General features: G+C 42.7%; 55 protein-coding genes, 1 pseudogene and 1 riboswitch (1 of these 57 running past the window's edge). Of the genes and pseudogenes, 17 read left to right on the top strand and 39 right to left on the bottom strand.

All coding sequences use genetic code 11. The features are described from left to right. The 21 genes from LD028_RS04775 to LD028_RS04675 all read right to left on the bottom strand — a co-directional run. Positions 1 to 42: the 5' end (the start) of a cobyrinic acid a,c-diamide synthase CobB gene (locus LD028_RS04775; protein WP_237811117.1), read on the bottom strand. The gene continues 1332 nt to the left of window position 1, outside the view; only the first 42 of its 1374 coding nucleotides appear in the window; the start codon lies at positions 40 to 42; its stop codon lies beyond the left edge, outside the window. Further along, entirely contained in the window at positions 24 to 1103 is a 1080-nt protein-coding gene (locus tag LD028_RS04770; RefSeq protein ID WP_237811115.1) for a cobalt-precorrin 5A hydrolase, read from the bottom strand. The genes LD028_RS04775 and LD028_RS04770 overlap by 19 nt, the downstream gene beginning before the upstream one ends. A 1-nt stretch (position 1104) precedes the next feature. Continuing rightward, positions 1105 to 1872 (bottom strand): precorrin-4 C(11)-methyltransferase, encoded by a 768-nt coding sequence (gene cobM, locus LD028_RS04765; RefSeq protein ID WP_006318921.1) that lies wholly within the window; start codon positions 1870 to 1872, stop codon positions 1105 to 1107. Then, positions 1869 to 2570, bottom strand: coding sequence for a precorrin-2 C(20)-methyltransferase (cobI, locus tag LD028_RS04760; protein ID WP_237811114.1), 702 nt, complete (start codon positions 2568 to 2570; stop codon positions 1869 to 1871). Before cobI ends, cobM begins: the two co-directional genes overlap by 4 nt. Then, positions 2567 to 3772, bottom strand: coding sequence for a precorrin-6y C5,15-methyltransferase (decarboxylating) subunit CbiE (gene cbiE, locus LD028_RS04755; RefSeq protein WP_237811113.1), 1206 nt, complete (start codon positions 3770 to 3772; stop codon positions 2567 to 2569). Before cbiE ends, cobI begins: the two co-directional genes overlap by 4 nt. Continuing rightward, positions 3738 to 4850 (bottom strand): cobalt-precorrin-5B (C(1))-methyltransferase, encoded by a 1113-nt coding sequence (locus tag LD028_RS04750; RefSeq protein WP_237811112.1) that lies wholly within the window; start codon positions 4848 to 4850, stop codon positions 3738 to 3740. The genes cbiE and LD028_RS04750 overlap by 35 nt, the downstream gene beginning before the upstream one ends. A 2-nt stretch (positions 4851 to 4852) precedes the next feature. Then, positions 4853 to 5485, bottom strand: coding sequence for a precorrin-8X methylmutase (locus LD028_RS04745; protein ID WP_237811111.1), 633 nt, complete (start codon positions 5483 to 5485; stop codon positions 4853 to 4855). Then, the gene (cobK, locus tag LD028_RS04740) at positions 5486 to 6265 is read right to left on the bottom strand and encodes a precorrin-6A reductase (protein WP_237811110.1); all 780 of its coding nucleotides are present in this window, start codon (positions 6263 to 6265) and stop codon (positions 5486 to 5488) included. It abuts the gene before it with no gap. A 10-nt stretch (positions 6266 to 6275) separates the two neighbouring features. Beyond that, positions 6276 to 7100 carry a sirohydrochlorin chelatase gene (locus LD028_RS04735; RefSeq protein WP_237811109.1) on the bottom strand — a complete coding sequence of 275 codons (825 nt, stop codon included), beginning with the start codon at positions 7098 to 7100 and terminating at the stop codon, positions 6276 to 6278. A gap of 5 nt (positions 7101 to 7105) precedes the next feature. Continuing rightward, positions 7106 to 8626 carry a precorrin-3B C(17)-methyltransferase gene (gene cobJ / locus LD028_RS04730; RefSeq protein ID WP_041638793.1) on the bottom strand — a complete coding sequence of 507 codons (1521 nt, stop codon included), beginning with the start codon at positions 8624 to 8626 and terminating at the stop codon, positions 7106 to 7108. 4 nt (positions 8627 to 8630) lie between these two features. Further along, the gene (locus LD028_RS04725; protein ID WP_237811108.1) at positions 8631 to 9398 is read right to left on the bottom strand and encodes an energy-coupling factor ABC transporter ATP-binding protein; all 768 of its coding nucleotides are present in this window, start codon (positions 9396 to 9398) and stop codon (positions 8631 to 8633) included. Then, entirely contained in the window at positions 9382 to 10104 is a 723-nt protein-coding gene (locus LD028_RS04720; RefSeq protein WP_237811107.1) for an energy-coupling factor transporter transmembrane component T family protein, read from the bottom strand. Before LD028_RS04720 ends, LD028_RS04725 begins: the two co-directional genes overlap by 17 nt. Next, positions 10097 to 10366 (bottom strand): energy-coupling factor ABC transporter substrate-binding protein, encoded by a 270-nt coding sequence (locus LD028_RS04715; protein WP_012575720.1) that lies wholly within the window; start codon positions 10364 to 10366, stop codon positions 10097 to 10099. The genes LD028_RS04720 and LD028_RS04715 overlap by 8 nt, the downstream gene beginning before the upstream one ends. After that, positions 10363 to 11115, bottom strand: coding sequence for an energy-coupling factor ABC transporter permease (locus LD028_RS04710; protein WP_237811106.1), 753 nt, complete (start codon positions 11113 to 11115; stop codon positions 10363 to 10365). The genes LD028_RS04715 and LD028_RS04710 overlap by 4 nt, the downstream gene beginning before the upstream one ends. After that, positions 11112 to 11474 (bottom strand): (2Fe-2S) ferredoxin domain-containing protein, encoded by a 363-nt coding sequence (locus LD028_RS04705; protein WP_237811105.1) that lies wholly within the window; start codon positions 11472 to 11474, stop codon positions 11112 to 11114. The genes LD028_RS04710 and LD028_RS04705 overlap by 4 nt, the downstream gene beginning before the upstream one ends. A 145-nt stretch (positions 11475 to 11619) precedes the next feature. Then, positions 11620 to 11801, bottom strand: a riboswitch (cobalamin riboswitch). 83 nt (positions 11802 to 11884) lie between these two features. Further along, a complete protein-coding gene (locus tag LD028_RS04700; protein WP_006318965.1) occupies positions 11885 to 12919 on the bottom strand; it encodes a LacI family DNA-binding transcriptional regulator in 1035 nt (344 codons plus the stop codon). Positions 12920 to 12936: 17 nt separating this feature from the next. Continuing rightward, complete coding sequence (locus LD028_RS04695; protein WP_237811104.1) at positions 12937 to 15264, bottom strand: glycoside hydrolase family 31 protein; 2328 nt, start codon at positions 15262 to 15264, stop codon at positions 12937 to 12939. A 19-nt stretch (positions 15265 to 15283) separates the two neighbouring features. Continuing rightward, positions 15284 to 16798 carry an alpha-amylase family glycosyl hydrolase gene (locus LD028_RS04690; RefSeq protein WP_237811103.1) on the bottom strand — a complete coding sequence of 505 codons (1515 nt, stop codon included), beginning with the start codon at positions 16796 to 16798 and terminating at the stop codon, positions 15284 to 15286. Between the two features lie 97 nt (positions 16799 to 16895). Continuing rightward, positions 16896 to 17738, bottom strand: coding sequence for a sugar ABC transporter permease (locus LD028_RS04685; protein ID WP_009361935.1), 843 nt, complete (start codon positions 17736 to 17738; stop codon positions 16896 to 16898). Position 17739: 1 nt separating this feature from the next. Continuing rightward, the gene (locus LD028_RS04680; protein WP_237811101.1) at positions 17740 to 19023 is read right to left on the bottom strand and encodes a carbohydrate ABC transporter permease; all 1284 of its coding nucleotides are present in this window, start codon (positions 19021 to 19023) and stop codon (positions 17740 to 17742) included. Positions 19024 to 19134: 111 nt separating this feature from the next. Beyond that, positions 19135 to 20427 carry an extracellular solute-binding protein gene (locus tag LD028_RS04675; RefSeq protein WP_237811100.1) on the bottom strand — a complete coding sequence of 431 codons (1293 nt, stop codon included), beginning with the start codon at positions 20425 to 20427 and terminating at the stop codon, positions 19135 to 19137. Positions 20428 to 20706: 279 nt separating this feature from the next. On the opposite strand from LD028_RS04675, the gene LD028_RS04670 reads away from it, so the two are divergent. Continuing rightward, on the top strand, positions 20707 to 22470 hold the full coding sequence (locus tag LD028_RS04670; RefSeq protein ID WP_237811099.1) for an alpha-glycosidase: 1764 nt from the start codon (positions 20707 to 20709) through the stop codon (positions 22468 to 22470). On the opposite strand, the gene LD028_RS04665 is transcribed toward LD028_RS04670, so the two are convergent. Continuing rightward, positions 22454 to 23302: a helix-turn-helix domain-containing protein gene (locus LD028_RS04665; RefSeq protein ID WP_237811098.1), complete on the bottom strand. Its 849-nt coding sequence runs from the start codon at positions 23300 to 23302 to the stop codon at positions 22454 to 22456. The genes LD028_RS04670 and LD028_RS04665 overlap by 17 nt on opposite strands. A 122-nt stretch (positions 23303 to 23424) precedes the next feature. On the opposite strand from LD028_RS04665, the gene LD028_RS04660 reads away from it, so the two are divergent. Beyond that, entirely contained in the window at positions 23425 to 24768 is a 1344-nt protein-coding gene (locus LD028_RS04660; RefSeq protein ID WP_370642764.1) for an MATE family efflux transporter, read from the top strand. Between the two features lie 34 nt (positions 24769 to 24802). Here the strand turns inward: LD028_RS04660 and asnB are convergent, their stop codons facing one another. Further along, positions 24803 to 26653 carry an asparagine synthase (glutamine-hydrolyzing) gene (gene asnB, locus LD028_RS04655; protein ID WP_237811138.1) on the bottom strand — a complete coding sequence of 617 codons (1851 nt, stop codon included), beginning with the start codon at positions 26651 to 26653 and terminating at the stop codon, positions 24803 to 24805. Positions 26654 to 26777: 124 nt separating this feature from the next. Here asnB and LD028_RS04650 point away from each other — a divergent pair, with 124 nt between their 5' ends. Further along, complete coding sequence (locus tag LD028_RS04650; RefSeq protein WP_006318989.1) at positions 26778 to 27299, top strand: DUF2777 family protein; 522 nt, start codon at positions 26778 to 26780, stop codon at positions 27297 to 27299. Here LD028_RS04650 and LD028_RS04645 read toward each other — a convergent pair. Continuing rightward, positions 27293 to 29236 carry a putative bifunctional diguanylate cyclase/phosphodiesterase gene (locus LD028_RS04645; protein WP_237811096.1) on the bottom strand — a complete coding sequence of 648 codons (1944 nt, stop codon included), beginning with the start codon at positions 29234 to 29236 and terminating at the stop codon, positions 27293 to 27295. The two genes, LD028_RS04650 and LD028_RS04645, sit on opposite strands and share 7 nt — an antisense overlap. Before the next feature lie 115 nt (positions 29237 to 29351). Beyond that, entirely contained in the window at positions 29352 to 29708 is a 357-nt protein-coding gene (locus LD028_RS04640) for a YisL family protein (protein WP_006318991.1), read from the bottom strand. A 96-nt stretch (positions 29709 to 29804) separates the two neighbouring features. Here LD028_RS04640 and LD028_RS04635 point away from each other — a divergent pair, with 96 nt between their 5' ends. Then, on the top strand, positions 29805 to 31046 hold the full coding sequence (locus LD028_RS04635) for an ornithine--oxo-acid transaminase (RefSeq protein WP_052023524.1): 1242 nt from the start codon (positions 29805 to 29807) through the stop codon (positions 31044 to 31046). Positions 31047 to 31068: 22 nt separating this feature from the next. Here the strand turns inward: LD028_RS04635 and LD028_RS04630 are convergent, their stop codons facing one another. Next, positions 31069 to 31932, bottom strand: a complete 864-nt coding sequence (locus tag LD028_RS04630) for a fumarylacetoacetate hydrolase family protein (protein WP_237811095.1) — start codon at positions 31930 to 31932, stop codon at positions 31069 to 31071. 186 nt (positions 31933 to 32118) lie between these two features. Between LD028_RS04630 and LD028_RS04625 the strand changes: the two genes are divergently transcribed. Then, entirely contained in the window at positions 32119 to 32298 is a 180-nt protein-coding gene (locus LD028_RS04625; RefSeq protein ID WP_004891991.1) for an aspartyl-phosphate phosphatase Spo0E family protein, read from the top strand. Positions 32299 to 32303: 5 nt separating this feature from the next. Here the strand turns inward: LD028_RS04625 and LD028_RS04620 are convergent, their stop codons facing one another. The 3 genes and pseudogenes from LD028_RS04620 to LD028_RS18325 form a co-directional block, all read right to left on the bottom strand. Then, entirely contained in the window at positions 32304 to 33413 is a 1110-nt protein-coding gene (locus tag LD028_RS04620) for a DUF418 domain-containing protein (protein WP_237811093.1), read from the bottom strand. 71 nt (positions 33414 to 33484) lie between these two features. Beyond that, positions 33485 to 34069 (bottom strand): annotated as a pseudogene (locus LD028_RS04615) (AMP-binding enzyme); the annotation flags it as partial. Beyond that, the gene (locus LD028_RS18325; RefSeq protein WP_370642765.1) at positions 34063 to 34305 is read right to left on the bottom strand and encodes an AMP-binding protein; all 243 of its coding nucleotides are present in this window, start codon (positions 34303 to 34305) and stop codon (positions 34063 to 34065) included. The pseudogene LD028_RS04615 and the gene LD028_RS18325, both read right to left, overlap by 7 nt. Positions 34306 to 34445: 140 nt before the next feature. Between LD028_RS18325 and LD028_RS04610 the strand changes: the two genes are divergently transcribed. The 7 genes from LD028_RS04610 (at position 34446) to LD028_RS04580 (ending at position 36560) form a co-directional block, all read left to right on the top strand. Next, entirely contained in the window at positions 34446 to 34670 is a 225-nt protein-coding gene (locus LD028_RS04610) for a spore germination protein (protein ID WP_021093992.1), read from the top strand. 3 nt (positions 34671 to 34673) lie between these two features. Next, positions 34674 to 34895, top strand: a complete 222-nt coding sequence (locus LD028_RS04605; RefSeq protein WP_006319006.1) for a spore germination protein — start codon at positions 34674 to 34676, stop codon at positions 34893 to 34895. A 12-nt stretch (positions 34896 to 34907) separates the two neighbouring features. Beyond that, positions 34908 to 35120, top strand: a complete 213-nt coding sequence (locus tag LD028_RS04600; RefSeq protein WP_021093990.1) for a spore germination protein GerPB — start codon at positions 34908 to 34910, stop codon at positions 35118 to 35120. Between the two features lie 73 nt (positions 35121 to 35193). Continuing rightward, complete coding sequence (gerPC, locus tag LD028_RS04595; protein WP_237811092.1) at positions 35194 to 35778, top strand: spore germination protein GerPC; 585 nt, start codon at positions 35194 to 35196, stop codon at positions 35776 to 35778. After that, a complete protein-coding gene (locus tag LD028_RS04590; RefSeq protein WP_021093988.1) occupies positions 35775 to 35972 on the top strand; it encodes a hypothetical protein in 198 nt (65 codons plus the stop codon). The genes gerPC and LD028_RS04590 overlap by 4 nt, the downstream gene beginning before the upstream one ends. After that, positions 35969 to 36364, top strand: coding sequence for a spore germination protein GerPE (locus tag LD028_RS04585; protein ID WP_237811091.1), 396 nt, complete (start codon positions 35969 to 35971; stop codon positions 36362 to 36364). The genes LD028_RS04590 and LD028_RS04585 overlap by 4 nt, the downstream gene beginning before the upstream one ends. Then, the gene (locus tag LD028_RS04580) at positions 36339 to 36560 is read left to right on the top strand and encodes a spore germination protein (RefSeq protein ID WP_237811090.1); all 222 of its coding nucleotides are present in this window, start codon (positions 36339 to 36341) and stop codon (positions 36558 to 36560) included. The genes LD028_RS04585 and LD028_RS04580 overlap by 26 nt, the downstream gene beginning before the upstream one ends. Here the strand turns inward: LD028_RS04580 and LD028_RS04575 are convergent. The 9 genes from LD028_RS04575 to LD028_RS04535 form a co-directional block, all read right to left on the bottom strand. Beyond that, positions 36557 to 36835, bottom strand: coding sequence for an HNH endonuclease (locus LD028_RS04575; RefSeq protein ID WP_237811089.1), 279 nt, complete (start codon positions 36833 to 36835; stop codon positions 36557 to 36559). The genes LD028_RS04580 and LD028_RS04575 overlap by 4 nt on opposite strands. Positions 36836 to 36848: 13 nt before the next feature. Continuing rightward, positions 36849 to 40208: an AAA family ATPase gene (locus LD028_RS04570; RefSeq protein WP_237811088.1), complete on the bottom strand. Its 3360-nt coding sequence runs from the start codon at positions 40206 to 40208 to the stop codon at positions 36849 to 36851. Further along, the gene (locus tag LD028_RS04565) at positions 40205 to 41365 is read right to left on the bottom strand and encodes an exonuclease SbcCD subunit D (protein WP_237811087.1); all 1161 of its coding nucleotides are present in this window, start codon (positions 41363 to 41365) and stop codon (positions 40205 to 40207) included. The genes LD028_RS04570 and LD028_RS04565 overlap by 4 nt, the downstream gene beginning before the upstream one ends. 1 nt (position 41366) lies before the next feature. Continuing rightward, a complete protein-coding gene (gene addA, locus LD028_RS04560) occupies positions 41367 to 44996 on the bottom strand; it encodes a helicase-exonuclease AddAB subunit AddA (protein WP_237811086.1) in 3630 nt (1209 codons plus the stop codon). 4 nt (positions 44997 to 45000) lie between these two features. After that, complete coding sequence (gene addB / locus LD028_RS04555) at positions 45001 to 48465, bottom strand: helicase-exonuclease AddAB subunit AddB (RefSeq protein ID WP_237811085.1); 3465 nt, start codon at positions 48463 to 48465, stop codon at positions 45001 to 45003. 16 nt (positions 48466 to 48481) lie between these two features. Then, entirely contained in the window at positions 48482 to 49084 is a 603-nt protein-coding gene (locus LD028_RS04550; RefSeq protein WP_012575767.1) for a TVP38/TMEM64 family protein, read from the bottom strand. A 65-nt stretch (positions 49085 to 49149) separates the two neighbouring features. Further along, a complete protein-coding gene (locus LD028_RS04545; RefSeq protein WP_237811084.1) occupies positions 49150 to 49668 on the bottom strand; it encodes a competence protein ComK in 519 nt (172 codons plus the stop codon). Between the two features lie 99 nt (positions 49669 to 49767). Next, the gene (aceA, locus tag LD028_RS04540) at positions 49768 to 51048 is read right to left on the bottom strand and encodes an isocitrate lyase (protein WP_006319033.1); all 1281 of its coding nucleotides are present in this window, start codon (positions 51046 to 51048) and stop codon (positions 49768 to 49770) included. 215 nt (positions 51049 to 51263) lie between these two features. Beyond that, positions 51264 to 52511, bottom strand: coding sequence for a M48 family metallopeptidase (locus tag LD028_RS04535; RefSeq protein WP_237811083.1), 1248 nt, complete (start codon positions 52509 to 52511; stop codon positions 51264 to 51266). Between the two features lie 143 nt (positions 52512 to 52654). Between LD028_RS04535 and LD028_RS04530 the strand changes: the two genes are divergently transcribed. Both LD028_RS04530 and LD028_RS04525 read left to right on the top strand, forming a co-directional pair. Beyond that, the gene (locus LD028_RS04530) at positions 52655 to 53245 is read left to right on the top strand and encodes an SCO family protein (RefSeq protein WP_237811082.1); all 591 of its coding nucleotides are present in this window, start codon (positions 52655 to 52657) and stop codon (positions 53243 to 53245) included. Positions 53246 to 53344: 99 nt separating this feature from the next. Continuing rightward, positions 53345 to 53854: a methyl-accepting chemotaxis protein gene (locus LD028_RS04525; RefSeq protein WP_237811081.1), complete on the top strand. Its 510-nt coding sequence runs from the start codon at positions 53345 to 53347 to the stop codon at positions 53852 to 53854. Positions 53855 to 53871: 17 nt separating this feature from the next. Here the strand turns inward: LD028_RS04525 and LD028_RS04520 are convergent, their stop codons facing one another. Further along, a complete protein-coding gene (locus LD028_RS04520) occupies positions 53872 to 54315 on the bottom strand; it encodes a helix-turn-helix domain-containing protein (RefSeq protein WP_237811080.1) in 444 nt (147 codons plus the stop codon). A 47-nt stretch (positions 54316 to 54362) separates the two neighbouring features. Between LD028_RS04520 and LD028_RS04515 the strand changes: the two genes are divergently transcribed. The 3 genes from LD028_RS04515 to LD028_RS04505 all read left to right on the top strand — a co-directional run bounded on the left by LD028_RS04515 (position 54363) and on the right by LD028_RS04505 (position 57585). Continuing rightward, positions 54363 to 55730: an HD-GYP domain-containing protein gene (locus tag LD028_RS04515; protein ID WP_237810750.1), complete on the top strand. Its 1368-nt coding sequence runs from the start codon at positions 54363 to 54365 to the stop codon at positions 55728 to 55730. Between the two features lie 67 nt (positions 55731 to 55797). Next, positions 55798 to 56349 carry a response regulator transcription factor gene (locus LD028_RS18075; RefSeq protein WP_275125277.1) on the top strand — a complete coding sequence of 184 codons (552 nt, stop codon included), beginning with the start codon at positions 55798 to 55800 and terminating at the stop codon, positions 56347 to 56349. A gap of 15 nt (positions 56350 to 56364) precedes the next feature. Next, positions 56365 to 57585 (top strand): EAL and HDOD domain-containing protein, encoded by a 1221-nt coding sequence (locus LD028_RS04505; protein WP_237810751.1) that lies wholly within the window; start codon positions 56365 to 56367, stop codon positions 57583 to 57585. Positions 57586 to 57671: the final 86 nt, after the last annotated feature.

The raw sequence follows: 57671 nt of genomic DNA, 5'->3' as shown, positions 1-57671 counted from the left end.
AGTCCCAGCCACGACAATTCGCCTCACTCTTTTCCCTCCCATAGCGCAACGGAAATCGTCACATTCCCACTCTTTTTTTTCGTTAAAATAAGCTTTTGTTGTCCGCTATATCGCTTTGCTGCAGGTTCGCTTACACCATATGCCCCAGTATAGCGAAATACTGTTTCAGACGGTTCATCAATCGGAACGGCGTTCAACTGCTCTGGCGTGTAGAAAATAAGCGGCCATTGATATTTGTTTGCTACGGCTATCAACCCTTCTTCATCTTTTTTTAAATCAATTGTGCATAATGCTTTCACACTTTTTATAGAGAAACGTAGCTGTTGTAACGTATCACAAATCACTTGTTCGATTTCTTCCGCTCTTGTCCCACGATTGCAACCGATACCGATGACGATCACTTTTGGACGGTATAACACTCCGTTTTGTAAAACCGCCTCTTCCTCTTTTTCAAGCAAACGATGCGTAACAACGAGCGCTGCATCTGGCTTCGCTTCAAGCGCTTCAGCGATCGAAGCATATTGTCGAATGTTTGACGGAATCGGGGTATCATATGTCCACCAATTCCGTTCACCCGATTCTTGCACGACGGCAACATGCTGTTCATTTACAACTGCTGCACTCACAGGAGTTAAGTTTTCTTCATTCTCCCATTCCCATCCGAACGACCGACCGAATAAATCTACCGCAATCGTTTGTTGCACATCAGACGCTGTCGTAATGACTGGACGAGCGCCAAGCAAATCCGCCACCTTTCGCGTCAACTCATTCGCTCCGCCTAAATGACCGGATAATACACTAATGACATGTTCCGCCTTATCATCAATAACAACAACAGCAGGATCTGTTTTTTTATCTTTTAGTAACGGGGCAATCATGCGCACAACTGCCCCAAGGGAAATAATTAAAATAAGACCGCGGTACGTGACGAACCATTTTCCTAAATGAGAGCGAACATTTCCTGAAAATAAATAAATACCTTTTTGCTTTTCATCACCTTTTGCAAATTTATCTGTGTAATACACGTGTGTATTTGGGAGTGTTTCATGTAGTTTTCGTGCAATTTCTACTCCGTGCTTCGTAATGGCTACAACGGCATACATGTTATTCCCCACCTTTTCGATAGCCGTGTGTAAACGTTTCATCATACAATTTGGAACGACATGATTCATCGAGTTCATTAGAAAGCGCCCACCCCGCTAAAATAAGCGCATGTCTCCGAATACCGTGACGCTGCATATCTTCATGTAGCGTACCAACAGTAGAACGCACAATTTTTTCGTCCGGCCACGTTGCTTTATACACAACAACGACAGGAGTATGCTCACTCCACCCTGCTTCAAGAAGGGCTGCAGTCACTTTTTTCGTTAACGTTGCACTTAAAAAAAGAGCGATCGTACAATGATGTTGCGCTAACGATGCAAGCTGTTCTTTTTCTGGAACAGGTGTCCTTCCTTCTGCTCGCGTTAAAATGACCGTTTGTGTGACATTCGGTACAGTTAATTCCACTTGCGCAACAGCTGCGGCTGCAAATACAGAACTGACCCCAGGCACAATGTCGACATCTATCCCTTCTTTTTTCAACAGCACAATTTGCTCCATCGTTGCTCCATAAACGGATGGGTCTCCTGTATGAAGACGGACGACCATGTTCCCTTTTTTCACTTCTTCACACATAAGTGAAACGATTTGCTTTAAATGCATGCCCGAAGTACAAAAAATGCGCGCGTCTTTTTTGGCATATGTAAGCAACCCATCGTTAACAAGCGAATCCGTGTAAAAAATGACATCCGCTTGCTGCAACAGCTTCATTCCTCTGACTGTAATTAAATCGCTCGCTCCCGGACCAGCGCCGACAATATATATTTTCACTTTCTCACCACCATTAATGTTAAATAAGGTAATGACACTTGCTCCAACTGTTCAATATTCCATATGACCTCTTCGTGAGATGTCACTTTTGTCACAACTGCTGCTTTGTTTGTTATATTCATCTCCCTTAAAATGGCAAGAAGCAGCGACATCACTTTTGCGACTTTTAAAAAAATGACGCAATCGTGCGTTTCAATCACTTTTTTCATCGCATAATAATCATCTCGTGCTGGGACGATGGCAACTGTCTCATCCCCATCCGCTAGCGGCAACTGCAAACGTGCGGCTGCTCCATTTATAGATGAAATGCCAGGTACAATTTCGATCGAAACGTCCGGATATTTCATTTGCATCGTGCGCATAAAATGAATCCATGTGCTATATAAAAGCGGATCGCCTTCCGTCACAAACGCAACATGCTTCCCCTCACGCAAATAAGTCCATACCGTTTCGACTGTTTCATTCCATTTTTCTCGCAACACATTTTCGTCTTTCGTCATCGGAAAAACGAGACCAAGCATCTGTTTTTCTTTTGGCGAAAAGTACGCATCGACAATTTGCTGCGCATAACTTTTACTGCCATTCGCCTTTTTTGGATAAGCAATGACGTGCGCCTCTTTCAATCTACGAAACGCTTTGACTGTTAGTAGTTCTGGGTCCCCGGGACCAACTCCTATGCCGTATAACGTACCAATCATTCTGTATCCCTCTTCCATGCTGAAATGATATATATTGGATTTAATGCATCAAAACGCGTCAATTGTAAAATCGGTTTGCTACGTGAAAATTGGGCGAGCAAAATATCAACAGTATATCCATAGCTTCGTAATGCATCGATCGCTTCATATAACGTTTCGACCGTGACTGCATTGATGACGATGCGCCCACCTTTTTTTAATCGCATACAACAAACAGCAATAATGTCACGCAAACTCCCTGATGTGCCGCCAATAAAAATCGCATCTGGATCAGGAAACTGCTCCAAATGTTCTGGCGCGCGGCCGTGAATGAGTGTAAAATCTACGCGAAACTTTTTCATATTTTTCTGACATATCTCGATATCATAGGCGTTTTTCTCAATTGCAAATACTGCTCCTTCACGAGCAATTTTTGCCGCTTCAATAGCTACCGATCCTGTACATGTGCCAATGTCCCATACAACGCTTTTTTCATGAAGATGAAGCGCCTGCAAACTTAATACCCTCACTTCTTTTTTCGTAATGAGCCCTTTCTCTGGTTTCCGTTGCAAAAATTCATCATCATCAATTCCAAATGCCCAATTCGGTCCTTTGTTCACACGACGTAAAATAACGATATTTAACGGAGCAAAAGAAGCATCTTTCATTTCTTCTAGCGTCAAAAAACGACAGCGCTCGTTTTCACCTCCGAGATTTTCTCCAACAAATGCTTCGTATTCCGTCATTCCGTATGACAATAAGTACGAAGCGATCGCTCGTGGATCATTCGTATCATCCGTCAAAACCGCCACTTTTTCTTTCCCATCTATCCGCTGTGCCAATCCTTTCATCGTACGCCCGTGCAAACTAACGATGTATGCATCATGCCAACTTTCTCCCATTTTCGCAAACGCCCATTGTAGCGAGCTTACAGAAGGATATACTTCAATCGGCACTTTTTTTGCTAAATAACTACCGATTCCATAAAACATTGGATCCCCCGAAGCTAAAATGACCGTTTTTTTTCGTTCATTCATTAATGTCGCTACAAGCGATGATAAATTGTTCCGAATAACGATTTTTTCTCCTTTGTAATGAGGAAAAAAAGATAGTTGCCGTTCCCCACCAACAAGCCGTTCACTTTCATCAATCCATTGTTTATATAGCGTAGGGAGGGATGCCGCTCCGTCAGCACCAATCCCGATTAACTTCATTCGCTCCATCGCTTCGCACCGCCTTTCCTAAACATTGCCCTTTCAGCGTATATAACGTCGTCTCGACAGTCAGTCCGCCATTCACTTCCCGCAACGCATGTTGGCAACAATAGTCACATAACAAATGAAAGAATGACAAATGTCCAGCTTCATACATCATATCGCCAACTTGCGATGCGGTATTTGCCTGTTTAATTGCTTCAACAACGTGCATCGGAGCACCTGATTGTTTCGCAACGTCTGCTAAAAATTGAAAATCAACAGGTGCACTTTTGGAATGAACCATCATAACGCCTTGGGCGACTTTCGAAAATTTTCCCATCATCCCAACGAGCGACACTTTTTTTATCCCGAGCCGCTTACATTGTTTTAATGTAAATCCAACAAAATCCCCCATTTCAATAAATGCTTCTTCTTTCAAATGAGGATATTGTTTCATTGCATATGTTTCACTTCTTCCACCCGTGGTGACAACAACATGATCGCAGCCACAAGCGATCGCAACTTCAAGCGCACGCACAATACTTGCTCGATACGCTGATGTCGAAAATGGAACAACGATGCCGCGCGTCCCTAAAATCGAAATGCCTCCAACGATACCAAGACGGCCGTTTAATGTTTTTTTTGCGATTTCTTCCCCATTTGGAACAGAGATAATAATGCGCACACCACGTTTTATACCGTATTTTGTCATCAACTCATTGGCAACGTCCATCATCATTTGCCGCGGCACGGGATTAATCGCTGCTTCGCCAACAGGAATAGGTAAACCCGGTTTTGTTGCTCTTCCGACGCCTTCTCCCCCGTCAATATGAATCCCTTCCTTCGCCCAGCTTACAGTTGCGACAATAGAGGCACCGTGTGTCACATCTGGATCATCTCCCCCATCTTTAATTACCGTTGCGCTCGCTCGTTCTTCTTCCATTTCACAAGAAACGATCGCAAAGGTAACTTCTCGTCCGATCGGCAACATAATGGTCGCTTCTGTTTGTTTCACGCCAGTAATGAGCGCACATAACGCCGCTTTAGTAGCAGCCGTTGCACACGCCCCTGTCGTATATCCTTCACGCAACTTTTCTTTTTCCATACTTATTCTCGCTCCGCTAAAATGGACAACGCATTTAATGCGGCGACAGTTACCGTACTCCCTCCCTTTCTTCCGATATTTGTGATAAACGGAACATCCAATTTCGCCAATTCTTCTTTTGATTCTGCTGCTGAGACAAATCCGACGGGTAACCCGATAATGAGACTTGGGCGCGCCTCCCCTTCTTTCACTAGTCGAATGAGTTCTAGTAGAGCTGTCGGAGCGTTACCAATGGCAAAAATGCCCCCCTCCGCTTCTTGCACCGCTTTGCGCATCGCAACAATCGCTCTCGTTGTGTTTAATCGTTTCGCTTCTTTTATCACATCTTCATCAGAAATGTATACATGAACGCTCCCACCATATTTTTCAATACGCGCTTTATTAATTCCAACTTGCACCATTTGTACATCAGCCACAATCTTTTTCCCCGCACGAATCGCAGCCACTCCTGCTTCAATTGCACGTGGATGAAACAACAAACTTTTCCCTAATTCAAAGTCCGCGCTCGCATGAATCACACGTTGAACAACAGCATATTGCTCTTCGGAAAACGTATGCTCTCCTATTTCTTCGTCGATGATTTGGAAACTTTTTTGCTCAATTTGTTCCGGTTGGACAGTAATCGGGCGAAACATTTATTTCTCCTCCTTCTTTTTTGACTCTCGCGCTAACGCTTCAATAACATCAGAAAATTCATGATAAATGACGGGATAAGAAAGCTTAGGTCGTCGAATGACAACTGTTTCAATGCCAAGCTCTTGTGCCGCGGCAATTTTTTCATCGACAAAGCCAACACGTCCGCTCTCTTTCGTTACAAGGAGCGTCACACCGAAATGTTTCATGAATGCTATATCTAGTTGTTTTGTAAACGGGCCTTGCATCGCGATAATGTTTTCTTGCGGAAAGCGCAATTGTTCGCACTTTTCCATATTGTCTTTTGTTGGCAACATACGGGCGATTAAGCGAACGCCAGGAAGCGGAAGTAGCTTTTCGGCAAAAATATGCAACGTTTTACTCCCTGTCGTAAGCATAATGACTCCTTTTTTTTCCGCAGCATATTCCGCAGCATCTTCATAGCTATCAACAAACGTGACGTGCTCATACGTAATGATGCTTTCTTTTCGTTCATAGCGAATATACGGGACGTTTGCTTTTTCTGCTGCTTGTATCGCTTGACGCGATGCTTCTTCTGCGAACGGATGGCTTGCATCGACGACCGCTGTCACTGCATATTGTTGAATAAGCTGAACCATCTCACTCGCAGTTAAACGGCCAACATGGGCATGCAGTCCAACGTACGCCATTTGCTCTGCCGCATGTTCTGTAACGACGGTCGCAAACACATCATATCCAGCATCGCGAATCGCTAGCGCTAACTGTCGTGCATCACTCGTTCCAGATAACATCATGATCATTTCTTTCACCTCAATGTTCGTGATGATGATGGTGATGATGATGTTCGGCGACATGAAGCCGATATTGACACGTATCACAATTCATACGAACCGAATTGCTTATTGCTTCTTGCAACCGATCGAGCACAATCGTCTGTAGCGATGGATGAAATCCAAAATAATGCGCAAGCACAAACGAAATGTCCGAGTATGTGCTTTGAAACTCGGAAACTCGCTTTTCTAACCGCTTTATAAGTACGCCTGTAAATAAAAAGTAAGGTAAAACGACAATTGTTTTAGCCCCGAGTTTTACACATCGTTCCACTGCCTCATCTAACGATGGATTTGTTACCCCCATAAACGCTGGCTCAACGATTGCTTGTTTGTTTTGTTCCCAAAATAAACGAGCAATTTTATACAAATCGCTATTGGCATCTGGATCGCTCCCACCGCGCCCAAGCAAAATGATCGCTGTTTGCCCATCCATAACAATCCCTGCTTCTTGCAGACGGTCGTTTAAAATCGTAAACGTGGCGTCGTGAATACCGAGCGGTCGTCCGTACGTAAACGACACGTGTGGATATCGTTTTTTTGCCTCATCGATTGCCGCTGGAATATGTAGTTTCGAATGACCAGCTGGCAGTAAAATGATTGGAATAACAATAACGTCCGTTGCCCCTTTTTCTACACAATGGACAATACCGTCTATAACAGATGGCACACCAAATTCTAAAAAACATGTATGCACATAAAACGTTTTATCGATTTGCGGACGAAGCATTTGAACAAACTGGCGAACTTGCTCGTTTCCTTCTTCATCCCGACTTCCATGCCCAACAAATAAAATTGCTCTCATTTGCCTCACTCCCCACATGCCGCTGGCTCTGTTTTTAACGTTTCACCGTAAACAAAACCGCCGACTTCTTTTTTTCGTTCAAAAAATTTATGGAAACGTTCATTCGCATATCCTTCCTCTTTATATTGCCTAATGATACGAGCGATCGTTTCAATCAACTGATCAGGATGAATACCTTCAGCAACAAGCTGCCCCGGATGAGCGTTTCTTCCTACTGTTTTCCCTCCTAAAAATAAATCAAATGCTCCTTTCCGATAGACGATGCCAATATCTTCATGGACAGCGCCATAACAAGCCATGCCACACCCGTTAAATCCAAGCCGCAATTCTTTTGGCAATTCCATCCCGCCAAATTGTTTGTATAATTGTTCAGCATAAGGAATGGCGTCTTTTTTCTCTCCGTCACAAAAATCACATGCTTTCATAACAAATACATTTCCTGTTGGGGCGACGGTTAAACCAGCTTCTAAAAGCTCACGAACAACTTCGTCTGGTCGCTCCGTTTCCATCGTCACTTTAAGATAATGATCTGGTGTGTACGTAATCGTTCCTTTTTCACCAACGATGCGTGCAATGTCTATCATTTGTTTCGTTGTTAACGTTTTATTTGTCACCCCTGGACTAATTGCTATTTCTAATCTTTCTATCTGTTTTGGAGCACTCACTTTTTCGTACGCTTCTTCGGCAATCGTGCGCACGTTTGCGAGTGACCACGGTTCCGCCTCTGGTCGCAACCGTTCATGTGGCTTTAACGGTTGAACAGCGCTCGCTAGCTTATATTTCCGTTCATAACCACGAGGTGTAATCATCAGTCCATCGTAAACAAATGTGGAAGAGTTCCCGATAATAACGGTCGTTAACATACCGATGTCGTGCTCTAACATGTCTCCTAAACTTGTTAATACAATATGTTGTCGTTCGCGGTACGCGCTTTTGACGAGACCAACAGGTGTATGTGGTGAACGATATGTTAATAAAATACGTTGCGCTTCGACAATCTGCTGGGTACGGCGACCGCTTTTCGGGTTGTATAGCGCAATAACAAAGTCAGCTGCTGCGGCTGCCTCAATTCGTTTGGCGATGACATGCCACGGCGTTAAATGATCGCTTAAACTAATCGTACATGCATCGTGCATAATCGGCGCTCCAAGTAAAGCGGCGCATGAATGGATAGCTGAAATACCAGGAACAATCTCTACTTCAATTCCATCCTCTTTTCGCCATCCTTTTTCAATGAGCACTTCGTAAACGAGCCCAGCCATTCCATATAGTCCTGCATCCCCACTTGAAATAACTGCAACATTTTTGCCGCGTTCCGCTTGTTTTATCGCCTCTTGTGCTCGGCTAACTTCTTCGGTCATCCCTGTGCTAATCACTTCTTTTCCAGCGATCAAATCAACGACTAAGTCAACATACGTTTTATATCCGACAATGACGTCGCTTTCTTCTATTGCTTCGCGAGCACGTTTTGTCATATGCTCGACACTTCCTGGACCAAAGCCAACAACAAACAATTTCCCAGCCATTTTTTCACCCCTTTTTCCATTGTTCAATCCATTCAGATAACTGTTGCCCTGTGCATTCCTTGTTTTCCTTCATCCATATGCGCAATAAAAGCGGCAGCGGCAAGCGCAAATCGCGAAATATATTCGTTTGCGAAAAGACAAACGCAGGTGTTCCGGATAAAACGATACGCCCCTCATCCATAACAAACACTTCATCCGCCCACTGCCAAACGAAATCAAGATCGTGCGTAATGACAACGAGCGTCGTTCCTGCTTGATGTAAATCATTGAGCTTCATGACTAAGCGCTCGCTCTGCGCTCCATCTAAGTAAGCAGACGGCTCATCGACAATAAGCAATCGAGGTCGCGTAGCCATCGCTACCGCAAGAGATAGCCATTTTTTTTGTCCTAGACTTAAATGATGAATCGGCATATCACGCCATTTCTCAAGCGAAAACTGTCTCATGACGCGTTCTATTTGTTCGCGATTTCCTTCTAAACTAATCGCTAGTTCTTCTTCAATCGTCGGTGCTAAAAATTGATGTTCGGGATTTTGAAAGACGACGCCGACATGTTGCCGTAACCGACGATTCTCCACCTTTTTTCCTTCCCAATACACTTCACCTTTCGTCGGACGGTAAATACCGTTGGCATGAAGCAACCATGTCGTTTTCCCGCAACCGTTTTTCCCGATTAACGCATATTTTTTTCCTTGTTCAATTGTCAACGATATTCCTTTTAACACGTAAGTGCCGTTTCGATACGTATAATGCACATTATGAAATTGCAACATATAAGCCCTCCACAATAAGTAAAACAACAAGTCCGACGCACGCTTCCATCACATACTTTCGAGGCAATTGTTCGTCAGCACAAATAGGGATAACAGATGATACGTTGCGCGCCTCTTGCGTAATAATCATCGCCTCGTAATCGCGTATCGTTTGGCGAAGCAGTTGTGCAATCGCAAGCGATGCAAGTCTCCAATTTCGTTTCCCATTTTTTATTTTTACCGTCATAAACAAATGCGTCGCCGCTTTCTCTAACACGAAAATGAAGCGATACGTCAATACTAATAGCTCAATGAACGCTTGAGGAACACGCCATTTACTTAATGCATAAGCAATGCGAAAAAACGGTGTTGTGATGGCAAGAGAAAAAAGCGTAAAAGAACTTGATAATGCGCGTAAACAAATCGTTGCCACTTGCCCCACATTTTCGCCCACAAAATGAACGTTACGATCAATCGCAAAAAGAAGAGGAACACAGCTCCCAATAACAAGAAGGGACATGATGACAAAAAAGCGAACGCAAACATACCATGGCAAACGGGCACGATAAAGAAGCCAAATGAATAACAAGACGATAATGATACAACGAGTCATATTCGTTCCAAAAATCGTCCCAATAAGCAGTGTGCAAGTAAGTATGAGTTTAAATGTGACATTCACTTTAGCCAGTTGATTTCGATACGCCCATTCGTCAAGCCAACTAACCATTTCGCTTTCGCCCTTTGTACAGCCCGATAATATATCCAATCACTCCAGCACCAAGCGCGGCTTGTAGTGAAAATAACAACGTCTCTACTTCTCCGCCTGGGGGCTCAAATACAACATCAAACCACGGTTTATAATGCGGCGCAATTTGTTGAATCATTTCTTCCGCAAGCGTATCAGCTCCAGCAAACTCTGTATTTTTCACAACAAATAGCGGTAGCACAATGAATAGTGCAGCAACGAGAAGCAATATGCGATTGTTCATTCAATAGTCGCTCCTTTCTGTTCCAATATCGTTAACTCCCGCTTCGAGTGCGTATGTAAAAAGTTCCATACAACAACGGTAAGAAGTCCTTCCGTAATCGCAAGCGGTATTTGCGTCACTGCAAAAATCGAAGCGAACTTTAAAAATGCCCCCCATACCCCACTCGTCGCATCAGGAAACGCAAGTGCAAGCTGAATTGACGTCATTACATACGTAGCTAAATCGGCCATCATCGCCGCAAGGAAAACGGAAACGCGCGTACATACGCCGAACTTTTTACACAAAGAAAACAGTACGTACGCAACGAGCGGTCCGACGACAGCCATGGAAAACGCATTCGCACCAAGTGTTGTCACTCCGCCATGCGCAAGTAAAAGCGCTTGAAACAATAGCACCGCCGTACCAATGACCGTCATCACGAACGGTCCGAATAAAAGTGCACCAAGACCTGTCCCAGTCGGATGAGAGCTACTTCCTGTAACAGACGGGATTTTTAACGCAGAAAGAACAAATGTAAATGCCGTAGCTAAAGCAAGCAATAACTTTACTTCGGGCCTTTGCCTCATCAAACGCGCAACGTTGCGCATACCGATCAAGAAAAACGGTAAAAATAACAGCCACCAAACGAGCGCCCACTGCCAAGGCAAAAATCCTTCCATAATGTGCATCGCATATACAGAAGGCGAAAGCGCAAATAAAATATAGATGGTTACGCACGCACTAGCGAAAAAAAACAACGGTTTCTTCACTTTTCCTTCCCCCTTGTCGCAACGCTATGTTCAGGTATGACAAACCCTCCATCGTATGTGTACGTCACATAATCAAGCAATACTTCGCCATCTTTTACATGTTTTCGTACAATATCCCTACCGACTTGCTCATCAATCGTGCGGTACCAAATTCCTTCTGGATACACGATGACAACACATGCATCTTCACAGCGCCCGTTGCACCTCGTCCGCGTCGTATGGACGTGGGTATGTAGTTGCAGTTTGTCAATCTCATCACGAATCGCCTGCGTTACCTCCTCTCCCCCTTTCCGCATACAACTTCCTCCGTTACAAATCAACACATGATGTTTCGTTCCTTGTAAATTCCACGTTGCCATATATGTCACTCCTTTTTTTCAAAATAAAAAAGCACCCCTAGGCAGAGGTGCAGAAAAAACGAAAGATTCAAAAAATAGAGCATACGTCACTAAGCATATATAACGTCCATCGTTCCCGCACGTCTACCTATATTCCCGTAGGCAGCCGACGTATCGCAAGCAGGCAGGTCTCCTGGCTTAGGTTCATCATTTCGTTGCGCCTTCCCTAAAAATCAGTGGCATCCTGCAACAAAACTCCCCATCACAGTGGCGGGTACCGCGACGGCTTTGCACCGTTCTTCCCTTTTAAGCATACAGACGTATGCACCGTACTTGCTTATCGTATATTGTTTTTCAAAGAGCATGAATGTTAAGAATATAATACACCATTTTTTTCTTCTCGCCTAGTCCATTTACAAAAAAAGCGCCCTCTATTGAGAAGGCGCTTTGTAGTAATCGCACGAAAATCGTTTCACGAGCGTATGTGGGATAATAATTCGTTTAATTGGCTCGTTCGGATTTTCAATTTGTTGTATTAAATTTCTTGCCGCTTCAAAGCCGAGTTGAAAAATGTTAATGTCTACCGACGTGAGCGGCGGACGAGAAATTTCCGATAAAAGTACGTTGTTAAAGCTGACGATCGACACATCTCCCGGCACGCTTAAGCCCATTTCCGCAAGCGTATTTAATACTCCAAGCGCCATTAAATCGTCGGCGACAACGAGCGCGGTTGGCGGTTCAGCAAGTGAAAGCAGCTCTTTCATCGCTTCTTGTCCGCCTTCTTTTAAAAATTCCTCGTGTACAATGTAGTCTTTTCGATATGCAAGCCCTGCCGATTTGAGCGCTTTTTCATAACCGCGCAGACGATCCATCGTCACAATGAGATTGACGTTTCCACCGACAAATGCGATGCGCTCATGACCGAGTTCAATTAAATATTCCGTTGCCTCACGTGCCGCCCGTACGTTATCGTTATCAACGTGGGTAATTTCTTCCGCTTTTTTATGCGGTTTCCCAATGACAACGAACGGCACATCTTCTTTTTGTAAATACGCCATAATTTTATCGTTCGCACGCGAATAAAGCAAAATGACACCATCAACGCGCTTTCCTTGCACCATATGCACGACGCCATCATAAATTTCCGCTTCCGTTTCCCCTGTCGATAACTGTAACGCATATTGCCGATCATGCACCGCTTTACTAATGCCGCGAATGACTTCCGGGAAAAACGGATTTTGAAACGCTTTATCGGCCGAACTTGGCATGACGAGCCCGATTACTTGCGTCGATTTGTTTGCTAAACTGCGCGCGATAAAATTCGGATGATAGCCAAGCTCTTTCATCGCCTCGCGCACTTTCTTCTTCGTTTTTTCACTAATGCGCGGGCTATCGGCGATGACGCGTGAAACGGTCGATGGCGCCACATTCGCGCGCTTCGCTACATCTTTAATCGTTACTGTCATAAAAAATCCCCCATCTCTTACAAAACAAACGTGTTTGTCGCCTCATCGATGATACGTTTTTCTCCATTAACAACAATTGTAGACGGTACATCGCCAACAAATGCGACACGCAATTGCCAAGGTGGTTTGTACGCACCTTCTCGTTCTATCTCAAAATGAACCGCATCGTCCGAAAACGTCGCGCGAATACGCATGCGGACATATTCTCCTTTTTCATATGCAAACGTCTCACCATCATCATCATAAATCGTATATGTCGATGTTCCTTTTTTCATTGTATACACATATAACGTCAACTGTTCATCCACAATCATCGTAGATGGCTTCGCTTCGGCGTGGGCAATCATCGCCCCTTCTTTTACGTATATTGGCAAACGATCAAGCGGTGCTTCGACAATATATCGCTGACTGCCTTCAAACACTTCTTTCGTCCAATAATCAACCCAGCGTCCTTCTGGAAAATAAACGATGCGATGCGTTGTATATGGACGGATGATCGGTGCAATCATCACTTGCTCGCCAACCATAAACTGATCCGAAATATTCCACGTTTCGCGATCGTTCGGATATTCCATCATAAGCGGGCGCATCATCGGCACACCTGTTTGATGCGCTTCCACATATAACGAGTAGAAGTGCGGTAACCATTCGTACCGCAAGTCAATATACCGTTTTATGATTTGTTCATATCCTTCCCCAAACGCCCACGGTTCTTGCCGCGCAAAACCGATCGCACAATGATTGCGGAAATATGGGAAAAACGCACCGACTTGCGTCCATCGCGCAAGCAACTCCCCGTTCGCATGATGCGCAAAGCCACCAACATCTGCCCCGCAAAACGCAACAGCCGATAATCCTAAATTCAAACACATCGGTATCGACAGTTCAAGGTGCTCCCAAAAGCTTCGATTATCTCCCGTCCATACCGCTGCGTAGCGATGAATGCCGGAAAAGCCTGCGCGTGTCAATACAAACGGACGTTTTCCTTTCAACTGTTTTTTCAACGCACAATATGTCGCCTCGGTCATCATCATTCCGTATATGTTATGCACTTGGCGATGCGTTTTCCATCCGTCATGAACGACTTGTTCATCGATCGTTTTCGTCTCGTTAAATACCGATGGCTCATTCATATCGTTCCAAATGCCTTCGATGCCGATGTCCGTATAAAACGTATGTTGTTCGCCCCACCATTTGCGCACTTTTTTCTTCAAAAAGTCTGGAAATACGCTCGTTCCTGGCCAGACGTCTCCTTTGTATAACGTTCCGTCAGCATATTTACAAAAATAATCCTTTTGCACCCCATCGCGGTACGTCTCATACTCCGCATCAACTTTCACGCCTGGATCAACAATCGGAACGATATGAACCCCTTGTTCCTTCGCATATTGAACGAGCGATTCCGGACGTGGAAATCGTTTTTTGTCAAATGTAAATACGCGATATTCATCCATGTAATGAATATCTAAATATACCGCATCAAGCGGAATACGTTTGGCGCGAAACGTATCAATCAGTTCACGCACTTCCTGTTCGGTTTCATAACTATACCGTGACTGATGATACCCAAGCGCCCATTTTGGTGGCAAAGGCATTCGTCCAACAAGATGCGTATATTGCCCTAACACATCTTTCGGGTGCGGACCAGCAAACACATAATAGTCAAGGGACCCACCATCTGATGTAAACGTATAAAACGATTCGTGGCGTAAGTCAAACGTCGTTTTATACGTATGATCGAAAAAGATGCCGTGCGCATGCCCATTTTTTAACACCATCATATATGGATGCGACTCATATAGAGGATCTGTTTCTAAATTGTGGGGCGCATACACGTCCGTATTCCACATCGTCCATACAGAACCACGTTTATTCAACACCCCTGTTTTTTCTCCTAATCCATATACGACATCTGTCGGAGCAAGCGCATGAACGCAACGCATACGCCCTTTTGCTTCAAAACATACAGGCTGTTCATCGCGCACGAGCAATATTCCTTCATTGTCGTATATCGCCAGACGAAACGGACGTCGTTCAATGACGACTGTCAGCTGTTTCGTCTGCAACTCCCAGCCGTCTTCTTTTTCTTGAACGTGCACATCTACTTTTTTCGGCGTTGCGACCACTGCTGGACTCACAGAAACATACTTTCCGTCGAACGGATCAATTGTCACCCGAACGATATCGTCACGATAAAAATGTATTTTACCCGATGCGTTCTCGCATGTGAATGCAAATATTTGCTTTTTCCCTTCAATTTTTTGCACATGTCCAATCGGTTGCCACACTTCTTTTTCGTCCAACTGATCAATCGGGCGAATCGCAAAACTTGTATCTTCTAGCATGCTCTCTCCCCCATCATCATTACGCTTTTCGTTTGCGCGCGAAGTATAAAAATAGACCAAATGCCGTATATACCGCAACAAGTGCCGCAATAAACGGAATGTTTAATCCTGTTTTTGGCGCAAGCACGTAAATTTCCGCCGTTTCACGATCTAAAATGATGTCGTACTTGCCGTCTTTGCTGCGCACTAAATCTCCCGCCAGCAACCCACGCAATTCTTTTCCTTGTTCCAATTCGTCATCGAGCGTCACTTTTTGCGTTTTTGACGTATTGTTAATCGCGATCACTGTTGTTTCGTTTTCGTACGTTCGTTTAAAAAGTGCCATGCCGTCTTTTTCATAAAGCAATTCAAAGTCGCCACGACGAAGCGATGGAAGCTTCTCGCGCAATTCACCAAGTTTTGTCACATAATCAATGAGCTCTTTATCAGTACGGAAATTCATTAAACGACGGTTGTCTGGATCTTCCCCGCCATCAAGCGCAATTTCCGTTCCATAGTACATAATCGGAATACCCGGCGCTGCAAACAAATACGTCAGTCCAAGTTTTAAACGCGTCACCGGATTGATGCGATTTTGCAAGGCTAAACGTGTAAACCGAACCGTATCATGATTATCTAAAAACGTCCCAAGCAAATACGGACGGTCATAAAAAGCCTCGTTTCGCTTCCATACGTTGTAAAGTGGTTCAAGCGATTGATCGACGTTTGAAAAAATCGTTGACGCTTCTCTATAAAACGGAAAATCAATGAGCGCATCAATTCCGTGCTTCCCATATTCCGCTACATAACGTGGATCGTCATGCCATACTTCCCCAAGAAGGAAAAAGTCTTGTTTCACCGATTTCACTTCTTTAGCAAACTCGTCCCAAAACGATTTTGGCACATGTTTGACCGTATCTAACCGATATCCGTCAATGTCCGTTTGTTGAATCCACCATTTCGCGACATCAAATAAATACGCTTTCACTTCTGGATTTTCTTGCGCTAAATCAGGGAGACCAAACAACCAGCCGTTTTCGACTTCTTGTTGATTCGCCCAATTAAAAATGTCTTTTTTCTCATGAAACCACTCTTTTTTCGCCGGATCATTTAGCCACGGATGATTGTACCCCGTATGATTCACAACAAAATCTAAAATAACTTTCATATCGCGCTTATGCGCTTCTTTCACAAGCCGTTTAAAATCATCGAGCGTTCCGAAATGCTCTTCCACTTTGTAAAAGTCTTCAATCCAATAGCCGTGATATCCGCCTTTTTCGTTCGCAAAAATCGGCGTGAGCCAAATGGCTGTAAAGCCCATTCCTTTTATGTAGTCAAGCTTGTCAATAATTCCTTGCAAATCACCGCCATGATATGCTTTCGGATCATGCACGTTCACTTCATAATCATTTTTCGGATTCCCGTTATTGAAACGGTCGACCATAATAAAATAAATGCGTTCATCTTGCCACGTTCGCTCCGTTTTCGCACTTACTGGCGCCGTCACGGACAGCAACAAAACAAAAATAAGTAGCGCGCGAAATACACGTTTCATTTCATTTCACTCTCCATTCATTCCAAAGCTTCTTCTGTTAATATATCTCTAAATAGTAAGGAAGGAAAGAACCAAAACGATTCTTTCCTTTCGTTTCTCACCCTTTTGTTCCACCCGCCGTTAAGCCAGAGACGAAATACTTTTGGAATGAAAGGAAGAGAATAGCGATCGGCACCGCAATTAAAACGGAACCTGCCGCAAACGTTGTAAATTCGCTGCCGAACTGTTTTGCCACTAAATCGTATAATCCAACCGCAAGCGTATATTTTTCTTTGCTGCGAAGCAATACGCTCGCTAAAATAAAATCGCCAAACGGCGCGATAAACGTAAAGAGCGCCACAACCGCAATAATTGGCTTCGCAAGCGGCAAAACGATTTGGAAGAAAATGCGCAAATGCCCTGCTCCGTCAATTTTCGCCGATTCATCAAGCTCTTTCGGAATCGTATCTAAATATCCTTTCATTAGCCACGTATTCATCGGAATGGCACCGCCGACGTATACGAGAATTAACCCTAAATGCGTATCAACTAATCCCGTTAAAAGCGCTAAAATGAAAATCGCAATAAGCGCCGCAAAGTTTGGGATCATCTGCAAAATTAAAAACGTCATCAATCCGTTTTGGCGTCCGATAAAGCGATAACGCGAAAACGAATACGCTGTTAAACTTACTAAAATAACGGAAAAAATCATCGTCAACGTCGAAATTTTTAACGAGTTCCAATACCAAGTCAAATAATCGCTTTGCGATGTATCGAACAATTTTTTATAGTGCGCTAGCGTGGCGTTGTCTGGAATCATTTTTGACCCAGATAAGCTTTGTCCCGGATTAAATGACGAGCCAACGACCCAAAGAAGCGGATAGACGATAATGATCGTCATCACCAAAATGACGGCATACGACAACGTCAACCGAATGAGTTTTTGTCTTTTCATATCCATATTACATCATATCCTCTTCTTTAAATGATTTTGTTCTTCTAAACTGCCATAATGCGACAGATACGACAACGAGCGAAAGCAATAACGTAATTGCCGCCGCTTTCGAATATTGCGCAGACGTCATCGTTAAACGATAAATCCACGAAATTAAAATGTCTGTCGCACCAGCATTTTGCCCAGATACCGCAGGGCCACCACCATTAAATAAGTAAATGATGTTAAAGTTGTTGAAGTTAAACGTATATTGCGTAATTAAAATTGGCGCTGTCGCATACAACACGAGCGGAAGGGTAATTTTCGTAAACTTTTGCCAACTTGATGCGCCATCAACTGTCGCCGCTTCATACAATTCATTCGGAATAGCTTGCAATACCCCCGTTGTCATCGCAAAGACGAACGGGAAGCCGAGCCACGTTTGAATGAGAATTAACGCCACTTTCGTCCAAAACGGATCGGTCATCCATTCAATCGGTCCGATGCCTAACGACGCCAAAATCGTTTTATTAATCACTCCGAACGATTCGTTAAACATACCTGAGAAAACGAGAATCGTTACAAACGCTGGAACTGCCCAAGGTAAAATGAAAATCGTCCGAATGATCGCTTTTCCTTTTAAATCTTTTTGGTTCACAATAATGGCTAGGAAAATACCGAGCGCAATTTGTAACGTTGTTGCCCCAAACGTCCAAACGATCGTCCAAGCAAGTACGTTAATAAACGTTTTCCGCCAGAGATCGAGCTTCACTAGGTCAATGAAGTTTTGAAACCCAACCCAGTCAACAAGTTTCGCTGGCGGTGAATGATATAAGTCATAGTTTGTAAACGCCAATAAGACGACGAAAATAATCGGGAAAATAACGACAAACACAAGTAAAATAAATCCTGGTGAAATCATTAAATATGGAAAGCCGTTGTCAACGAGCGCACGATATTGCTCGCGCAACGAGCTAATTTTCAACCCTAAATCACGCTTTTGCCCGTTTTTATAGGCATCGCGCAAATTAAATGCATAAAACCCAAGTCCAAACACCGAAATAATGACCGCTAAAATGCCCTCAACGAGCAAGAAAATGGAATGGTCACGGCCGATGACTTCACCGAGCGTAAAGATTCCCCACCATCCCATATTTAACAAATCTTTAAAAACGATTAAAAATGAAGCAGCTAAAATAAAAAATGAAATACCTTTCACGTATTGACGATTATACAGTTGACCAAATCCCGGAATAATGGATAAACCGAGGGCAATTTTCCGATGATTCGATTGATACATTGGTGTTTCCATTGATTTTGTCTCCTTTCTAAACAATGGCGAGGAGCGCACTTAAATGTGAATGAATAAACAAAGAAAAGAAAGTTGAAGCAGTACCTCTACAAGAGAGGTACCGCTCGTTTCTTAGTTGCTTGGATGGTTTGTTTCAATGTTCGTTTTAATTGTTTTTACAGCTTCATCAAGCGCTTGTTTTGGCTCTGCTTTTTGGTTCGCGACAAGTTGAAGTGCTGTCGCCATTGGTCCCCATACTTCTGCCATTTCAGGAATGTTTGGCATTGGAATCGCATATTGCGATTGGATCGCAACCGCTTTTGCCCCTTCATCTTCTGCGATTAACGGATCGTTAATGAGCGATTTCACAGGTGGAATTTCACGCGTTAACTCGAAACGTTTTTTCGCATTTTCTTCGTTTGTAATAAACTCGATGAGTTTTGTTGCCCATTCCGGATGTTTCGAGAAGGCAGATACGTGCCATCCTTTTACACCCATAAACGTTTTCACAGGCTCACCGTTTGGCAATTTTGGCATTGGTGCAACACCGATATCAATGCCTGCATCACGCATACCTTGGAACGCCCACGGACCGTTCATGACAGATGCTGCTTTTCCTTCGTTGAATAAGCCGTCCATCGCTGAACCGCCGTTTTCACCGATAATACCTTTCGGGAACAATTCTTTATACCATTGTTGAATGTATTCTGTTCCTTTAACGGCTCCTTCGTTATTTAAACCGATGTCGTTGCGATCTAACGCACCGTTATTGTTTTTAAATACGTAACCGCCCATACCAGCGATCACACCGTGCGCGAAGTAGAAATTATCCCAAAGCGCTAAGAAACCGTATTGATCACCTTTTGTAAACTCTTTAGCGAACTGATACAATTCATCCATCGTTTCAGGCGCTTTGTCCATTAATTTTTTGTTATAAATAAATACAGGCGTTTCTACTGCTTTTGGAAGTCCATATAACTTTCCATCATACATTTGCGCCGCAATTGAAGATTCTGTAAACGTGTCTAATACCGCTTGATCAACGTTAATTTCGCGAATTAATCCTTCCGTCACGAGCTGACCGATTTGGTCGTGCGGAACAGTAATAACGTCAGGGCCTGTGCCAGCTGGACCGTCTAGGCGAAGTTGATCGCGTTGTTTTGTTGCCATTTCAACTTCTTTGTACTCGACTTTAATGCCGTATTTTTCTTCGAACGCTTTAATCGCTGGCTCTAACGCCACACCGCGCTTCACGTCTTCCCAAACGACAAGCTTTTCTGGTTTTGGCGGCATGCCGTCTTCCGATACTTCCGTTTTTCCTTCGTTTTCATTTTCCTTTGGCTTTGCCTCATCTTGTGGACCACAACCTGCCATCACACCTGCAAGCAATGCAAGCGATGAAAAAATGGATACCGTTTTTTTCATTTCGACCCCTCCTATGTTTTCAGCAATATGTACAAACGCTTTCATTTTTGTTTTGCGAAAACGATTGCACAACCTTTATCTTCATTATACTATCATTTTCCGCTTTGACAACTATTTTTTTCATCTTTTTTTGAATGAATATTGACTTTTTACTTCCGTTCATTTTACGCTTGACATAAGCATTGTATCCGCTTCCTTAGCTCAAAGAAGAGAGAGCGTACAAATATGTGATAAGAAGCGCAATCGATTGCGCGATAAATAGAGAGGAGAGATTGAAACATGTTAAAAGAAGCGATTTATCACCGTCCAAAAGATGCGTTTGCTTATGCATACGACGAACGAACGCTACATATTCGTTTGCGGACAAAAAAAGATGACGTCGATGCCGTTTATTTGTTATTTGGCGACCCGTACGTATGGGAAGATGGCGCATGGCAATTTGACAAGCAACCGATGCAAAAAAGCGGTTGTGACGCTTTATTTGATTATTGGTTCATCGCTGTGCAACCACCGTATCGTCGCTTGCGCTATGGCTTTGAATTGCACGCCGGTGAAGACATGCTCGTCTATACAGAAAAAGGCTTTTATAAACAAGCCCCGACAGACGATACCGCATACTATTTTTGTTTCCCGTTTTTAAATCGCATCGATGTATTTGACGCACCGAGCTGGGTAAAAGACACCGTCTGGTATCAAATTTTCCCTGAGCGTTTCGCCAACGGCAATCCACGTTTAAATCCGCCAAATACGCTCCCATGGGGAAGTATCGATCCGACAACGACGAGCTTTTTTGGCGGCGATTTTGAAGGCATTATTGAACGATTAGACTATCTTGTCGAACTCGGCATTACCGGCATTTATTTTACACCGATTTTCAAAGCGCCATCGAACCATAAATACGACACGATCGACTATTTTGAAATCGATCCACAATTTGGCGACAAACAAACATTTAAACGGCTCGTTGAAGCATGCCATGAAAAAGGCATTCGCGTCATGCTTGATGCGGTGTTTAACCATAGCGGCTATTATTTCGCCCCGTTTCAAGACGTGCTAAAAAACGGCGAGAAATCACGGTATAAAGATTGGTTCCATATTCGTGAATTTCCACTTCAAACGGAACCGATTCCAAATTACGATACGTTTGCTTTTGTACCAGAGATGCCGAAATTAAATACCGAAAACCCGGAAGTGAAGCAATATTTACTAGACGTCGCAACATATTGGATTCGCGAATTTGACATTGACGGCTGGCGATTAGACGTAGCAAACGAAGTCGACCATCAATTTTGGCGCGAGTTTCGCCAAGCGGTGAAAGCGATCAAACCGGACGTGTACATTCTCGGTGAAATTTGGCACGATGCGATGCCATGGCTAAGAGGAGATCAATTTGATGCGGTCATGAACTATCCGTTTACGAACGGCGCACTCAACTACTTTGCGAAAGAAAACGTAAAAGCAAGCGAATTTGCCCATACGATCGTAAACGTGTTGCATAACTATCCGCAAAACGTAAACGAAGTCGCCTTTAATTTGCTCGGCAGCCACGACACGCCGCGCATTTTAACGCAATGCGGTGAACGAAAAGAAAAGGTAAAACTCATGTTTACGTTCCAACTTTCGTTTAGTGGCTCGCCATGCATCTATTACGGCGATGAAATCGGCTTAACTGGTGGACAAGACCCGCTTTGTCGCAAATGTATGGTATGGGAAAAAGAAAAACAAGACCGCGATATACTTACGCACGTCCAAACGCTTATTACACTGCGCAAACAATATCGTGCCTTGCGCTTTGGCGAATTTCATGTGTTAGAAGCAAACGATGAAACGAATCATATCGCTTACGTCAAAACGTACGAAGATGAAACGATCGTTTGCGTGTTAAACAATGCAGACGCATCGCTTACATGGACCGTTCCATTTTCACTTCAAGACAAAACGGTCATCAACCTTTGGACGAACGAACAAATAACTGAACAAACGATGACAATTGAGCCGTACGGCTTTCGTATGTTACTTGTGCAGCCTACGCCCGCTGTATAAAACGGCGATACTCGCTTGGCGTCATCCCTTCTAATTTTTTAAATACACGCGAAAAATATGCACCATCCTCAAATCCGACTTGTTTAGCAATCGCCGCGACCGTCTCGTTGGTTGCGGCTAATTTTTTCTTTGCTACTTTCAGCCGATAATCATGTACATATTGCAGCGCACTCATTCCGATCGTTTTTTGCATACAGCGTGAAATGTAGTCAGGATGAAGTCGGAGAGCATAAGCAAGATGCTCCATTTCAAACGATTGATCATAATGACGATGAATATATTCCATCGCTTCTCTACATACATGCTCCGCCGCTGATGGAATATGAAGCGTTTGTTTTTGCAATTGAACGATCCATTGTGCAAATAACAGCTGTTGCGCCAACGAATGATCCGGTGTTTGTTGCTCACGAACGATATGTTGCAACATCGTCTCCATTCCTACTTTGTTCAACTTTCCGTATTGTGGAATAAATAAACGATATTGCGCATAATCGACATACGTTGCCTCTCGTTCAATAATATCGCTCCATCCATACGGCTGTTTTTCAACAAGCTCGTATTGTGGCACTGAAAAATGAATCCAAATAAAGTATGTATCTTCACCACACGGTTCATGCCCATAATGTTCAAACTGTGGGCATAAAATGACGTATTCTCCTTCCCGAACGGTAAACGTTTCTTCGTGTTCCGTCATATATAACGTTCCTTTTTGCACATACAGTAAATCAAATACCGAAAACGTGCGTCGAAAATGTTTCATTCCTTTTCGAAAAACCGCCTCACCACCTTTAATGAAAACGGGAAACGGCGGAACGGAAAACGATATATACATAAGCGCCCTCCTTTAAGTCGGAAATGTACAAAAGTTATCGTCTTTTTCTCTTTTTTTCATTATAACAATCCATTAAAATAAAAACAGTTTGCAAGTCGGAAAACGTAAAGGGGTTGTCTTGTTTGGCAAAAAAGCTTTCTTTATTTGCGCTCACTTGGCCCATTTTTATTGAATTGACGCTTCATATGTTGACGGGCAATGCCGATACGTTTATGCTCAGTCAATATGCCGATGAAGCGGTTGCGGCTGTCGGGGTAGCCAATCAGTTATTGTTTATGGTCGTTGTCATGTTTGGCTTTATCGCAACAGGAACATCGATTTTAATTGCACAATATGCTGGGGCAAACGATGAAAAAACAGCTTCCTATATTGGAGCTACTTCCATTTGGGCAAATTTATTATTTGGCGTCGTATTAAGCGTTGCGCTTTGGATAGGAAGCGATCATCTCCTTCAAGTAATGAACGTTCCAAACGAGCTAATGGCTGATGCGCGTGCTTATTTATGGATTGTTGGTGGTTTTTCATTTGTGCAAGCGCTCATTATGACGCTCGGGGCGATATTGCGCAGCTACGGGTTTACACGCGATATGATGAATATTACGATTGGAGTCAACATATTAAACATCATTGGCAACTATTTCGTATTGTTCGGACCGTTTGGCTTACCGGTTTTAGGTGTTGAAGGGGTCGCTTGGTCAACAACGATCAGCCGGATGATCGGGCTTGTCATTGGATTTTTGCTCATCATGAAACGTCTCCCACATCCTCTCCCACTGTTATCGAAAGAGGCGTTTTCATTTGCTTACGTTAAACAATTATTAAAAATTGGCATTCCATCTGCCGGCGAACATGTCGCTTACAATACGTCACAACTTGTCATCACATATTTTATTACAATGCTTGGCACAGAGGCGTTAACGACGAGAGTATATACACAAAACATCATGATGTTTATTTTTTTGTTTAGCGTTGCCATCGGGCAAGGGACACAAATTATGATCGGGCATCTCGTTGGGGCAGAACGCTTTCATGAGGCATATACTCGTTGCTTACGAAGTTTAAAACTTGCGGTCATCATTTCGTTTACGATGGCAGCATTGTTTTCCGTCTTTTCCGACCAACTGTTTTCCATTTTCACAAGCAACAAACGGATGATTGAAACAGGCGGGACGCTCATTTTACTCACGATGCTTCTTGAACCGGGGCGTTCATTTAACCTTGTAGTCATTAACTCGCTGCGCGCTGCGGGCGATGTGAAATTTCCTGTCTATATCGGCATCGCTTCGATGTGGGGAATAAGCGTCCCGCTTGCCTACCTCCTTGGCATTTCATTCGATCTTGGTTTAGTCGGCATCTGGCTCGCCTTTGCGGCGGACGAATGGATACGTGGCTTGCTCGTCTATTGGCGTTGGAAATCAAACGTATGGCGCACAAAATCGTTCGTCAAAAAGGAAGCGACAGCTTAAAAACCCGAACAACGACGACGTTGTTCGGGTTTTCTCAGTTTTCTTTTAACTGAACATTGTAATGCTCAAACCACTCATGAAACTGAATAAAATACGCCAAAAGTTGCGGACCGGACATTAATTGCCCGAACCATGGAATGCGAAACGACTGTCCTTTCGTCTCCACTAATTCCTTTAACTTCTTTGCATCAAACAGTTCATATAAAACAGACGAGCGATTCGCTAAAATGGTCTCTAGGCGTTCCGCTACGATGTCTGTATAGCGCGGATGATGCGTTTTCGGATACGGACTTTTTTTCCGATACAATACGTCATCAGGCAACATGCCTTCTAACGCCTTACGCAAAATCCCCTTTTCGCGATTGTTATGCATTTTCATCTCCCACGGAATGTTCCATACGTACTCGACAAGGCGATGGTCCGCAAACGGGACGCGCACTTCTAAACTTGCCGCCATGCTCATCCGGTCTTTACGGTCTAAAAGCGTTGTCATAAACCAAATCATATTTAAGTAAAATAATTCTCGTCGGCGCGCTTCTTCCTTGCTTTCTCCGTCCACATGAGGAACTTCACGAAGCGTTTCTCTATAACGCATATCGGCATACTCATGAAGCGGCAGTTTTTCACGCCACGTTTCATTTAACAGATCGAATCGCTCATCTAACGAGCGCATCCACGGAAATCCGTCTCGCTCAAAGTCTTCTTTTCTATGGAACCATGGATAGCCTCCAAAAATTTCGTCGGCACACTCTCCAGATAGACTCACAACAAACTGTTGCTTAATTTGGCGACAAAACCAAAGAAGCGACGAATCAATATCCGCCATGCCCGGCAAATCGCGCGCAATGACTGCTTCTTTCAATTCATCAGCTAATTGTTGTTGCGAAATGACACACGTATGATGAACGGTTTGAAACGCATCAGACATTTGTTTAATCCAAGGACCGTCGCTATTCGGCTGAAAAGTGTTAGCTGTAAAATATTGTTCATTTTCTTCGTAATCAATGGAATACGTATGAAGCGGTCCTTTTCCTTCTCGTTCAAACGCCTGTGCCGCGATCGCCGTAATGGCGCTTGAATCGACCCCACCTGATAAAAACGTACACACAGGGACGTCTGAAACGAGTTGGCGCGTAACGGCATCAATAAGCAACGTGCGAATATGCTCGACCGTTTCGTCAAACGAATGAACGTGTGGGGCGCTTTTCACGTTCCAGTATCGCCATTGCCGTATCCCCTCTTTATTCACGATCATCGCATGCGCTGGGCGCAGTTCATGAATCGTCCGAAATACGCCATGCCCCGGTGTGCGCGACGGACCGAGCGCTAAAATTTCGCATAAACTTTCGCGATCAATTTCGGCACGAACGTTTGGATGAGCCAAAATCGCTTTAATTTCCGAAGCGAATAAAAACTCTCTTTGTTCATAGCGATAAAAAAGCGGTTTGACTCCTAAACGATCGCGTGCTAAAAACAACTGCTTTCGTTCACCGTCCCACACCGCAAACGCAAAAATGCCATTCAAATAATCGACACATCGCTCGCGCCATTCCATGTATGCCGTAAGCAATACTTCCGTATCCGAATGTCCTTGAAACGTATATCCTTCTTTCAATAATTGCTTACGAATATCTTCCGTGTTGTATAGCTCACCGTTATAACAAATCGTATAACGATACCCATTTTTCATTCGCGTCATCGGCTGTTTACCGCCTGTTGGATCGACGACGACAAGCCGTTTATGGCCAAAGGCGACATGGTCATCAAGCCACACATTCGTATCATCCGGCCCTCGAAAAGAGAGCGTATTGGCCATCTTAAGCACCGTTTCTTTCTCTTTTTGTAAATGACGCTCAAAATGAACCCATCCGGTAATTCCGCACACGTCAATCATTCCCTTCTGTTGTGAACAAGTATGAAGCATGCTTTTATTTTATGCATCGTTTATATAAATGATGAGTTGTCTATAATGGCGTACGAAGGGAATTGACGCAAAAGGAGTGAAATAAATGGATCGCCTTGCATCATTGCGCGCACAAAAACGAGCTTACATATACGGCGTTGTTGAACAAGTGAACGGTGAATGGATATTTTTTGATGAAGATGACGATGCGCATGAATTAACAAGTTTACCGGAGGAAGTCGAACTTTTCCGTTTCGGTCAATGGATAAAAGGGTGGCTTGGAGAAGATGGGGACGTGTATATGACCGAACGTTACGCATTAAAAAACGGTGACCGTCTCCGCTACATGAAACCGTTGTCGCACGCATACGAACAATGGCTTTCTCAGCTACCCGATCACGCGTTTTTTCATTTTATTCACTTAGTTAACGAGTGGCATTTTTCCGTATATGACTGTTTGTATTGTTATAACTATATGTTATTTGCCGAAAAAGGGGTTAATTTTTTAATATTTGATAACTCGGTTGACATGTGTAGTGTTCACCATTATTTTGACGAAAAACAACATCGCTTTGAACTGACGTTACAAACAGGGAAAAAAGTGATCGGTGTCCAACTCGATTATTGAATAACCACGTTCCCTTGTAACACTTGTTGTTCAAATTGTTCCGCAGAAAGCGGCTTAAAAATGGCATACCCTTGCGCATAATGACATTTCAATCGCTTTAACAATTTCATTTGTTCAGCCGTTTCTACCCCTTCGGCGACAACTTTTAAACGCAACCCATGTCCCATCGTAATAATCGATTTGACGATCGCAATGTCCGAACGATCTTTATGAAGTTGATAAATGAACGAACGGTCAATTTTTAACGTGTTAATTGGCAAATCTTTCAAATAACTAAGCGAGGAATACCCTGTTCCGAAATCGTCAATCGATACGTGTACACCTAGTTGTTGCAGCTGTTTCATCACCTGAATGCTGTAATACATGTTACGCAACATCGAGCTTTCCGTTAATTCTAAATGTAAACAATGCGCAGGTAGTTGCGACTGTTTGAGCGCTCGTTGCACATCTTCAAAAAACATCGGATGTTGAAATTGCGATGCAGAGACGTTGACCGAAACCATTAATGAATGGAAACCAAGATCGTGCCATTTTTTCGTTTGCATGCACGCTTCTGTTAATACCCAACGACCGAGATCATGAATGAAACCAATTTCTTCGGCAAGCGGAATAAATTCGAGCGGGGAAACGAAACCGATTTTCGGATGCTTCCAACGCAACAACGCTTCGCTTCCAACAATTTTTCCCGTCACTAAATCAAGCAACGGTTGATAAACGAGAAAACATTCATTTTTTTCGAGCGCTTTTCGTAAATAACGTTCAAGCTCAACGCGATACATCACTTGTTCGTTCATTTTTGTTGCGTACAGCATCACGCTGTTGCCACCTTTTTGTTTCGCGCGATTCACCGCCGTATCTGCATTTTTTAAGAGCGACTGGGCATCAACACCGTCCGCAGGATAAAAACTGACACCGACGCTCGCCGTTAAAAAAAACTCTTTTTCTTCATACACAATCGGAAGCGCGATATGTTGAAGCAATTTTTTCGTCCACTCAATAACCGTATGAGCATCTGTTCGCTTCGTCAGCAACAAGCTAAACTTATCCCCTCCGAAACGACCGAGATGCGCACCGGCTGGCAATATTTTTTTTATTCGCTCTGCCATTTGTTTTAATATTTCATCCCCTCCGTAATGACCGATCGTATCATTTACGATTTTAAACCGATCCATATCAATAAATAATACCGCAAGTGTCCCCCTTGTCCCTTTCGCCTCGTTAATAGCTTGCTTTACGATGTTCGTAAATTTTAATCGATTCGGTAGCCCCGTATCGACATCGTGATAGGCGATATATTTTATATGTTCCTCTGCACGCTTTTGTTCCGTAATGTCCCGTCCGATGCCGTAAACCCCCACCTTTTTTCCATCAACGATAATCGGGACGTTTTTAATTTGGAATAAACGCACCTCTCCCGTCTTCGAAGGAATTTCTAAATTGTACTGTTGCACTTTTCCTTTTAACGTACGATAAAAATAGCGACGCACACGAGGAATATCTTCCTCTTTAATGTAATCAAGCGAGTTCGTATGCAAAATTTCGTCTGCCTTATACCCAAACACTTGCTCAAACACGGGATTGACACTTGTAAAATTGCCTTCTAAATCGGTGGAATATACAATGTCTGGATTATGTTCAAATAAAGAGCGGTAATATTGTTCAGATATTTTCATTTTTTGACGCATCTCGTCTAAGTCCGCCCGACATTCATCAGAAACAAGGGCACAAATGACTGCTTGTTCCGATGCATCCCCAATCATCGGAAGCAGTTGTGCTTGGGGTAAATGATGTTGCACGTATTGTTCGACTTGCATGCGAAACGACGGAGAAAGCGAAGAAATGAAAATCGTTAGCTGATCATATTCGTATAAACGATAGTCGCTCACCCACCGTTCCCAATCCGCAAACGTGTTGCAAAACGTTTGAAATAATTTCATCCCCTTTTTTCCCACTCTTTCTTTCTCTTTTTATTTTTTAGAATTATCAATCAATTTATATTATAACATATTTCTATATGATGGAAAAAGAAAAAAGTTGGCGCATATGCCAACTTTACGAAAAGAATGAAAAACCGAACGGCAATTTAAAGCCAAGATATAACACAACAACGAATGCGACAATGAACTGAAGCCAAAGAACGTTCGTATTTTTTCCTTTGGCTGTTCGAACGAGAATCATTTCCATCGTTCCGATGACCCATAAACCGACAATCACTTTGACGATATACAAAAATGGGAATGCGGACATGCTATGTAAAATCCACGCACCTGTCGCAATGATTAAAATGTAAAATAAGCGCAACAACATGTGCAACATTTTCGTTTTTTCATGTCCTTTCGCTTGAAGCGCAATCGCCACGACAAATAAAATAAGCGCAACGACCCACGTTGTAATATGTGCATGTGTCATAACTATGCTCCTTTCTTCACTTCATATATGCCTATAATAGCACGTCCGTACGTAAATTGAAAAAGAAAACGCTCTCCTTTTCTATTTACTTTCTATATGCACTTCAAGTATGTTATATATGTGACGATCGAAATAGGAGGGATTGACGTGAAAACAACACAAATCATCGAACTAACAGAAAAATACGGCGCAAATAACTATCATCCACTTCCAGTCGTCTTATCAAAAGGCGAAGGTGTATGGGTAGAAGATCCAGAAGGTAATCGTTATATGGATATGTTAAGCGCTTACTCAGCGGTCAACCAAGGACATCGCCATCCGCGCATCGTGCAAGCGCTTATCGAGCAAGCAAATAAAATTACATTAACATCGCGCGCGTTTCATAACGACCAGCTCGGGCCATGGTATGAAAAAGTGGCAAAATTAACGAACAAAGAGATGGTTTTACCGATGAACACAGGAGCGGAAGCGGTCGAAACAGCCGTCAAAGCTGCGCGCCGTTGGGCGTATGACGTCAAAGGCGTTCCTGCCGACCAAGCGGAAATTATCGTTTGTGAAGACAATTTCCACGGACGGACGATGACAGCTGTATCGATGTCATCGAACCCAGAATATAAACGCGGATTCGGTCCGATGCTTCCTGGCATTAAAGTCATTCCATTCGGTGATGTAGAAGCGCTCAAACAAGCCATTACACCAAATACAGCAGCGTTTATTTTCGAACCAATTCAAGGGGAAGCAGGCATTAACATCCCACCAGAAGGATTTTTAAAAGCGGCATACGACGTATGTAAACAACATAACGTGCTATACATCGCCGACGAAATTCAATCAGGGCTTGGCCGCTCTGGCAAAATGTTTGCGTGCGATTGGGAAGAAGTCGAACCAGACATGTACATTCTTGGTAAAGCGCTCGGTGGCGGCGTATTCCCAATTTCATGCGTAGCTGCAAACCGCGACATTCTTGGCGTATTTAATCCAGGCTCACACGGATCGACATTCGGTGGTAACCCGCTTGCTTGCGCCGTTTCGATCGCTGCGCTTGATGTAATCGTAGAAGAAAAATTACCAGAGCGCTCGTTTGAGCTCGGTCAATATTTCCAAGAAAAATTGCGCGAAATCAACCATCCAGACATTAAAGAAGTGCGCGGCAGAGGGTTGTTTATCGGCGTCGAATTACACGTTCCTGCTCGTCCATATTGTGAAAAGCTACAAAAAGAAGGGCTATTATGTAAAGAAACGCATGATACAGTCATCCGCTTCGCTCCGCCACTCGTCATTACAAAAGAGGAACTCGACTGGGCGATTGAAAAAGTGAAAAAAGTATTTGAACAGTAAAAAGCTGGGATATCCCAGCTTTTTATTTGACTACATTCCGTAGCGTACCGATTTGTTCAATCGTAATCTCAATGACATCTCCCGACTGTAAAAAGCGCGGCGGATTCATGCCTTTTCCGACTCCTGCTGGCGTTCCTGTCGCAATCACATCCCCCGGTTCTAACGTCATTCCTTTCGACAACGTCGCGATGATCGTTGGAATGTCGAAAATAAATTGCGCTGTCGTTGCCGATTGTCTCACTTCGCCATTTACTTTCGTTTCAATATGTAAAGCATGCGGCTCGGTCATTGCTGAACGATGAACGATCCACGGTCCCATCGGACATGACGTATCTAAGCTTTTGCCGAGCAAATATTGTTTATGTCTTTCTTGTAAATCGCGCGCCGTCACATCGTTTATAATCGTATAACCGAACACGTAATCAAGCGCCTGTTCTTTCGGAATCGCCTTTCCTTTTTTCCCAATCACAATCGCAAGTTCCCCTTCGTAATCTAATTGATCGGTTACATCCGCATGGCGTAAAATCGGTGCCTCATGTCCAATGACTGTCGTTGGCGCTTTCGAAAATACAATCATATTTTCGCGATCCGCTACACTTCCCATTTCTTGCGCATGATCGGCATAATTTTTTCCAATGCAAAAAATATTTTTTGTCGGACGCGGAATCGGCGCAAGCAACTGCACATCATCGAGGGCGTACGTCCATTCCGATTGCACGTTTCTAAGCACCCGTTGCACTTTTTCAATAAACGATTCACCAAGCTCGATGCATTCGATCATCGTATGTGGTATCGTTTCATCTGCTTTCGATAAATGAACGACTTTTTGCTCGTGAACAACCCCGACAAAAACGTCCGATCCGGCGTGCGCTGTAACAAATTTCATGTCCTCATCCCCTTTTTCGTATGATCGAACATCATTACTTTCTCTTTTGCACATGTAAACTCCTTTGTAAAAAAATTATTTTTCAGCACATTATCCTATTTCCTTTTTCTTCAGAATATGTATAATAGTTTATACATACAGTTGTTTACAGACTGTTGATGAAAATGAAAAATGTTGGTGAATCTTATGTCTCTTTCCCTCATCGAAAAGAAAAGACGACAATTAATTGAATTGGCGCAAATGTACGGTTTTTCTGCGAAAGAAACGATCCAATGCAGTCAAGAGCTCGATGAATTGTTAAATAAGCATTTGAAAGAAGCCGTGCTTTTCCATAAAGAAAAAGAAGACAAGCCATGTGCGACATGATCCATTCATGTCGTTTTCTTTTTTCCATACGTCATCCATCGCCATACGCGCTCCAGCGGTCCGATGGCATGTTTTTTCAACCACCAATGGCTCCAACATACTTGCATAACATATACACCGAGCGCCACAGCGAGCGCTTGTTTTGGCGTTACTTTCCCATATAATCCGAAGCCGTAAGAATAAAAAATCGTTGTGCAAATAATTGATTGCATCAAATAGTTCGTAAACGCCATTTTGCCAACAGGGGCAAAAAAATGAATCACTTTCACTGATACAAACGAGAAGGCGGTCAAATAAAATAAAGCGAGGGCAGGCCCGCCAATCATATCTTGGGCATACGTTGTGACGATATTTTTTTCGACATACGGAAGTCCTTTAAAAATCATGCCAACAATAAGCGCGCCGATGCACCATTTTTGTATGGTGGAACGATGCCGATTAACATCATGAAACCACTTCTCTTTTGCGATATATGCACCAAATAAAAAAAACGGGAAAATCGTTAAAATAAAAATGAATGCTTGTGTTAACGAATTGACGTACAACCAATCATACGCTCGCTGCATAAAAATTTGTTCCCACGTGCCTTGTTGATAACTTACGATCGCCTGCTTTGCCAGCTCTGGCTCTGAAAAATCGGCATCGCCGCTCATTTTCCACATCAGCCACATGAGTATCGTTGAACCGCCACCCCAGCCCATCCAAAGCAGAAGTGCCCAGTTGCGCAACGTGTTTGCGCTCGCTTGAAAAAACGGAAAAAGAAACAAACCAACGATCGCATATCCGATTAAAATATCGCCATGCCAAATAAAAAACGCATGAATCATCCCAAATAACAATAACGCAAGCAAGCGGCGCAAAAAAGTCACTCGAAACCGCTCGCCCCCTTTTTCAAACATCACCCATGCTCCCCAGCCGAACAATAACGAAAAAAGCGGATAAAAGCTCGCTTGCGCAAATATATCTACAAATGCGAGCAGAAAACGATCAACCCCATCTTTCGCAAATACCGACGCATCAACATATAACATCGGAAGCGAAAAATCAAGAACGTTTACAAGCAAAATACCAAATAAAGCCAAACCACGCACCGCATCTATTGTTGAAATACGCATCTTTTCCCTCCTTTTCCATTTCAGCGTAAAGAAAAAAGAGCCGTCTGTCAATCGACAACGGCTCTTCCTTATTAATTCACATATCTTCCCGTCTTCCCAAGCGATTGCCAATATCCGTTGCGCAAATGTACTTTTTGTATTTTTCCTGATGCGGTTTTTGGCAATTCTTGAACGAACGTCACCCCGGTAATCGCTTTAAAATGAGCAAGTTTTTCACGTGAAAAGGCGATGAGTTCTTGTTCGGTCACTTCTTTTCCAGGACGGACAACGACAAACGCATGCGGCGTTTCTCCCCATTTTTCATGCGGAACGGCGATGACAGCTGCTTCAAGCACAGCTGGGTGCTCGTACAACACCCCTTCCACTTCAATTGATGAAATGTTTTCTCCTCCACTAATAATAATATCTTTTTTTCGGTCAACAATGTCGATGTTTCCGTATACGTCAATCGTCGCCATATCTCCTGTATGCAGCCAACCATTGCGAATCGTCTCCATCGTTGCCTCTGGATTTTTCCAATACCCTGCCATCACCCCGTTACTGCGCACAATGACTTCCCCGATCGTTTTTCCGTCGCGAGGCACTTGTTCGCCATGCTCATTGACGACTTTCACTTCACAGCCAATCATCGCATAACCTGCTTTTGCTTTCATTCGATATTGATCGCTAAGCGGTAAAACCCTTCGAGCATTTCTAACGTATTTGGCGCTAAATAAGCGACACGATCTCCTTTTTTCACCCCTAAATCGCGTAACCCGTGCGACAATTGATTGACGCGCTCACTCAGTTCACGATATGTAAGCGATTTTCCTTCACTAATGACGCCAACTTTATCGCCATAAAGCGATACGGCACGGTCTAAAAAATGCGTTAATACTAATGGCACATTCATCCCCAATCCCCCCACTTTTATGTCTAAAAATTATAATTTTTCAGAAATATTATAACATATCTTTCTTTTTGTGGAGCACATTTCTTTTCTTGTTTTCATATAATTGAGTAAGGGAAAGAATGAGAGAAAGGACGATGGCCATGCCTTCCTATATTGCAGGTCCAATAAAAATTACGAACGTCAGCAGCGATGCGACTGTCAATTTCGGCGATACGTTGCAAATCGCCCCAAAAAGTTCATCGAAATCGCTCGCAGGTGCTGGCGGAGGAAATACAGGAGACTTTTTACAAACGAATACGCTCATTAGCTTTACAAATACAATCGACCCCGACATCGCCGATGGCAACGTAAAAAGCAAGGGATAGCCAATGCCTGCCATTGTTGGAGCAGTTCAAATTAACAGCATTGGAAGCGGCGGCGTATTTCACATTGGCGATGTATTTGCTATCTCTCCGTATAGCGTTGCCAAAACGTTTGCTGGGGCGGGTTCATTTAATACGGGAGACGGGTTGCATATTTACAACCAATATAGCAATACAAATACGAATGACCGCGATATTGCTGACAGCAATATCGCTGGAAACGCCTAGCGAGGTGAAAAGATGAACTTTTACATTCAACAAACGATTTCGATTCATCAATTAAAAATCGGTTCGCTCACAAACTCATCCGTTCTTCAAATTGGAACAACTGGAAAAGTACAACCACTGTCTACATTAAGCAATACTGGTCAGTTTACACAACCAGCACCAGAAGCAAAAATCAATATTCAAGGGGAGGAAGGACCGTTCGTCCCGCTTCAATCCCCTGTATAAAACTGTGCTACTTCTTTCTGCTCGGCCATACATTAGAAAATAAAAGGGGTCGGCAAAGAAGGAGGCATCATACATGTGGGACGATTATTTTAAACAACTTGAAGCTTATTTAAAATGGCAACAACAAAAAATGCAATCGCTTGAACAAGCAGTAAACGCTTTACAACAACAATATGAACAATTAAAAAAAAAGCCGCATACAACGATCGAAAAAATTGAATATCATTTTGATCAATTAAAAGTGGAAACGTTAGAAGGAACGTTAAATATCGGTTTAAATCCTGCCACGTTTGGAGAAGATACGATCGAAAATTTTGCGGTTCCAAAAAGCCAAACGATCATTCCGCAACCAACACCTATTTTCCGCAACATTCAAACGGCTGTCCATTCATATTTACAAGAAGAAGGAGAAAACATCATCGCCCGCATCGAACAAACATATGGACGTTCACTCGATCCGGCATACCGCGAATTTATACTGCAAGATATTGCGCAGCAAATCGATGATCGCATTCATTTTTATTTGCGCCAATACGGGGAACATGAACAAGCAAACGATGCATTACAACAAACGATCGTTTCTTATTTAAAGAGAGATATTGAACATTCGATTGACACGTTTTTAAAACATTTACCACGAGAGGAGACGAACGAATGAATATGACAGTTGTGAATCATCATCTATCCGTCGGTCATATTGCCATCGGAGGCGTAGCGAGCGCTTCACTCGTATTAGTTGGTGATAGCGAAACGATTCAATTAGCTTCCGCATTTGATACGCCACCTGAATCGTTAATTATCGGTCCGTTTCCGCCAAAACAAAACAATAAAAAAAATGAGGAAAAGCGATGAGCCGCCTTTCCGTCGTTCACTTGCTTCGCGCCAACGCTGTTTCCTTTAGCTCCGTCGTACAAATTGGGGATAGCCAAGAAATTCATCTGTCAGCGCGAGCACTTGCTGTTCAGCGACAGCTCGAATATGTAGATAGTAGGGAATTTCCACTCACCTTTCCGATTTTTACAAAAACGATTCCCACTCCACCAATCGATGCTGAACCGCTTTGTCGCCATACGTTGCACGATTGTCCGCTCATCGCTGTTCATTCTATGCGCATTATCGGGATTTCTTCTACATCTGTCGTGCATATCGGTTCAACAAAAACAGTAGAGGCAAATTCACGTGTCAAACATATTCGTCAACTAGAAGGGGGGAAGCCGTATGCCAGCACTCGTCGGTCCAATTAAAATTAATCTCGTCGCTAGCGGCGCCGTCATGCAAGTGGGGGACACGTTATATGTATCACCGAAAATATCATCCAAAACATTTGGAGGATCCGGGGCGTTTAATACCGGTAATTTTATTATTGCTAACAACGGCATTAGCTTCACAAACACGCTTGATTCCGACGTATTTGATCAAAACGTTGTCGGCAATGCTTAACGCTTTTGCCGCTTTGTTTTTTTTATTTTCGGTATCCGCTCAGCGGGTTGTTTGCGAATCCAGCGAACAAATGATGCAATTTGTTCATCATGTTGTAGCTGTTCCATTGTGTATAGTCGACTGGCTAACTCCTCGTTTGTATATAGGGCATGAATTTGTTTATGGCACGGGATGCATAGCCTTGCTGTTTCCGTGCCACCGTACTCTTTTGGGGTTAAATGGTGAACAGTTAATACAACACCTTCTCTTCCGCAAAGTTCGCACATCCCTTTCATCGCAAATCCCCTTTTACATCACTTCAAGATAAACGGTCGTTCCTTTTCCAGACGGTTCTGCTGGCTTCACAATAAGTCGTTTCGGCATACGTGCGTGCAACTCTTGCACGTGGCTAATGACGCCAATCGCCATATTGTCTGCCCGCAATCGCTCCAATGCACTCATCACGACATCTAGCAGCTCTTGGTCAAGCGTGCCGAATCCTTCATCTAAAAAGAAAAATTGAAGCGGATATTCTCCGCGCAACTGAATTTGCGCCGATAACGCTAACGCTAACGATAAAGATGTTAAAAACGTCTCTCCGCCAGACAGCGTCGTCACCGGACGACGTACACCACCGTTTGCGTCATCACGAATAACAAAACCGCCTTCGGAGTCTAATTCAATCGCATAGCGCTGTCTCGTTAATTCGCCAAGTCGTTCGGAAGCATAGCGCGTCACATGAACGAGCTGTTCCTCGGCAATAAATTCAACAAAGCTGTTGCCGCGCAACACTTTTTGCAATTCTTCATACTGACCAACGACCTTCTCTAGTTGCATTCGCTCTTGTTGCAATTGCACAAAGCGCGCATGTTTCGTTTCCAAATCGGCGACGATCGCTTCGAGCGAACCGAGTTGACGCATATGTTCGTCTACTTGTTGCTTCACTTGTTCGTATGCGTACATCGTCTCTTCCCATTGCTGTTTCGTCATAACCGCCCCATTCATCGCTTCATGTAATCGTTGCCACTCGTTTTGCAACTTCGTGAGCACATCGTTATATTGTTGAATGCGTTGAGCGATTTGTTGTTTCGCTTGTTCATCTAAACAAGAAGCGCGTACGTCATCGACCGCTGTAAAAGAGCTAGTCTGCAATTGTTCAGCCAAAGCATATTCTGCTTCTTTTTTTCTTTTTTCTGCTTCTTGTAAAGCGACATCTGCTGCTTGTTTATCGGCTTGTAACGTTTGCAATTGTTGTTGTAAGTTCATCCAGCGCGCATACGCTTCTTCTTCTTCCCGTTTCATACGTTGTAGCGATTGTTCCATAAAAACGATCTGTTGTTGCACACGCTCCTCGTCTATCTCTTCGGGTAGCGTTCGTTTATATTGTTCGTATTGCTGCTTGTGCATATTCCATTCGGTCATACATTGTGCTTTTTGTTTCGTCATGTCTTGATATGTTTCTTTCCATCGCTCCAATTCAACTCGTTTATCATCTAGCACAATGACGCTTTTTTCAATACGCTGTTGTAGCTGTTGAGCTTCGCGTTCCCGTTCGCGAAGCTCAGAAAGCATCGCATCTACTTGTTCGAACGATACATCTGGATACGCCTCATGCCACATCTTTTTTTCTTCTTCAACTCGTGCACGTTTTTCTAAACATTTTTCTTCCCATTCACGAATTTGTTGACCGATCGTTTCCATTTGGTATGCATATTGCTGTTGTTTTTGTTTTTGTTCGTTCCATTGTTCCATGTAGTGACGCACACGTTCCCGACATTCCACGTAATCTTGATACAGCGCCTTTCGTTCGACTTCCGCCTCTTGTAACGAACAAAGCGGTGTTTCTTCAACTTCTCGTTTCACTTTTTCGACATCAACATGCTGCGGCAACGGTTGCTGCGCCATCAGTTCGGCCAATTGCTCCACTTGCACTTTGATTTGTTGCATAGCGATCATGAGCTGTTCCCCATGTTGAATGGAATGCTCCATTCGTTTCATCACTTCTTCTTCGAGCGCCATTTCTTTTCTTTTTGCTCGATTCGGATGATGCGTCGAACCACAAACAGGACAAGCCTCACCATCACGCAAACGTTCGGCTAACGTTGCCGCTAAATCATGTAACCGCGCCGCTTCCATTTGCTTTCTTTCTTCTTTCTTTTGATAAACGAGTACCGCGACTTGCTTTTCGCGCTCACATACACGATGATACAACGATTCGACATAACGAAACGTTGCAACGAATCGCGCTTCGGTTTCTTTCATTTGTTTCATTACTTCGTCGTACGTTTGTTTCAACGTTTCGTACACTTTTTGTTTGTTTTCTTTTTCCTTTTCTAGCTCTTCAAGCTGTTGTTGCTGCAATTGAATTCGCTTTTTTATCTCGTACGCTTGCTCCAATCGCTCTTTGACATGTACGTCTACTTTTTTTTCTTCCCATTGTTTTTTCAACTCTGCTTGTTTCGCACTCCATGTCGTATATTCTTTCGTGCACATTTCAACCATTTGGAGCGCTTGTTGTTCTTTTTGCTCGATCTCTCGCAAGCTCGCGCGTAGCTTGGCTTGTTGTTGTTCAAGCGATCGCATAAGCGCCAACGTTTGCAACGCTTGTTTCAACTGCTCTTTTTTTTGCAACGCTTTCGGTTCTTCTTCGTTCTTTTTCACACGACATTGTTCATATTGTTTACTTGCTTGTTCATACCTCACGCTTGTTTGTTGTAATTGGGAAGCTAGTTCACTTGCTTTTTTTTGCCAACTCACAACTTCTTGTGCACTTCGTTCGACTTGTTCCATATACGGCACAAGTCGCTCCGCCTCTTTGCTTCGCTCATACGTTTGCGCAAGCTGTTTCATCTGTTCTTCTTGTTCACGCCATTTGTTTAGTTCATGTTCAACTTTTTCTTTTTCACATTGCCATTGCCATAATTGCTTTTCTTTTTCATATTGTTCATGGATGTGACGCAACTTGTTTTTCGCTCTCTCTAACTCCTCTTTTTTTTCTGCTAATGCTTGCTTTTGTTTCTCGACTTGTTCTTTTGACGCATCGCCAAGCCCTGCTTGTTCCCCTTTAATCGACTCGAGCTTTGCTGACGCCTCGGCTAATTTATTTTTTAATTTTTTATTTAATTCATCGCCATACCGTTCGAGATGAAACAACCGCTGCAACATTTGGCGGCGCTCTGACCCTTTAAGCGATAAAAATTCCGCAAATTTTCCTTGTGGTAACACAACGGCTCGTGTAAAGTCTTTCATTTCTAAACCAAGCAATTGTTTTACTTGCTCATCGACAAGCCGTGTTTTATCTGCAATGACGACTCGTTCCGTTCCTTCTTCAATTAGGCGGCTGACGACGGAACGAATGCGCAACGCATCCGCACGCTTAAACGAGCGCTCAACGGTATATCGTTTAGCCCCACTTGCATTTTGCAATTCAAACGTAAACGAAACGAATAATTCGTTTTCTGCATGATTCATAATTCCGTTCGTTTGATTGGACGCACGCTCTACATTTCCGTATAAAGCGAGCGTCATCGCATCTAAAATCGATGACTTCCCGCTTCCTGTCGGTCCGAAAATGCCAAATAATCCACCTTCGCATAGTTTTTCAAAGTCAATCGTTTCTTTTTGACGAAAACTATGCAATCCTGCGATCGTTAAACGAATCGGCTTCATTGTTCGTCCTCCTCGGCAACGAGCTGTAAAAATAGTTGAACGATCTCTTCGGACGGTTTCCCTCCACCTGTTTGTCGTTCATAAAAACGCGTAAATAACGTTTCGATTGGCACATCGGTATGCACTTCACGAATAATTTCTTCTTTCTTTAAGTAGTTCGGGCGAATATGAACAAATCCATCATACAATTTGCGTAGTCGATGTGTTTCTTCTAACGTTAACGATTGCTCGACATCAATTTCTAAATCAATCCACGCGCCGCGATCGCGCCCTTCCTCAATCCAACGATACACTTGCGCAAGCCCTTCTGCCCTCCATTTCACGAGTGGTCGACCTTTTGACAATAAATATTCTGAAATGATCGGTGTGCAACGTGGCTGTACATCAATGATCGTGACAGACTTGCTGTATCCTGCTTCGGAAAAACTGTAAGCAAGCGGTGAACCGGAATAGCGCGCCGGCATGATCGCATGTTTTACATCTTGCGGACGATGCAAATGACCGAGTGCGACATATTGCGCCTGCGCAGGAAAGCTTGCCGGCGATACGGTATACGCCCCACCGAGCTCAATCGGACGCTCGGAGTCGCACGTTGCCCCGCCTGCAACATATAAATGGCTCATCGCAATGTTCACCGCATCCTCTCGAAACGATTCGTTCATTTTCGCAAAAATGGCTCGAATGCGTTCATCATATCGTGCGCGCAACAACGCTTCGTCGCACTCCTCCGCCAACAATTCATTCAGTCGCGCCTCTGACGGATAGGGAAGCGCTCCGACCATTAACGTCTCATCGCTTGATGGAACGTGAATTTGTTGCACACGATCGGTCGGAAACCCTAGCAACGTAATAGCGTGCATATTTGCAATCGGAGCGGCAGCGCTTAAACGTCCCGGATGATCGTGATTTCCTGCAATGACGACAACGTGACGCTTACCATAATCACTTAGCCGCGAAAGCGCTTCGTAAAAAAGCTTTTCCGCATCAGCAGGCGGATTGACTGTATCGAACGCATCGCCTGCAAGCAATACGACATCAATGTTTTCTTTTTGTACGATTTCGACCATTTCATCGATGACCGCTTCTTGCTCGAGTAAGCGGCTCCGTCCTTCAAGTGTTTTTCCTAAATGCCAATCGGCTGTATGTAAAATACGCAAATTAATTTCCTCCCATCGCTACAAGTAGCGCACCATCAAAAGCGTACACATACGTTTCTGTTACTTTCTTTCTCCAAATCGCTTCAATCGCTTCCCGATATAACGCCAATTGCCCTTTATATCGTTGCTTTAATTGTTCTTTCGGGTCGCTCATCCATGACACGCGATCGGTTTTATAGTCAATTAAAACGAGTCCATGTTCATCTTCAAACACGCAATCAATAACCCCTTGAACGACCACTGTTTCCCCTTCCATTTCGTGCGCCAAATAAAATGGTACTTCCCGTTCAAGCCGAGTCGCACGTTGCATTCGTTTACCAATCGGAGTGTGGAAAAAAGCAACGATGCTTTCTACATCAATAACCGTTGCCTGTTCTTCCGTTAGCCATTCACCGTTTACCATGCGCACGATTTGCTCCCGCACCGTATCAACCGTCACTTCTTTTGTGACATCAACATGTTGCATGACAAGGTGCATCATCGTTCCTCGCTCCGCTGGCGTCATCATTTTCGCTTGCAAAAAGCGCGGACGGTCAACAAGCTCTTTTCGAAACGGTTGTTCTGCATGATCACCGTATATGTCGCGTTGCCGCTTTAACTCCGATACGCTTTGTTTTGCTCTTAACACAGTCGCAGGAGCGTGCGTATACGTCCAAGAAAGACGACGATTCACTTCTTCTTCATATTCGCTTTTTATCGCCACAGGTTGCAGCTGTTGCATCGCTTCGACAATGTCACGATGTTCATTCGCTTGCTCGTCTTCTTGTTCGAGCGCATGCGCTGGCACGATGTGTATATCCCATAATGATGGATCATGAAGCACCGTTGAAGACGAGCATATCCCTTGTCGGTGCCGAACTAATGCATAGCCAATCCAATCCGCATAGCTTTTCGCTTTTTCGATCACATAAGGTGGCAATCCCCACGTTTGTATATAAGCGACTTCTTGCCATTTTTTCTTTTTCGCTTCCATATCTTTTGCGGTACAGACGATGTACAATTTTTCTTTTGCTCGCGTTAATGCAACATATAAAATACGCATTTCTTCCGCTAGCAGTTGCCATTTCATTTTTTTCTTTATCGCCAATTGTGCAACCGTCGGGTAGCTTGCTCGCCACGTCGGATGAACGAAGCGCATCCCTAGCCCGAAATCTTTATCTAATATATAGTCGCTGCGCAAATCTTGCATATTAAACGATTTTGCTGCACCTGCTAAAAAGACGACCGGAAACTCAAGCCCTTTACTTTTATGAATCGTCATCATGCGTACAACGTCTTCTTGTTCTGTCAACGATCGTGCAGCACCGAAATCGTCTTCTCGCTCTTTTAGCCGCTCAATAAATCGTAAAAAGCGGAAAATGCCACGAAACGACGTTTGTTCATATTGTTTGGCCCGATCGTATAACGCGCGCAAATTCGCTTGTCGCTGTTTTCCGCCAGGCATCCCACCGACGTAATCGTAAAAATTCGTTTCTCGATACAATTGCCAAATCAAATCCGCAAGCGGTTTTTGTCTCGCCGCTGTGCGCCATTCCGATAAGGACGCAAGCCAACGTTTCATTTTTTCATGCAGTTCATCATCATGTGGCTCCTGTACAAAAGCACGCAACGCCTCATAAAAAGCTCCATCTTTCTTCGCTAAGCGAATGCGCGCCAACGCTTCTTCGTCTAAGCCGACAATCGGAGAGCGAAGCACCGCCGCAAGCGGAATGTCTTGATACGGATTGTCAATGACTTTTAAAAGCGACAACATGACCGACACTTCCGTCGCAGAAAAGTAACCGCTCGATAACTCGGCGTATACAGGGACGTTTTGCTTACGAAATTCTTCTAACATCGCTGAAGCTGATGACATCGAACGGCATAAAATAACGATGTCGCGATACATTAAACGTCGCTCTCCTTTTAAGCGACGATCGTAAACGAAAAACGGCTCAGCAAGCAACTGCTTAATTTTTTTAGCGATCCAGCGAGCTTCAAGCTGAATGGCCGTCACGTCCTCTTGTTCTTCTTCATCGCTTTCTTCTTTTGCTTCATTTATCCATACACATTCAACCGGTACTTGTTTGTCAGGATAATCCTGCGCACCAAAGCGAAGCGCGGCATCATCGTCATAACGCATATCGCCGACCGTTTCGGTCATCAGTTGTCGAAAAATAAAATTTGTGCCGTCCAATATTTCTTTTCGGCTGCGAAAGTTTTTCGCTAAATCGATGCGAAGTCCACCGTCGCCATCTTTCGTAAACCGATTATATTTTTGTAAAAAAAGCGACGGTTCCGCAAGACGAAAACCGTAAATCGATTGTTTTACGTCTCCCACCATAAACATGTTGCCCGTTGCTTCATCATCGTTCGATACGAGCCGTAAAATCGATTCTTGCACCATATTTGTATCTTGATATTCGTCAACAAGCACTTCAGCAAATTGTGCTCGATAATAAAGAGCTGCTTCTGACGGCTTTAGCTCATGCTCGAGAGAAGGAGCGCGTAAAATGCGTAAACAGTAATGTTCTAAGTCAGAAAAATCGACGACGCCTTTTTCATCTTTTTTCGCTTGCAGCAAATCAGCAAACCGTTGCACCATTTGTACGATCGTTGCCACAATCGGCTTCATTTCGCGCAAATGACGCACGTATGTCGCAGGTTGAAACGAAAACAATTCCTCTGTTAAACTGCTTATTTCTTTTTTCACTTGATCGCGTAATTTTTTTACATCTTCCACAAGCTGTTCATCATATGCGCCGTCTTTCGGCTTTCTTTTTGCCGTTGCAAACGACACGTTTTTCATTGCTTCATGTAGCTGTTGCCACGACTCATGGCGCGCTTCTTTTAGCTTTGCAATGACTTGTTCGTCGCTTGCGAGCGTATCGTATAAATAATCGGGACCGCCCGGCTCTTTCGTTTTTTGCAACGCCTGCGCTAATCGATATTCTGCTGCTTCAAGCGCCAAATCAACCGCTTGAAAAAGGTAATGGGCATACGGTAAGTCATCGATGCGCGCACCTTCTTCCACGTCATACATATGAACGATTTGTTGCAACCATCCACTTGGGGTTGGATGCGAACGTGAAAACTCGTATAACCGCAAAATAAGCGTCTGTAAATCCGCATCTGTGCGATCGCTCGTATAGCGATCAACAACAGCTAAAAATGCTTCGTCGTTTTCGGCATAATATTGTTCAAATAACGCTTCTAACACTTCTTCTTTTAATAACGCCATCTCTCCCTCATCCGCGATGCGAAATACCGGGTCGATGCCAATGACGTAATAATATTTGCGAATGACATCTAAACAAAACGAGTGAATCGTGGAAATGGACGCCTTTTGCAAAAGGCTGAGCTGTCTCCGTAAATGAAGCGAATGCGGTTCTTTTTCAAGCGCTCGCTCTAACGCTTCCCCGATGCGTTGGCGCATTTCCGCCGCCGCCGCATTTGTAAACGTGACGACAAGCAATCGATCGACATCGATCGGCTGTGTCGTATGCAATATTTTTTGAATGATGCGTTCAACGAGCACCGCGGTTTTTCCTGATCCTGCTGCCGCGGCAACGAGCGTATGCTGGCCTGTTGCATAAATCGCTTGCCACTGTTCATCTGTCCATTGACTTTCTCGTGGTTTTGGCGGAATCACACAATCACTCCTTTAACCATTCATCAATCTGTTTCGGTGTTAATACGCGATATTGTTCTGCGTCGATTCCTTCGTCAAATTGGCATACATCGCGAAACTCACAATATTGACAAGCGGTTTTATTTTTTTGTTTGTACGGTGCAATATGCGTCACACCGTCGACCATTTGTTCACCTACATCGACGATCAGACGGCGGACATGTTGCCGCAACATCGTAAATTGTTGCTCAGTTAACACTTTCGAATGTTGCGCAAACGTTCCATTTTTATTTAATCGAACAGGAATAACGAGAGAACTCGTCCCCGGCTCTACATGCTCATCCATCAGCCGTACCGTCTGTTCATCCGCTAACACGTAGCCCCCCATTTTAAACTGTTCTAAAAACTTTTTCTCTAACTCATGTTCATCAAGCCATTCATTCACTTTTATCGTTGGATTATGAATCGGGAAGTATAACACTCCAGCTGGAAACGCCGATGTACCAACGAGCTTTTCCGCATACTCAAGCACAATATCTAAATAGGCCAACATTTGCAACGCTAAACCGTAATACACTTCCGTTAAGTCGAGCGTCTTCTGCTTCGATTTGTAGTCAATCACACGGAGAAGCACCCCTTGTTCGCTCGTTGCTTGGTCAACGCGATCAATGCGACCGACAAATTGCAATACGGTTCCGTCCGATAATGTAAATGTAAGCGGTGGAAGCGGTTCTCCATCACCAAACCCTAATTCTACACCAATCGGCACAAAGCCGCTTCTTTTCGCATGTTCACTTAATACAGTCGTCGCTTTCGTCATAATCGTCTGTAACTTTTTCTTCATATATCGGTAACGGTGTGTGCTTAACAACACTTCTTGTTGAATGTACGGAGCAATTTGCTCCACCGCCTCGTACGACAACTGTTCACATTGCTGTTTTGATAATCGACTCCACGGAAGTTGCTCTTGACGCAAACGATCAGCGATCACTTTTAACGCCTGATGAAACAACTGTCCCATATCTGGCGCCTTTAACTGAAAGACCGTCCGTTCTTTTAACTTTAAGCCGTGCGCCGCAAAATGAGCGAACGGGCAACGGTTAAACGTCTCCATACGCGAAATGCTCGCTTTCACTTTTTTTCCATATAACGCTTTCGCAAGCTGCTTATTTAAGCGTTTCGCGCGATTTTCATAAAATAACGCACGCACAACGACTGCGATTCGTTCTTTCCATTGTTCATGTTGTACATAGGCGTTGTATACATCCCACCATATCGGCTCAATGGCATATTGTCGCTTCCACGCTTCAAGTTGTTGCACGAGCGGACCGAGCGTTGCCACATCGTTTGTCACATACGATAGTTGTTGTTGTAGTGGGAGTAAAAACGGATCCGTCCCCCATTGCATTTTTGTCACGTTCGGGAACATATCGGTCAGCCGTTTTATGAACATCGATGGCAACAACGTTTTTTCTTGCTCGTCAGAAAGCGCATACGTCACATATAAACGTTCAGACGGACTAACAAGCGCTAAATAAAGCAAAAACGGCTCATCAAGCAACCGCTCACGGCTTGCCGGAGCAACATGTAAAGAATAATGATGCAACAATTCACGATCCGTTTCCGACAACATGCCGTCATCATTTTTACGCATCGGAATGACGCCTTCATTTACCCCTACAAGAAACGTACAACGAATATTCGAAAGGCGCGAACGATCGAAATGCGCAATTAATACTTGATCCGTTGCTGGTGGGACGAGAGAAAACTGCAAGCTTTCAAATCCCGTTTCGATAATCGTTAAAAATGTTTCAAACGAAAGCGTTTCATCCCCTAATATTTCAACGTATTGATCGAGCAAGTCAATAAACGCTTGCCACACTTGTTCGTGGTGGCGAGCTGCGGATAGATCACCTCTTTCTTCCGCTTCATCGCGCAACCGTTCTAATTTTTGCGGAATTTGAAGGTGTTCTGCATATGCATATAGCGCTTCACATTGCTCGCGCCCCGTTTTCGCTTGTTTTAACCGCTTTTGTAAAACCAATAATGGCGAAATGACAAGCTTACGCCATTCGTTTAATTGTTGTTCATATCGTTTTTCTTCATCAGTTTGAGGTGCATGCACACCTTCTAGCCCTTTATATTTACGATACGTCCAATGCTCCGTCCACTTATCTCCTTGGATGCCCGAAGCAAGCACATAGTTTTCAAGTTGATCCATCGCCATGCGCATATCATGTACAAATTGGTCGAGGTGAAAAAAGAAATCTGTTTTCACCGCACGAAACACCGCTTCATAACGAAAATTTGTCCGCACCGCTTCCATACTTGCGCGCAACCATTCAATAAACGGATGATCGAGCATCGGTTCTTTTTCGTCAATAAAATACGGAATGCGATAGTCGGCAAACACCGTTTTTAACACGTTGCGGTAATCCCCTACGTTACGAATCAATAAAGCGATGTCACGATAGCGATACTTTTCATCTCGTACAAGTCGAATGATTTCACGTGCAATGCCTTCCATTTCCGCTCGGCGTGTGGTCGCTTCTCCAATGATGATCGCTTCCGTTTGTTTTTCCCACTTACAGACAGGTCGATCATCGTAATGCGCTTCAAGATGACGGAGTTCTTCATGTTTATGGCGGACGTTGTGACGAAGTTGTTCTACTTTTTCAATCGGTACCCCATTTTGCAACGCGATATCGCGCAATTGCGCATACGTCCGCCACGTGCTGCGAAAGACATGCAGATCATCCGGCAGTTGCTCATACGGGGCATCTAACGTGAGTGCAACGGTCACATGCGGGCAATGAATAAATAATTGTTCGATGACCATATATTCTTGCGGCGTCAATTCATAAAAGCCGTCCATGTAAATGCGCGCGCGTTTCATATAAGAAGAATGGCGAATTTTTTCGGCAAGCAACCGTAAATAATCTTCCGAATCGACGTAATGATGCGCCATCTGTTGTTCAAATTGCTCAAAAATCATCGCTGTATCTTTTAATTTATCGGCAAGCACGGTTTCATTTGCGGTCGCATGGCGGCGCAGCTGCTCTTCCGTTTGTTTTAACGTCGCTGGCGTCACACAATACCGTTTATATTCTGTCAACATTTGTTCAAGTTGTTCAATAAAGCCACGTTTATCCGCCGCTTTCCGAAACAACGTTAACTGCTCTTTTTGCTGTTCAACAATTTTCCTTAGCAACATATGTACGCCTGTTTGTGTTAAATGATGGCGGCTCATGCCGCCTGTCTCTTGCAAAATACGCCAAGCGAGGCGCGTGAAACTAAATACTTGTGCGCGAATCATTCCTTTTATATTTGCGTTCATGAGAGCATATTCCGATTGAAACGTCATTTGTTCAGGAACGAGGTAAATAATCGGATCGCCATCTGGTTTTTGTGCGAGTTGATCGATCATTTCTTTTAAACACATTGTCGTTTTTCCGCTTCCTGAGCGCCCGATGATGAAACGTACAGACATATTTGTCCATCCTTTCTTATTTTCCGTCGTGCAATGCGAAGCGTTGCTCGACTTTTTTTCCGATGTACCATAAAAGAAAAATGACAACAGCGACAAACACCGTGCGCATCGGCTGACGAATAAGCGCTACAACGTCGTAACCGATAAAGCTAATCATAAATACCATCACCATTTTTCCAAACAATACCGCTAACATATATTGTTGCATCGCAATGCCGGATAACCCCGCCACAACATTGACTGCTGCCGATGGTGTAAACGGAAAACAAAGCAGTAAAAAGAGCGGACCAAAACCGCGGCGCTCCACCCAATGCATCATGCGGCGAATCGTCGGGTGGCGATGTAAAAAAGAAAAAAAGCGCTGCCTCCCGATTTTTCGAACAAGGAGGAACACGAGGAGTGAACCGACACTTGTCCCAATCCATGAAATAAGAAATCCTTTCCAAAGGCCAAACGCTGCCGCATTCGCCATGACAAACACGAAAAGCGGCAAAAACGGTAAAAATGCTTCCGCCATTGGCAAGACGATGCCAGGAATCACACCAAATGAACGATATTCCGCTAACATGTCAAGCATATGTTTTATCGTAAACCATTGTTTTAATTCCTCTAAACTCATACAGTAACCCCTTTGCTACGTGCTCATGATTATATTGTACAAGTTTAGAGGAAAAGAGAAAACTGTTACGACCATTCCTTTTCCCTTAAGTATAGTAAATACATCATTTTCCGTTCGCGCGCTTCGATGCGCTCGTTCATTTTTGTCCGTAGCTGTGCAGTGCGATGTAGCTGATTGATGAATGAATGATGTGAAATACATAGCTCGACGATCGTTCCGTTTGAAAACGTAATGCGCGTTTTTCCACCTTGAACATGCTCATGATGACGAATATGTAAATGCGATAGCCATACACATTGAGGATTCATTGGGGAGATCGTTGGAAAAAAGAAAATTTCGTTCGTTGGTTCAACTGCAATCGGTGCTTTATGCGAAGTGCCAATAATATGTCTCGCTCCATCTTTTCTTCCTCTTAAACTTGCGCCATAATACAAACAACTTTGTTCAATAATTTCCATCGGCTTTTGTTTGACGATAATTTCTCCATCTTCCTCTAACGCTTTCGTCCACATTTGCTTATCGTGAAAAAACGGAAAAAGTCCCATCGTATAGCGCGTCAAATACAGATGCTCGACGATGAGCATACCGCTCCCTCCCTTATATACACATTTCGACAATATTATACCATAAATATACGGAATTTTCATGAAAAATCCCCTCGTTTTTTTCGAGGGGATGTTATTTTATGCACCCGTAAATTGTTCTTCTTCTGTCGAGCCTTTTAGCGCCACAGTTGATGCTTGACCGCCCGTAATGACAAGCGATACTTCGTCAAAGTAACCTGTTCCGACTTCACGTTGATGGCGTGTAGCTGTGTAGCCGTATTTTTCTGCCTCAAACTCCGCTTGTTGCAATTCGGAGTAAGCCGCCATGCCGCGATCGCGATAGCCGTGCGCTAACATAAACATGCTGTAGTTGAGCGCGTGGAAGCCAGCCAATGTAACGAATTGGAATTTGTAGCCCATTTTTCCGAGCTCCACTTGGAAGTTTGCGATCGTTTCGTCGTCCAACTTTTTCTTCCAGTTGAAGGAAGGCGAGCAGTTGTATGCAAGCAATTTGCCCGGAAATTTTTCATGAATCGCTTCCGCAAAACGGCGCGCTTCTTCTAAGTTCGGTTCGCTCGTTTCGCACCAAATTAAATCAGCATACGGTGCATATGCTAATCCGCGCGCAATCGCTTGGTCTAATCCGGCACGCGTACGGAAGAAGCCTTCTGGCGTACGCTCACCTGTAATAAACTGTTGATCACGCGGGTCGATGTCGCTTGTAATTAAATCAGCTGCATTCGCGTCTGTGCGCGCAATTAATACAGTTGGGACACCCATGACATCTGCCGCAAGTCGCGCCGCAATTAAGTTACGAATCGCTGTTTGCGTTGGAAGCAACACTTTTCCGCCTAAATGGCCGCATTTTTTCTCTGAAGACAATTGATCTTCAAAGTGGACGCCTGCTGCTCCTGCTTCAATCATCGCTTTCATCAGTTCGAAGACGTTCAATTGGCCGCCAAATCCTGCTTCCGCATCGGCAACGATCGGCAAGAAATAGTCGATATCTTCTTTTCCTTCCACATATTGAATTTGATCAGCCCGTTGAAGCGCTTGATTAATGCGTTTTACAACGTGCGGCACGCTGTTTGCTGGATATAAGCTTTGGTCCGGATACATATGACCGGCTAAGTTCGCATCTGCCGCCACTTGCCAACCGCTTAAATAAATCGCTTTTAAACCAGCTTTTGCTTGTTGCACCGCTTGGTTTCCTGTTAACGCCCCAAGCGCATGTACGTAATCTTCCGTATTTAATAAGTGCCAAAGTTTTTCCGCCCCACGACGCGCTAGCGTATATTCAATATCAAGCGAACCGCGCAATTTAATGACATCCTCTGCGCTATACGGGCGCGTAATCCCTTTCCACCGTTCATCCAATTGCCAACTTTCTTCTAATTGTTTCACACGTTCTTCGAACATGCTCTCTCCCCCTTGTTTTTTATCGTAACCCCTCTGTTTCCGTACATATGACCCCCAAAAAAGTTATGACGCTCTTTTCTCTATGTACGAGCTTTGATACATCTCCCACCCTTCTTGTTATAATACACATTTTCCTTTTGACGTTTTTATTATATAACACAATTTTCAGAAAAGAAAGTATTTTTATGAATTTTTTTCAAAAAAATTCGCCTTTCCTACTTTTGTTCTAAAAAAATAATGCGCTCTAAAATGGTCGGATGACTGTAACGAAATAGTTTGACAAGATAAGGTGGATGCACTTGGCTTAAACTAGAGCGAGTCAACTGTTGAAACGTCGAGATCGCTGCTTCTTTATTTTTCGTCAGTTCAATCGCATACTTGTCCGCCGCATGCTCTTCATAACGGGAAATAGCATTCATCGCAGGGCTTGCCGCAAAACTTAATAGCGAAATCAATAGTAAAAACATCGGTAAAGAAGCGAGGTCATTCCATTTTTCAATGCGACAAAGTGTCCCAAATCGTTTCATCATGCGCTTCATCCATCGACTCGTCAACAGCAATCCGACAAATGTCACAATAACATATAACCCAATTCCCCAATAAATATGTTTCATGACGTAATGCGCCATTTCATGCGCCATAATAAATAAAATTTCATCTTCGCTTAACCGCTCAAGCGTCGTGTCCCATAACACGATGCGCGAATTGCCGCCAATGCCTGTTACATAAGCATTTAACGCATTCGTTTTTTCCGACATGTTCACTTCAAATACGTGGTCGGCTGGAATGTTTGCCTTCTCAGCTAACGCTAAAATTTTTGCTTCTAACTGTTTATTTTTTAATGGATAAAAATCGTTATAAAGCGGATCGATAAAAACTGGCTGAATAAACGTTAAAAAAAGCGTAAACGGAATGGAACAAAGCCACGCATACACCCACCATCGCTTTTCGAATTTTTGCATAAGCGTATATAATACATACACAATGACAACCATGATCGCATAATTCACCCAAAAATCAATCAGTTCATCACGCATCCAACTCGAAAACGTTTGGGTTGAAATATGATACATTTTCGCCATGTAGTAACTTGCATAGCTAAGCGGAAACGTCACGACTTGTACAAAAAGCGATAACCAAAAGACGTAAACCGCCGTTTGCATAAACCTCCGTTTCGTCGTCGCCTCCGCCCACTGTTGAAAACGGGCTGACAAACCAAACAACAACACAAAAATATAAATGACCCACTCATATGGAACAGATAAAAAAAATAAAAAGTTTTTTACTTCCGAAAACTGTTCAGCAAGCATTAATTCTTTCTTCGTTAAAAACGTCGCAGGATCAGCGCTCGTTCCTTTATATTGTGCTGGAATGGATGAGTCCGTCCATTGAAATAAATAAAACGCAAAAAAGAGCGCATACATTGCATAAAGGAACAACGTCCAAAAAGCGATTTTTCTCATTACCCTTCCCCCTTGTCCATGATTACTATTAGTTTAGTTTTTCATTTGCCATTTAGAACAACGAAAAAATTCAAATAATTGTCACGTCCCATTCTCCTCATTGGCACGTTGATTATGTATGATGAAAGTGGGAGGGATACACGTTGAAAAAACTATATATCGGCTTTTTTAGTTTACTTACGATTTGTATTGGTATAGGCATCTTTTATTTTTCTTACTACCGCCAAGATAAAATGGAGTTTCCAAGAGACGTGACGATGGAAACTGCGTGGGGAAAACCGTATTCATTCAATAACATGGAACCGAAAGTACGTCTACTAGAATTTGTATACACAAACTGTCCAGACATTTGTCCAAGTACGTCATTTCAAATGAAACAATTAAAAGAACAGCTCGAAAAAGACGGTTTGTTTAAAACGAAAGTTGAATTTATTACGATTACGATCGATCCGAAACGCGACACCCAACAAGTGATGCAAACATATGCGAATATGTTCGGAGTAAAAAGCGATGACGAAGGATGGATTTTTTTACGTGGGAATGAAGAAGATACAAAAAAAGTAGCCGACGCGTTTAACTTCTTATACCGCGATCCCGGCAACGGCATGCTTATTCATACAACGCTCACATACTTTTTAGACGAAAACAACCGCGTCATCGACACATTTGGCATGGGCGAAAAAGGGTTTGATAAAGAAAAAGTGTATAAACGTATTCTCAAAGAGGCGAAATAGCCTCTGCTTATTAACAAACAAGTGAATAGTCTCACATCATATTCTGAACAAATCGGACATATCGTTGCAACGATTAGTGCGATTTCTTCATAAACGAATTTGCTTGCTTTAAATGCCGCCATTGAAGCGGCTCGAGCAGGTGAAGCAGGAAAAGGGGTCGCTGTTGTGGCTGAAGAAGTACGAAAACTAGCCGAACAAGCAGATAAAGCAGCAAAACAAGTAAGTGACCTTATTGGACACGTCCAACATCAAGTGCAGGAAGTTGCCGAAGTAACAAAACCAGGTGCTGAGGACATTAAACAAGGTAGCACGGTCATCACAAGCACGACGCAAACGTTCGAACGAATTGTCCAAAAAACGGACGTTGTTTCAGAAGAAATCCAAGAAATATCTGCAGCAACAGAACAAATGTCCGCTAGCGTTGAGCAAGTCGCTGCATCAATTGAAAATATTGTGGAAACAGCAAAAGACGTTCAACAAGAAATTCAAGAAGCAACAAGTTCAATTGACGAACAAGCCAGTATTTCAAAGCAACTAGATGAATCTGCAAAACAACTTGCTCATATTTCAACGAAACTTCAGCAACTCATTCAACGCTTCACCTTGTAGATCAGCCGATGGCTGATCTACTTTTTTTTCATAGTACTTTTTTCATCAAGCATCTTGAAAATGTACGAAATAATAAAATAAATATAAATTTTTTCCTTTTCGCTTGCATGACGTAAAATATTTATAATTTCTTCTTCTAACTTACTTTCATAATGATGTTGCTTTTCCCTCTCATTAGCGACTAGCCAGTCGATCGAAACATCTAGTACTTTACTAATTGGAATAAGCAAATCCACTCGAGGTGTTACCGTCCCATTTACAATTTTATTAATCGTGCTTTTTGGTTGACCAGTTTGTTCAACTAAATCTTTTTGCTTTAAATTTAGTTGCTTCAGTCGCTGCTTAATTCTTTTGCTGATGACACCTTTTACATTATCCATGTTCACCATTCCCTTCATATTTTGTTTCTTTTTTGGATTTTTTTGTTGAAAAATCCCCGAAAAGAAACTATAATAACTCATGAATAAACCTTTCTTCATTTTCTTTACACGAATAGGGCGGTGAATCGATGAATATTCATGCCCATGCAAGGCGAACTATTTTTATTTGGTCGATATGTTTTTATACGATGCTTTCATGCACACTCATATATATGAATATTTCTAATTTTCCTTACATATTAGCTACATGGCTTACTACACTGTTTCTTTTCGTTACCCTTTTTCATCAAAAAATGAACGAGCTTCTATCTTTTAGAGATAAGAAGGGTGAACATGATGTTTATCAATATATTTACAAATTAAAGCAATTACCTGTAAAAACAATGCATATTTTTGGTTTTTGTTCCTTTGTCTTTTTAGTTTTACTGTTTTTTGTCCAAGAAAATAAAGATAATTTACTTTTATTAGCATGTTTGTATGGCATTTTTCACAGTATCCTTTTTTATATAGTTGATCGTGCTTTTATGAAAGTCATTGCATACGATGTCTATTATTTTTTTCATCTAGGATACCGAATTCCAATCATATCATCTGATTTTCTGCATATGCCATTTTGGACAAGACTTATTCATTACAATGTGAGTATTGTCTCTTTCATCCTAATGTATATGCTAGCAATAAAACATATGCTCATTAAAAATAGCTCAAACGATCATGTTTTCTTTTTCATCTTGTCAACTGCTTTTTTGTTCATTTTTGTCATATTTTTTTTGATAATCGTTCATATCGTATCAAAATATGTAAAAGAAACGATTTACACATTGAAAGCAAAAGCGACGCAAAGAGATATTCCAAATATATATATCGATGAATTTTCTAATCTCGTACACGCATTAAATGTTTATAATGATCCGATTAATAAGGCTCTGCGCTTGCTCATCGCAATTGAAAATAAAAGTGATGAGCACAAATACATCGCCGATCATTCGCGGCGTGTTGCATATTATTGTCTACAAATCGGACAAGCCATAGGCTTGCAAGATCATCAGTTAAACAGCTTGTACCAAGCTTCCCTTCTGCATGCTATTGGTAAAATAGGTATACCTGACTATATTTTATTAAAAAAAGAACCTTTATCTACATATGAATTTTCATTTATTAAACAATATCCAATTATAAGTTACTTCCTTGCTAAGTCAGTCTTTGAAATCAAAGATAAAGAGGTCCTTGAAGCAATTCTTTTCCATAAAGAATACGTGGATGGCACAGGATATCCAAATCAATTAAAAGATAAAGAAATTCCTATTATGGCAAAAATTATTTCAGTAGCTGACTCGTTTGATGCATTAATGTCAACAAGACCTTATCGACAAAAGAAAAACAAAGATGAAATTATTCATATATTAAGAAAAGAAAGTGGGATAAAATGGGATTGTGATATCGTTAGCCGATTTATAGATTTATTTTTAAAAAATCGACCTAATATAATAAATTAGCGATAAGAAGCTACATCTTCCTATCGCTTTTTTCTTGCATAGAAAGGAGATTTTTTCGTTGAACTATATGCACTTATTAAAAACAACAATTTCTTGCTATGAACGTTACATGAATCAACCAATCGTTCTTCTTATTGATGAAGAAATCATTTTTTCATATGATTCATCAGACGATATAAAATATTTTTTCTATAAAAATGAGTCTTATTTAAAACAACATACAGCCAACATCTCACGGCCAACTTTATTACAGTATGGCTTATTAAGTTGGCTTGTTTTCCCTGTTCAAACCACAATAAACGACCGCCTAGCGTTAATATTTATCTCTTATCCATATCACGATGATGAGAATTATTTTATTACGTGTTTAATTGAGACGATCATACTTATTATTCAAGAAAAGTATCGTGAGCAGTTTCTTACGTTGGAAATTGAACAGTTATCAGAACGTGAAAGACAAGTGTTCTTTCTTTTATTAAAGGGATACAGCAACAAAGAAATCGCCGAAGAGCTTATTTTAAGCGAACATACAATAAAAAATCATATTAATAATATATTTCAAAAGCTGGATGTAAAACGTCGCTCCCACCTTATTGCTAAATTCAAACATTTGTTATAAAATTGGAGGTTCAACATGGATATTTACGTTGGAAGACAACCTATTTTAAATCGAAATGATAAAGTAATTGGATATGAACTATTTTATCGAAGCGGGGAGCAAAATTTTTATAACGCAATTGACGGAGATCGTGCGACAATCGATGTACTAATTAACAGCTTTATGAACATAGGAATTGAGAGATTAACAAATGGTGGGCGATGTTTCATTAATTTTACTGAAACTTTATTAAAGAGGGGGGTGCCGTTTCATTTTCCGAAACATCTTATCGTTGTTGAAATTTTGGAATCCATTCCTTACTCTAGCCACTTGCTTCACATATGCAAACAATTAAAAGAAAGAGGATATGTTATCGCACTTGATGACTTTATATTTTCCGAACAATATATCCCTCTCCTTCCATATGTAGATATTATAAAGATTGATTTTTCAAAACAAACAAACTATCGTGACTTCAAACCTTACATCGAAAAGTATCGTATCCAATTGCTCGCTGAAAAAATTGAGACAAAAGAACAGCTACAACACTCAAAAAATGAAGGGTTTTCTTACTTTCAAGGATATTTTTTTAGCAAACCAATTGTTGTAAAAGAAAAGTCACTTCCTAAAATTCCCTATATATCTAAACTCAATTTAATAAAACAAATGAATCAAAATGGACTCAATTTTGATGAAATCGTCCAAACCATTGAAAATGATCCAACGTTAACATATCGCTTATTAAAAACGGTAAATTCATTTTTCTTGTCTAAAACATCGAAAATCAAATCTATTCGCCATGCAGCCATTTTATTAGGAACAAACCATTTAAAAAGTTGGTCAACCGTGTTGACATTACAAGAACCAAACGAACCGTTTAAAAACGAAATCATTGTAAACAGTTTAATACGTGCCAAAACGCTCGAACAATTAGCATATCTCATTCACTTAAGCGATGAAAAAGATATTTTATTTTTCATGGGGATTTGTTCTTCGCTACATTTATTGCTCCAACGCCCGCTGCAGGAAATATTGCAAGAATTACATATCGATGAAGCGATTCAGCAAGGTTTGAATGGACAACCATGTACTTATTCAACTTTATATCATCTCGTTATCGCATTAGAAACAAACGATATAAGCAAATTAAAGGAGATCACAACCACTTTAAACATTGACCTATCCAAAGCGTTTGCTGCGTATCAACGAAGTATTGAATGGGTTGTTGAACTACAGAATAATATACAAATAAAGTAAAAAAAGGATTTTTAGGGCTCTTCACCACAAGTTGTACTTGATCATTGAAGATCGGTGTGCATAGAGAAAATAGAGAGTACAAAAAA

The organism is Anoxybacillus sp. LAT27 (genome assembly GCF_022030075.1).
GTDB classification, from domain to species: Bacteria; Bacillota; Bacilli; order Bacillales; family Anoxybacillaceae; genus Anoxybacillus; species Anoxybacillus kestanbolensis.
This window is presented reverse-complemented; position numbering and strand designations above follow the sequence as displayed.

Excerpts from the sequence above, each read along its gene's own strand:
- LD028_RS04770 (WP_237811115.1), bottom strand. The coding sequence starts at position 1,103 with ATGTATGCCGTTGTAGCCATTACGAAGCACGGAGTAGAAATTGCACGA.
- cobI (WP_237811114.1), bottom strand. The coding sequence starts at position 2,570 with ATGATTGGTACGTTATACGGCATAGGAGTTGGTCCCGGGGACCCAGAA.
- cbiE (WP_237811113.1), bottom strand. The coding sequence starts at position 3,772 with ATGGAGCGAATGAAGTTAATCGGGATTGGTGCTGACGGAGCGGCATCC.
- LD028_RS04750 (WP_237811112.1), bottom strand. The coding sequence starts at position 4,850 with ATGGAAAAAGAAAAGTTGCGTGAAGGATATACGACAGGGGCGTGTGCA.
- LD028_RS04745 (WP_237811111.1), bottom strand. The coding sequence starts at position 5,485 with ATGTTTCGCCCGATTACTGTCCAACCGGAACAAATTGAGCAAAAAAGT.
- cobK (WP_237811110.1), bottom strand. The coding sequence starts at position 6,265 with ATGATCATGATGTTATCTGGAACGAGTGATGCACGACAGTTAGCGCTA.
- LD028_RS04735 (WP_237811109.1), bottom strand. The coding sequence starts at position 7,100 with ATGAGAGCAATTTTATTTGTTGGGCATGGAAGTCGGGATGAAGAAGGA.
- cobJ (WP_041638793.1), bottom strand. The coding sequence starts at position 8,626 with ATGGCTGGGAAATTGTTTGTTGTTGGCTTTGGTCCAGGAAGTGTCGAG.
- LD028_RS04725 (WP_237811108.1), bottom strand. The coding sequence starts at position 9,398 with ATGTTGCAATTTCATAATGTGCATTATACGTATCGAAACGGCACTTAC.
- LD028_RS04720 (WP_237811107.1), bottom strand. The coding sequence starts at position 10,104 with ATGGTTAGTTGGCTTGACGAATGGGCGTATCGAAATCAACTGGCTAAA.
- LD028_RS04715 (WP_012575720.1), bottom strand. The coding sequence starts at position 10,366 with ATGAACAATCGCATATTGCTTCTCGTTGCTGCACTATTCATTGTGCTA.
- LD028_RS04705 (WP_237811105.1), bottom strand. The coding sequence starts at position 11,474 with ATGGCAACGTGGAATTTACAAGGAACGAAACATCATGTGTTGATTTGT.
- LD028_RS04700 (WP_006318965.1), bottom strand. The coding sequence starts at position 12,919 with ATGACAGTAACGATTAAAGATGTAGCGAAGCGCGCGAATGTGGCGCCA.
- LD028_RS04695 (WP_237811104.1), bottom strand. The coding sequence starts at position 15,264 with ATGCTAGAAGATACAAGTTTTGCGATTCGCCCGATTGATCAGTTGGAC.
- LD028_RS04690 (WP_237811103.1), bottom strand. The coding sequence starts at position 16,798 with ATGAAACGTGTATTTCGCGCGCTACTTATTTTTGTTTTGTTGCTGTCC.
- LD028_RS04685 (WP_009361935.1), bottom strand. The coding sequence starts at position 17,738 with ATGGATATGAAAAGACAAAAACTCATTCGGTTGACGTTGTCGTATGCC.
- LD028_RS04680 (WP_237811101.1), bottom strand. The coding sequence starts at position 19,023 with ATGGAAACACCAATGTATCAATCGAATCATCGGAAAATTGCCCTCGGT.
- LD028_RS04675 (WP_237811100.1), bottom strand. The coding sequence starts at position 20,427 with ATGAAAAAAACGGTATCCATTTTTTCATCGCTTGCATTGCTTGCAGGT.
- LD028_RS04670 (WP_237811099.1), top strand. The coding sequence starts at position 20,707 with ATGTTAAAAGAAGCGATTTATCACCGTCCAAAAGATGCGTTTGCTTAT.
- LD028_RS04665 (WP_237811098.1), bottom strand. The coding sequence starts at position 23,302 with ATGTATATATCGTTTTCCGTTCCGCCGTTTCCCGTTTTCATTAAAGGT.
- LD028_RS04650 (WP_006318989.1), top strand. The coding sequence starts at position 26,778 with ATGGATCGCCTTGCATCATTGCGCGCACAAAAACGAGCTTACATATAC.
- LD028_RS04645 (WP_237811096.1), bottom strand. The coding sequence starts at position 29,236 with ATGAAATTATTTCAAACGTTTTGCAACACGTTTGCGGATTGGGAACGG.
- LD028_RS04640 (WP_006318991.1), bottom strand. The coding sequence starts at position 29,708 with ATGACACATGCACATATTACAACGTGGGTCGTTGCGCTTATTTTATTT.
- LD028_RS04635 (WP_052023524.1), top strand. The coding sequence starts at position 29,805 with ATGCACTTCAAGTATGTTATATATGTGACGATCGAAATAGGAGGGATT.
- LD028_RS04630 (WP_237811095.1), bottom strand. The coding sequence starts at position 31,932 with ATGAAATTTGTTACAGCGCACGCCGGATCGGACGTTTTTGTCGGGGTT.
- LD028_RS04625 (WP_004891991.1), top strand. The coding sequence starts at position 32,119 with ATGTCTCTTTCCCTCATCGAAAAGAAAAGACGACAATTAATTGAATTG.
- LD028_RS04620 (WP_237811093.1), bottom strand. The coding sequence starts at position 33,413 with ATGCGTATTTCAACAATAGATGCGGTGCGTGGTTTGGCTTTATTTGGT.
- LD028_RS18325 (WP_370642765.1), bottom strand. The coding sequence starts at position 34,305 with ATGAATGTGCCATTAGTATTAACGCATTTTTTAGACCGTGCCGTATCG.
- LD028_RS04610 (WP_021093992.1), top strand. The coding sequence starts at position 34,446 with ATGCCTTCCTATATTGCAGGTCCAATAAAAATTACGAACGTCAGCAGC.
- LD028_RS04605 (WP_006319006.1), top strand. The coding sequence starts at position 34,674 with ATGCCTGCCATTGTTGGAGCAGTTCAAATTAACAGCATTGGAAGCGGC.
- LD028_RS04600 (WP_021093990.1), top strand. The coding sequence starts at position 34,908 with ATGAACTTTTACATTCAACAAACGATTTCGATTCATCAATTAAAAATC.
- gerPC (WP_237811092.1), top strand. The coding sequence starts at position 35,194 with ATGTGGGACGATTATTTTAAACAACTTGAAGCTTATTTAAAATGGCAA.
- LD028_RS04590 (WP_021093988.1), top strand. The coding sequence starts at position 35,775 with ATGAATATGACAGTTGTGAATCATCATCTATCCGTCGGTCATATTGCC.
- LD028_RS04585 (WP_237811091.1), top strand. The coding sequence starts at position 35,969 with ATGAGCCGCCTTTCCGTCGTTCACTTGCTTCGCGCCAACGCTGTTTCC.
- LD028_RS04580 (WP_237811090.1), top strand. The coding sequence starts at position 36,339 with ATGCCAGCACTCGTCGGTCCAATTAAAATTAATCTCGTCGCTAGCGGC.
- LD028_RS04575 (WP_237811089.1), bottom strand. The coding sequence starts at position 36,835 with ATGAAAGGGATGTGCGAACTTTGCGGAAGAGAAGGTGTTGTATTAACT.
- LD028_RS04570 (WP_237811088.1), bottom strand. The coding sequence starts at position 40,208 with ATGAAGCCGATTCGTTTAACGATCGCAGGATTGCATAGTTTTCGTCAA.
- addB (WP_237811085.1), bottom strand. The coding sequence starts at position 48,465 with ATGTCTGTACGTTTCATCATCGGGCGCTCAGGAAGCGGAAAAACGACA.
- LD028_RS04550 (WP_012575767.1), bottom strand. The coding sequence starts at position 49,084 with ATGAGTTTAGAGGAATTAAAACAATGGTTTACGATAAAACATATGCTT.
- LD028_RS04545 (WP_237811084.1), bottom strand. The coding sequence starts at position 49,668 with ATGCTCATCGTCGAGCATCTGTATTTGACGCGCTATACGATGGGACTT.
- aceA (WP_006319033.1), bottom strand. The coding sequence starts at position 51,048 with ATGTTCGAAGAACGTGTGAAACAATTAGAAGAAAGTTGGCAATTGGAT.
- LD028_RS04535 (WP_237811083.1), bottom strand. The coding sequence starts at position 52,511 with ATGAGAAAAATCGCTTTTTGGACGTTGTTCCTTTATGCAATGTATGCG.
- LD028_RS04520 (WP_237811080.1), bottom strand. The coding sequence starts at position 54,315 with ATGAGTTATTATAGTTTCTTTTCGGGGATTTTTCAACAAAAAAATCCA.
- LD028_RS04515 (WP_237810750.1), top strand. The coding sequence starts at position 54,363 with ATGAATATTCATGCCCATGCAAGGCGAACTATTTTTATTTGGTCGATA.
- LD028_RS18075 (WP_275125277.1), top strand. The coding sequence starts at position 55,798 with ATGCACTTATTAAAAACAACAATTTCTTGCTATGAACGTTACATGAAT.
- LD028_RS04505 (WP_237810751.1), top strand. The coding sequence starts at position 56,365 with ATGGATATTTACGTTGGAAGACAACCTATTTTAAATCGAAATGATAAA.